Here is a 52135-nt window from a genome sequence, read left to right on the forward strand (position 1 = left end):
GCGCGGTCCAGCCCCGCACGGTCCAGCCCCGCGCGGTCCGGTTCCGCAGGGTCCGGTTCCGCGCCGGTGCGGGCCAGCCGGAGCTGGGCCAGCCCCCAGAGCAGCAGCAGCGGCCCGACTGCGACCAGGCCGCTGGTCTTGGTCAGCGCGGTCAGCCCGGTGGCCGCCCCCAGCGCCAGCATCGCCCCGACCCCGGCGCGCCGACGCAGCCCGTCCAGCGCCACCGTCGCCGCGCAGGCCACCCAGGCGGCGCAGACCAGGTCCGTCTGGGTGCTGGTCGCCTGGAGCGCCACCATCGGGGTGGTGGCGAGCACGAACGCGGTGAGCAACTGGGCCCGCCGTCCCCCGCCGAGCTGCGCGGTGATCCGGGTGGCCCCCAGCAGTACGCCGACACCCGCCGCCCACTGCACCAGGTTGTGCAGCGCGTCCCCGCCGGTGAACAGGCGCAGGTGCAGCAGCAGGTACTCGGCGCCGGGCGGGATGGTCACCTGCCGGTGGATGGCGGTGGGCCAGAAGTCCAGGCCGCCCCGGGCGACCCAGTGCTCCACCTTGGGCAGGTGGTAGGTCTGCGAGTCGAAGTTGTTCGGCTCCGCCAGCAGGGCGATCAGCAGCTCGACCAGCAGCAGCCCGCCGACCGTGCCGGCGAGCAGCCGCTCGCCCCGACCCGCCGTACGCCAGGCGCGGGCCAACCGGGTCGACCAGCCGGCGGGGCGGGAGGCGACGCCGGGGTCGACGGCCGGCGGCGGCGGTGCGGGGGCGGGGGCGCCGGCGGTCGGGCTCGTCGTCGCGCCGACCAGCGCCGGCTCGGGCGCGGCGACGACCTCGACCGCGCGGTGCGCGGCGGCCCGGAGCCCGCCGTGCGCGGCGTCGCGGCGGCGTCGCCGGCCGGCGACGACGGCCGCGGCGGCGAGGAAGGTCAGCCAGGCGGCGGCGAACGCCGGCAGGGTGAGCAGCCGCAGCGCGCCCAGCAGCTCCACCGTGAGCACCGCGAACGTGCCGGTGACCAGAGCCGCCCGGACCAGCGCGAGGCGCCGCCGGGCGACCGTGGCGGGCGCGACCGGGCGCAGCGCCACGGCGAGCAGTCCGATCGCGGCGACAGGGGCCAGCGCGAGCGGGTAGCCGAGTGCCGACATGGCGGCAGTAAACACCATGAACCTGGGGCGGCCGCGCCCAATGCCCGCAGTGCTGAGCACCGCCCCGCAGGCTGCCAGGCTAGGCTAGGGCCGACATATCGTCGCCACCGTGGAGATTCCCGTGAAGCTCTCGATCCTCATGCCGGTCTACAACGAGGAGGAACGCATCGCGGATGCCCTCAAGCAGGCATTGGCGGTCGACTACCCGTGTGAGATCGAGCTTGTCGTGGTCGACGACGGCAGCCGGGACGGCACCGGTGAGATCCTCGGTCGGGCCGACGACGCGCGTCTGCGGATCATCACGCACCAGCGTAACGCCGGCAAGGGCGCGGCCATCAAGACGGCGGTCGACAACGCCGAGGGCGACTACATGGTCATTCTCGACGCCGACCTGGAGTACGACCCGCTGGACATCCCCAAGCTGCTCGACCCGGTGCTCGACGGGCGGGCCACGGTGGTCTACGGCAACCGCACCTTCGGCAGCCACAGCGCCTACAGCTTCTGGTACGTGATGGGCAACAAGGGCGTCACGATGGCGGCGAACGTCCTGTTCAACTCCTACATCGGCGACCTGGAGACCTGCTTCAAGCTGATGCCGGTCGCGCTCTACCGCTCGCTCGACGTCCGCTCGCGGGGCTTCGGCATGGAGGCCGAGGTCACCGGCAAGCTGCTGCGCCAGCGCATCCGCCCCTACGAGGTCCCGATCAGCTACCGGGCGCGGGGCCGCGAAGAGGGCAAGAAGATCACCTGGAAGGACGGCGTCGAGGCGCTCTGGATCCTCGGCCGCGAGCGCACCCGCCGCCGCCCCCTCGGCGCCCCGACCCGCTGACCTAGCGGCCGGCCGGCACCGGCGCCGCGTCCAGGAACCCGGCGACCGAGCGGCGCAGCCCGGCGGCGTCCAGCCCGTGCCAGCGGCTGTGGTCCTCGGCCGAGCCGTAGCGGCGCAACTCCTCGCGTCCCACGCCGAGCGCCAGCAGCCGGTGGGGCCGGTCGGCCAGGGCCGCCGACACCACCCGGGTCGACGTCCCGGCCAGGTAGGGCTCCACCAGGACCACCGCGTCGCCGGCCAGCGCCCGCAGCCCCGCCGTGTCGAACGGCCGCGGCCGGTGGGTGTAGGCCACCGTCACCCCCAGGTCGCCGACCGCCGCCAGCGCCGCGTCCAGCACCGGCCCGACCGCGACCAGCAGCGGCGCGCCCGGCCCCGCGTCCCGGAGCACCCGCAGCGCGCCGTCGCCACCGTACGGGCGGGTGTTGCGCAGCGTGGACAGTCGCAGGTACGCCGAGCCGTCGCCGGCCACCGCGTCCCGCAGCAGCGCCGGCACCTCGTCGGGGTGCCCGGGAACGTGCACGGTCCAGCCGTGCAGGGTGTCGATCAGCGAGACGTCGGCCGGGGACAGGTGGGTACGCCCCGACTCCGCCCGGTCGTACGACGCCCCGATGCTGACCAGCACCGCGCTGACGCCCTGGTGGTCGAGGTCGAGCTTGATCTGCTCGTACGCCCGCTCGATCAGGAACGGCGCGTAGCTGTGCGCGATCGGCCGCAGCCCGGTCAGGGCGAGCCCGCCGGTCACGCCCAGCAGCAGTTGCTCCCGGATTCCGACGTTGAGCACCCGGTCCGGGTGCCGGTACGCGGCCGGGGCGAACGCGTCGGCGGAGATGTCCGCCAGCACCAGCGCCGTACGCGGATCCTCCGCGAGCAGCGCGGTGGTCGTCTCGACGAATCGGTCCCGCACGGTCACTCCCCCTGGTCGACGACCGCGACGACGACGTGCGGCCGGTGGTTGTCGTGCCCGGTCAGGGCGGTGTGCAGGGCGTCGTGGTCGTGCCCGTCGACGGTGGCGGCGGTCCAGCCGTTGACGGTGAACCGGGCCGCGGCGCCGTCCGGCCAGCCGTGCGTGGCGGAGCCGTTGTCGACCACGATCGCGGTCAGGCTGCCCAGCCCGGTCGCCCCCGCGTACGCGATGGCCTCGTGGTTGGAGCCCTCGTCCAGCTCCGCGTCGCCGAGCAGCACGTGGACCCGGGGCGTGAGCAGGCCCTGGGCTCGCAGCCCGAGCGCGGTGCCCACGCCGAGCCCGAGCCCGTGGCCCAGCGAGCCCGAGCCGATCTCCACCCCGGGCACCAGCACCCGGTCGGGGTGGTCGCCGAGCCGGCTGTCGGGCCCGCCCTGGTCGTCGAGCCAGCCGGCGGGTACGAATCCCTTCGCGGCGAGCACGGCGTAGTAGCCGGCGACGGCGTGCCCCTTGGAGAGCAGGAACCGGTCCCGGCCGGGGTCGTCGACGGTCTCCGGTGTGACCCGCAGGATGCGGTCGTAGAGCACCCAGAGCACGTCGACGGTCGAGCGGACGTTCGCGCCGAACTCGCGACCGGCGCGGATCCGCTCGTACAGCGGCCCGACGGGTCCCGGCAACGGCGGGGCGCCCGGATGACGGGGTGGCGCGGACACGGGGTCGCGGGGCGGCGCGGCGGTCCGGGCCGGGCCCGCGCTGGCGGTGGTCGTGGTCATGCCGTTAGCCTGCAAGTTGAAGTCCACTTCAACTCAAGGCGAACGTGATGCACGAGTCTCTGACCATCGGCCAGCTCTCCATCCGCAGCGGTGTCGCGCCCTCGGCGTTGCGCTACTACGAGCGGCTCGGGCTGATCCGGGCGGAGCGGACGGGTGGCAACCAGCGCCGCTACGCCCGCACCGAGCTGCGCCGGGTGGCGTTCGTCCGGATCTCCCAGCAGGTCGGCATCTCGCTGGAGGAGATTCGGGAGGCGCTGGACTCCCTGCCCGCGTCGCGGGTCCCGACCGCGGAGGACTGGGCGCGGCTCTCCGCGACCTGGCGGGAGCGGCTGAACGAGAAGATCCGGCTCATGACGAAGCTCCGCGACGACCTCGACGGCTGCATCGGCTGCGGCTGCCTGTCCCTGCAACGCTGCACGCTCAACAACCCCGGCGACTCGCTCGGCGGCGAGGGCCCCGGCGCCCGCCTCGTGCTCCCCCGTACGACCGGGGACCCGACACCCTGAGCCTCAGCCGGTCGTCAGCAGCACCTTGCCGACGTGGTCGTTCGACTCGACCAGCCGGTGCGCCCGCGCCGCCTCGGTCATCGGCACCCGCCGGTCCACCACCGGCCGGACCGCGCCCGACTCGACCAGCGGCCACACCTCCTCGCGGACGCCGCGGACGATCTCGGCCTTCTCGTCCAGCGGCCGGGAACGCAGCGCGGTGGCCGTGATCGTGCCCCGCTTGGCCAGCAGCGCCCCGAGGTCCAGCTCACCCTTGCGGCCGCCCTGCATGCCGATCACCACCAGCCGGCCGCCCGTGGCCAGCGCCGCCACGTTCCGGGGCAGGTAGGCGGCGCCCATGATGTCGAGAATGACGTCCGCGCCCCGACCGCCGGTGACCCGCCGGACCTCCTCGACGAAGTCCTGCTCGCGGTAGTCGATCGTGTGCGCCGCGCCCAGTTCCCGCAGCCGCTCGTGCTTGGCGGCCCGCGCGGTGACCGCCACGGTGGCGCCGAGCGCGACCGCGAGCTGGATCGCGAAGGTGCCGATCCCGCTGCCGCCGCCGTGCAGCAGCAGCGTCTCGCCCTTGCCGAGCCCGGCCACCCGCACCACGTTCGACCAGACCGTGCAGGCGACCTCGGGCAGCGCCGCCGCGTCGACCAGGTCGACGCCGGCCGGCACCGGTAGGAGCTGCCCGGCCGGCACGGCCACCCGCTCCGCGTAGCCGCCGCCGGCCAGCAGCGCGCAGACCTCCCGGCCCACCTCCCAGCCGGCCACGTCGGGACCGATCGCGCTGATCACCCCGGAGCACTCCAGCCCGGGGTACGCGGGCGCGCCCGGCGGCGGCGGATAGTGCCCCTGCCGTTGCAGCAGGTCGGCCCGGTTCACCGCGCTGGCCAGCACGTTGACGATCACCTCGCCCGGCCTGGGCTCGGGATCGGGCACCTCGCTCCAGACCAGTGCGTCGGGTCCGCCGGGCTCCGGGATCGTCATCGCGCGCATGTTCCGTGTCTACCCCACCCGTCCGTCGGTCCACGCCCGGGCCAGGATTTCGTCCACCGTCCGCGCCGGGGTCAGCTCCGAGCTGTCCAGCCAGAGCCCGATCCGGGGCGTCTCCGCCCGGAACTCCGCGTCCAGGGCGGCGACCGGCCAGTCCCCGTACCCCTTCTTCTCCCGCGCCTCCTCGCGGGCGGCGACGGCCTCGGGGCTCGGCGCGAGCACCACGACCGCCAGCGGCCGGTGCCGGACGCGGTCGACCATCGCCGGCAGCTCCGCGCCGAGGATCACGTCCTGCAACACCACGGTGAAGCCGGCGGCGGCGTACCGGTCCGCCGCCGACGCGGCGAGGTCGTAGCGCAGCCGCAACTGCCGCCACGCCTCCGCCGACGGCTCGGCGGTCATCTCCTCCCGGCCGCTGACCACCATCCGTCGGAACACGTCGCCGCGCAGGTGCACCGCGCGGGGCAGGCGCCGGGCCAGCGCCTCGGCCACAGTGGACTTTCCGGCGGCCATGATCCCGCTGATCAGCACCACCGACGGGTTCTCCCACATGCCGCCGATCATTCCAGCGCGGGTGCGGTGCCCGCTCGCCCGCAGCGGGTCCGTGGCAGACTAGGCACGGTCGCGTACCTCACGGGCGCGGCGCGGGAGGGTTCGCCTAGTGGCCGATGGCGCTGGTCTTGAAAACCGGTAAGGCAGCGATGTCTTCGTGGGTTCGAATCCCACACCCTCCGCCGATGAACAGCAAAAACGCCCCCTGATCAGCGCGTTTGCCGACCAGGGGGCGTGTCTATGAATGGCGGGTCAGTCTCACTTCATCTCGTTTGTGACCGTCGTGTCTTACTGGTGCGTGTCGTTTACGTGTCGACGTCTCCTAGCGCAACCTCGGCCGTTCCTGGCTACTCGGTGCCCAACACTTCCCCGATCCGCTTGCGCGCGGCCCTATCCTGTCTGGGCTGGTAGCGCGACGCTATCATGTCTATTGATCATTCCCCCCTGCGGAAGCCTCTTGGGTCAACTTTGTGGGCGGTTGAATACGCCGCCTTGCGGCGAAGTCTACGAAGCTGACCTCGGGTAGTGTTTCTTCTTCCGCTCCTAAATAGAGCCGAACCGTCTCCTCGTACAGGTCGAGCGCGGCAGCTAGCTTCTCGATGGTTAGTCCTCGCTGGCGGGCAACGTCCAAGGCGCGCGTCAATAGCACAGGATGTTCGCCTGGGTACCCTTCAATCGGCTCGGGAGTCAAGATCCCGTTAGAGCGAAAGTCGGCTAGCCGTTGCCACGCACGGCGGTAGGGGGGGTCGCCAAGTAACCCAAGCTCGCGACTTCGATATAGCAATGCGTCGACTGATACGCCCCATGATTCTTGCAGTCGAATGTACGTCTTGAAATCGACCCTGCGGGGAAGATCTGAGCTGATGCTTGATGAAGGCATAAGAAACTCTGCGGCAAAGCTGTCTGCGGCCCTCTCATTTTCAACGTCTCCTGGGCGAGCCTCACCATGCATTACAAGGTGGCCTAGCTCGTGAGCCGCCGAGAATCTATGGCGATACACGTCGTTCTTGTCGCTGGTCAGAACGACAACGGGACGGGGGAGACGTGAACTGGAAAATGCCCTCACCCGCTCTGCCTCCGAAAAAGGGAGGACGCATACAACAATGCCCTTGGATTCAAGCAGTCTAACCATGTGGGGTACCGGGCCGGTTCCTATTGACCAGCGCCTGCGCAACTCGCGCGCAGCGGCTGCTGGTGACGGCGGAAGCTCGGGCACCACCTCTCCACCAGCCCATCCAGGGATATCAACAGCAGGAAGGCGCACGTGTCGTTCTAGCGCTTGACTCACTTCGGAGATGCGGCTTGCAAATGCTGCCGCCCGTTCGCGCTCGTATGCCCGCGTGGAACGCAGGCATTTGAAGTGAGCCATGGAGGCGTCGATGCTTGCTCTCGGGCGCCCAGGGGAGAAAGCGAAAAATCGTACTGGCACGTAAAGGGCCTCGGCCAGCCTCATCGCGAGGTCTGGCCGGGGCCTAATCGTTCCTGATTCGTATTGTCCTATAGCCGCCGGAGATACGCCCACAACTTCCGCAAGCGCGCGTTTGGTTAGGGCAGCAAGTTGCCGAGCCTGAGTGAGGCGTGAACCGTCAAATAGTTCGACGGTCGCAACGGCTTGCTCTAATCCTGGGTCAGGAGACTTCGGTAGATGGGTTACCTTCTTCAGTCGATCCGTTCGGCTTTGCATGGGGCTGTTCCTCTATAGGGCTGCCTGCCGCCAACCCGTCGACCTGGAGGGAGAGATCGATATCGGGTTCGGGGAGGGAATCAAATCGCGTAATGCTGTCAGCAATGTCCTGCCTGGTGATACTGAGATCACCTGCTAGCGCGGCTTCAATTGACAACTCCTCATCATCGTTCCAGTGGAGATGGCCATCGGAGTAAAGTTCGACGTCGCCGAGCACGACTCGCAGAAGGCCGGCCTGCGGATTCGACGCATACCCGACCATCAAAGCTCGGAGTTCACGTACTTCCTGGGTTTCCTCGACGAATGCTCGGAGAGCTACACCGATCGAGCTGTCATCGTTGGACGTGAAGTCAATCCAGGTCTGGGCGCGGTCACGGCTCGCCGTTCTGGCGGCAAACAAGTCTCGCTTGAACTCCGAGGCGTTGCGAATTGGGATTTCCCGGTGGTCCAAGTCCTTTGAGTTGCCGAAGCACCATGGATAGACCAAGACGCCGTTGACCACGGCGTAAGGGCGTCCGTGGAGCTTCAAGACCTGAGCGTCCGCGGTCCGCTTCAGGCTGTAGGCGAGGGCCTCAAGTCCGTAGTAGTAGCGAGCAGTTCCGTAGACCGCTGGCTTCTTGAACTTGCTTGCCGAGTACTCGCTTCCCGCTTCATCGTTGGCCACAGTCAGTCCAAGCGCTGCCCCCGCGCGCAGGCCTGCTGCGAACCGCCCGAATCGGGCATCAAGCCATGACGGTTTCAACCTAGCCCCCAGGTCACTTCAGCGCCCTACGCGCTCGGTGCATCATGGACTTTAGTTTTTCGCAGCGCAACCTTCGCTCTGCTTTCGGCGTGTCGCGCGGTCCTGTCGTCCGCCCGAGCACCCCCCGCCCGCGCCAACCGACGTGGCCTGTGTATGAGTTTTGGGAGGTCACCGCCGTCTCCGCCTTCATCAGGCTAGGCCGAGTGCGGGGGAGTGGCAGGGGTCACATGATACGAAAGGCGGGTGCTCCCGGATCTGACGACTGTCCCGGGCCTGAGGTGCCGGGGGGCGTAGGGCGCCGGCTGGTCGACCCGCATAGGTAGCCACCCCTCGGCAGTCGCGCGAGGGGTGGCTTGGTTCCCTGCGGGGATTGAGTGCGGCTACGTCCAGCGCCCGCCGTTGCGTACCGCCGTGGCTATGTCCAGTAGGTGGCTCAGCCGGTACCGCAACACTCTGGCTTGTCTCATCGACAGCGCGAGGTTCGCGGCGGCGCTGCTTTCCACGCCCGTCAGGCTCACCATCGGCTCGGCGGCCGGGTGCAGTGCTTGCACCAGGCCCACGTCGACGATGAACGCCTCCAGCCGGTTGGTGTCCAGGTGGTGGGTTCGGGAACGGTGGTGGCCTCGGCGTTGGCAGCCGTCCCGGTCGCACCAGCGCGGGCAGACGGTCGGGGTGGCTTCGGCAAGGGTGCCGGTCTGGTGCACGTGCACGTAGCCGCAGTGTCGGTCCAAGCCTGCCGCCCCGGCCGGGTGAGCATCGAGCCCGGCCCGAGCGCTCGCAGCCGTTGTGTAGTCGAGGTGCATCGCGCAGGTTTACGCGCAGGCATCGAGGGAGTCGCCTGTGTAGAGCTCGATGCGGACGGTTGCAGGCGCTCCACAGGCGGGCAGGGTGGGTAGGGTGCTCACGGGTCGCCTCCCTGGGGCGATCAAGGCCCTCGGTCGGCGGTGCAGTCGCTGGCCGAGGGCCGCTCTGTTGGGTGACCGTGACTGAACGTACAGGATCTAGACGTATAGAGACTAGACGTCTAGGGACTGAATATCCCCGCAGACGTACAGATCGTGTGCGTGCTTACGCTCTCGCCCATGACGAGCCCGCTGTCCAATGTGCCGCTCTACCGGCAGTTGGCGGATCTGCTCGCCGCCCAGATCGAAGAGGGCAAGCTGACTCCTGGACAGCCGTTGCCGAGTGAACTGCACCTCCAGCAGACCTACGGCGTAGCCAGGGGCACTGTGCGGATGGCCATGCGGGAGCTGCGCGACCGGGGTCTTGTCGTTACCGTGCACGCACGAGGGACGTTCGTGGCCGAGCGACCTGACGTAGCCCCTCAGTAGAGGTCTCGGCCTGCTTGCTCGGCTCGCCGCGTACGTGTGCAGGTGTCGGTCAGCAGCGGAGGTAGGTGCCGCACAGCGGTGGCGCGTCGACGCGACAGACCTTCCAGCCGCCGCCGATGCCCCCCTCCTCCGTGGTCTCGAAGCGCCACCGGTGCGTGGCGCCGGTGAAGGTGACGTCTCCCGAGGAGGCGACCTCCGTGAACCGGAGGTCCACCATCGCGGAGACCGCGCCGCCCGCGTCGGTCTGCCAGTTGGTGGCCTCGACCCGCACGCCGAAGGCGACCTGCGACTCGACCTGTTTGCGCAGGTCGCGAGCCTGCCGGAACAACTCGTCCCGGTTGTCGCCGCACAGGCACCGGTTGATGTCGGGATTGTCGTCCGGCTTGAAGACCGCCAGGAGGTACGCCTCAGCCGCCGCCGCGGGTGTCTTCTCGCCCCGCCCCGCCTCGATCGCCCTCGTCACCGCCTGCCTGATCGGCGCACCGATGCAGGCCACCGCGAAGGCGACGGCAGCGACGACCGCCGCCCGGCGACGCCATTGCCGAGCGGTCAGAGGCATCTCGATCACCGGGCGAGATTACGTGCCCGAGCGACGACGGGCGGTCAGCGGCTACGGTGTCGACGGCGAAATCGTGATCTTTCGGAGGTGTCCATGGCCGCGCTGGAGGAGTGGGGACCGGTCTTCCGCAGGATCGTCAACGACGGCGGCGACATCACGGACATCGCGCGCGTCATGAGGGCAGGCGCGGCTTCCGGGTCCCTCATCTGGGCCGGCTCGGCCCTGCGACGGGAGTTCGGCCTGACCGTCAGGGAAGTGGTGAACGTCATCGCCTGGGCCGAGGCACCGGGTGACGACCGGGACGAGGAAGGCCTGGCCTGGTTGCGATCCGAGGTGCGTACGCCGTTGAGGTAGGCGTCCGCTGGCCGGGGTGGACGGTCGGGACGCCGGGTTGCGCGGACGCCCGGCGCTTCCGGTTCGATCGCGGGCGCCGACGGGGTAAGAAGGGTGCGGAGAGACAACCGCTCACCGGAAGGACTGCCCCGATGACCCTGGAACGACCGATCGCCCCGGACCCGTACGAGCTGCTGCCGACCGTCCCGTCGTTCACCCTGACCAGCGACGACGTGCAGAACGGCGAGCCGATGGACGCCGCGTACGCCCACGGCAGCGTCGGCGGCGACAACGTCTCGCCGCAGCTCACCTGGTCCGGCTTCCCGGCCGAGACCAAGGGGTTCGTGGTGACGTGCTTCGACCCGGACGCGCCGACGGGCAGCGGGTTCTGGCACTGGGTTCTGGTCAACCTGCCGGCCGGCGTGACGCGGCTGCCGCGCGGCGCGGCCGGAGAGGATCTCGGCGGCGCCTTCACGGTCCGCAACGACTACGGCGAGCAGGGCTACGGCGGTGCCGCCCCGCCGGCCGGCGACCGGCCGCACCGCTACGTCTTCGCGGTGCACGCCCTGGACGTGGAGCGCCTCGACGTCACCCCCGACGCGACCCCCGCCTACGTCGGCTTCAACCTGGCCTTCCACACCCTGGCCCGGGCCGTGATCCGCCCGACCTTCCAGGTCAAGGACTGACCCGGGCCGGGCAGGGGACGGTCAGGAGGGTACGCGGGCCACGGCGAAGACGGACTGCCCGAACGGGGGCAGGAGGCGCTGCTCGGCCGCCTTGGTGACGGGGAGCACGAGGGTGTCGTAGACCTTGACCATCGGGCCCTCCTTCGGCATCAGCCGGAAGACCTTGGTCGCCATGAAGTAGCCGATCAGGCCGAGCGCGTTCGCGTAGTGGATCTTCTCCACCGTCAGGCCGGCGTCGGTCATCGCGGCGGCCAAGGTCTTCTTCGTGTAGCGGCGCACGTGGCCGGTGGCGATGTCCGCCGGGCTCATCGCGAACTGGAACGCCGGCACGATGATGATGACGTTGCCGCCGGGCCGGACCAGGTCGCGCATGCTGCGCAGCGCGCCCACGTGGTCCTCGATGTGCTCCAGCACGTTGTACGACACGGCGGCGCTGTAGTCGCCCCGGTCGGGGTGCGGCAGCAGCATCTGCCGGACCTCGATGTGGGGCTGGTCGGCCAGCCGCTCCTTGAGTGAGACGAGCCGGTCCGGGTCGGCCTCGGTGGCGGTGAACCGGGGCAGCCGCTCCGCCCACTCCAGCGCGTAGTCGCCGAGCCCGCTGCCGATCTCGATCGGGTTGTCACCGAGGTACGGCAGGGCCAACTCGACGAACCAGCGGCGGTGGTTGACCGCCGTCGCGAGGCCCTCCAGGACCTCGGACTGCACGCGCTGATCCCCAGTGATTTCTGCCATGCGTCGATTCCTCACGATATGAACTCGACCCGCGCCTGGACCGACAGAGTGAATCATCCGCGCTGGCGGGAGAAAAATCGGGGCACCGGTGGTGGCCGAAATGCGGTCGGGGGTTGGCACGTGATCGGCGGTCGGCGAACCCGGCACATGGTACGCCAGTACCCCGAAACATGTCACGGCGGCGCCATAGCCTGACTACTCTACGAATCGTCATGACTACTCCTGAATCGGGCCTCCCTGGCGGCGGGCCAGGGCCCGGGACGTCGGCGGACGGGCCCGACCGGGGCGTACGGGCCTGGAAGGGGTGGTGGATCGACGCCGCCGCCGTGGCGAGCTTCGTGGTGCTGGGCTTCTGGGTGACCGCGCGGCTCTGGCTGCGCCCGTCGCACGGCATCCGGGACAACCGCACGGACCAGTCGCAGTTCGAGTGGATGATGGCGCACGGCGCTCGGGTGCTGACCGATTTTGTTGATCCATTCACCTCCGACCGGATGAACGTGCCGGAGAGCGTGAATCTCATGGCAAATACGTCCGTATTATCCGTATCTCTGCCAATGACGCCCGTCACGCTCCTGCTCGGTACCCGTGCGTCGTTTCTGCTCTTCCTGACGCTGGGCATGATCGCCACGGCCACGGCCTGGTACTTCCTGCTGTCCCGGGTGGTCGTCGGCAGCCGGGGGCCGGCCTGGCTCGGCGCCGCCTTCTGCGCGTACGCGCCCGCGATGGTCTCGCACGCCAACGCGCACCCCAACATCGTCTCGCAGTACGTGGTGCCCCTGATCGTCTGGCGCACCCTGCGGCTCGCCGAGCCGGGGCGCTGGCTGCGCAACGGGCTGCTGCTCGCGCTGGTCATCGTGTGGCAGGCCTTCCTCAACCTCGAAGTGCTGCTGATGACCGCCATCGGGCTGGGCGTGGTCGTCGGGGCGCTCGCCCTCGGTCGACCCGGGCTGCGCCGCCGGGCCCGGCCGTTCCTCGCGGGGCTGGGGGTGGCCGCCGCCGTGGCGCTGGTGGTGCTCGCGTACCCGCTGTACGTCCAGTTCTTCGGTCCGGGGGCCTACAACGGGCTGTCCCGGCTGATCCGGGGCTACTCGACGGACCTCGCGTCGTTCGTGGCGTACTCGCGGGAGTCCCTGGCCGGCGACGCCCGCAGCGCGCAGGGGCTGGCCAAGAACCCCACCGAGGAGAACGCCTTCTTCGGCTGGCCGCTGGTGGTGCTCGTCGTCGCCCTGTTCTGGTGGCTGCGCGACAACGTCGTGGTACGCGGCCTCGCCGTCCTCGCGCTCCTCTTCGGCCTGCTCTCCCTCGGGCGGGAGGTGCAGCTCAACGGCAGGGAAACCGGGATACCGGGCCCGTGGGCGGCGCTGGAGAACCTGCCCGTCCTGCACTCGGTGGTGCCGACCCGGTGGGCGCTGGCGATCACCCCGATCGTCGGGGTGCTGCTCGCGTACGGGGCGGAGCGCGTACGCGCCCTGGCCGACCGGCAGCCGCCAGCGCGCCCGCAGATCCGTTTCGCCACCGCCACGGTCCTGGCCATGGCCCTGCTGCCGATCCTGCCGACCCCGCTGCCCACCACCCGGCTGGAGCCCGTACCCGACTTCGTCACCTCGGGCGCCTGGCGGCCGTACGCGGAGGGTGGGCGGAGCATCGTGACCCTGCCACTGCCCGACACCCACTACGCCGATCCGCTGCGCTGGTCGGCGCGGACCGGGCTGGACATGCCCATCGCCCGCGGCTACTTCCTCGGCCCGGACACCCGCGCCGGCCGCGACCGGGTGGCCCTGTTCTCCGCGCCGCCCCGCCCCACCAGCGAGTTCTTCGGCGAGATACGGCGAACCGGCGCGGTGCCGCCGATCACCCCGCAGGCGCGGGTCGACGCGGTCGGTGACCTGCGGTACTGGCGGGCGGGCGCGGTCGTGCTCGGGCCGCACCGGCAGGCCGACGCGCTGCGCCGGGGCATGACCGAGCTGACCGGCGTCCATCCCACGTACACCGGAGGGGTCTGGCTCTGGGACGTGCGCCCGCTCACGGACTGACGCCGGCGGGATCGGGGCGTGGGGGGCGGCGGCGTGCCGGACGGCCGGTCGTCAGGCCTGGCGGACGCAGCAGCCCTGGCAGATCTTGGGCTTGGGGAGGGTGAACGCGAGGCAGCAGGTGCGCCGCTGCACGGTCGGCTCGCCGTTCGGGCCCGGGACCAGCTCCACCAGGTCGGCGAGGTCGAGCGCGCCGAGCAGCGTCTCGATCGTCTCGACCGACGAGCCGGGCAGGGCGTCGGCGGCCCGGAGGATGCCGTGGGCGATGCCCGAGGCCACCGACCCGAGCAGGGTGCGCGCGCCGATGCGGACCTCGGCCTGGATCGCGGCCACCATGGGGGCCAGGTGGGCGTCGAGCAGCGAGGCCCGCAGCGCCCGGAGGAGTTCCGCCTCGTCCGCGACGACGCGCACCTCGGGCAGCCCGGCGAGTGCCAGCGGGTCGCCCGGCAGGACCGCGATCGCGGTCGAGTGGCGTAGGCCCATGGTGAGCAGCGGCCGGTGGTCCTCGAAGTGGATCAGCACGTCGGCCGGGTCCAGCAGCGGAACCCGGCGGGCCGAGGCCCAGCCCAGCACCACGGGCAGCGCCGTCCAGTAGCTGTACGACTTCCAGGCCAGCGCGGCGCACGCGTGCGGGGTGCCGCCCCAGCGCGTGGCGGCCGAACGCAGGAAGTCGGGCAGGAGAGCGCCGCCGACCAGCGCGGTGGCCGGCTGCCAGCCGAACTCGTCGTGCACCAGCAGACCGGGCGCGAGACCAGGCACGTCGTCGGTGCCGAACATCGCGCGCATCGTGGCGGTCACCGGCGCCAACGGCGCGGCGGCCACGTCCCGCTCCGGCAGCACCGCTGTCACTGGACTCACCCGCCCCGTCGTCGCTGTCGCCGGGCGGTACGCCCGTCACTGACTAAGGCTAGCCTAACCACAGTCTGCGGGGTAAGGGAAGCCTCGCCTCTGTCGGATCGGGAGGGGCCGGTCACTCCGCCCGCCGGTCGGCGTACTACCCGGCCCCCGGGGCGGAAAACCCGGCCCAGTATCGGCAATCATCGCTTCCTGTCAATGTTCGTGTCGGCAAGGTGCCAGTTCCGTGTGCGCGTCGCCACAGAACGTGAAACTGATACTCCCGGCCACGAGGAAGCTGATGACCTCACCGCTCGATCGGGCTGCCGACTCCTTCGCCGCCGAGGTCGCCCGGCACCGCACAGGTCGGGGGCTGTCCAAGAAGCAGCTCGCCACCCTGATGCGCTTCGACCCGTCGTACGTCAGCCACGTCGAGGGGCGGCGGCACCGCCCCACCGAGGACTTCGCGCGCCGCGCCGAGGCCGTGCTGGAGGCCAGCGGCGCCATCTGGCAGCGCTTCAAGGAGTACGACGAACTGCGCCACGTCCGGGCCGAGCGGGCACACCGGGAACCACCCGTACCCGGGCAGTGGATGCCGCCCGGCACCGGTCTGATCGTCGAGCGGGAACTCGCCACCCTCACCCACCTGGACGACGCCTACCGCTGCGTCATCCGGCGCGAGCTCTACAACGCCGGCACCGAGCCCGTCACCCGCTACCTGGTGCGGGTCGCCGTCGACCGCTACCCCAACGACCCCGGGCGCTCCAACCTGCACCACCGGGAACACCCGCTGACCTTCGCCGAGCTGCGACTACAGGCGTACCGGGAGGACGGGGACGAGCGGGAGGCGATGCACTGGCGGGCCAAGCACGACCGGGACGCCTTCAAGGAACTGTGGCTGCTCTTCGAGAACACCGACCGGCGCTTCCCCCTCTACCCCGGCGACCGGGCCACCATCGAGTACGCCTACTGCGTCGGGCATGACAAGTGGGGCCCCTGGTTCCAGCGGGCCGTCCGGCTGCCCACCCGGCAGATGGCCGTACGCCTGGACTTTCCGGCGGCCCTCGACCCGCAGGTCTGGGGCGCGGAGACCTCGCTGTCGGCGGAGGAGGGCCCGCTGCGCACACCGGTCACCAAGCAGGAGGACGCCGACCGGGTGATCTTCGACTGGGCGACCGAGGACCCACCGCTCAACGCGCGTTACCGGTTGCAGTGGCGGTTCCGCAGCCGGCCGGAGGCCGAACCGGAGGAGGCCGGGCGGGTCCGGCCCAGCGAGCGGATGCGCGGCATCGGCATCGTGCAGCGCGGCGACGACCTGCTCCGCCAGCCGGCGCGCCCGTTCGACCTGCCCCGCGAGGAACAGGCGGCCCGGGAGGTGGCCGACCGCCTCGCGGCGACCCTGGTCCGCCTCGACGAGATGCACCCGTTCCGCAAGGGGGTGGGCATCGCCGCCCCGCAGCTCGGCCTCGGCCGGGCGGTGGCGGTCGTCCGGCCCCCCGACCGGTCGGCCGACCCGGTCGTGCTGCTCAACCCCCGCGTCGTCGACGCCTCCCCCGACAGCGACGAGCAGTACGAGGGCTGCCTCTCGTTCTTCGACCACCGCGGCCTGGTGCCCCGGCCGCTGCGGCTCGACGTGGAGCACGCCCAGTACGACGGCAGCCGGATCATCACCTCGTTCGAGTTCGGCATGGCCCGGCTCGTCGCCCACGAGATCGACCACCTGGAGGGGCGGCTCTACGTCGACCGGATGGCGCCGGGGGTGCCGCTGGTCCCGGTCGAGGAGTACCGCGAGACCGGCCGGCCCTGGCGCTACTGACTCCACGCACCAGCCGGGCGGCACGACCACGTCCGCGCGGGTGGGAAGGACGGCCGGGCGGACGTGGTCGTGCGGGGCGGTGCCGGTCCGCCCGTCTGGGGGACCGGGGCGCGTGCCCCAGGGGGCAGGGGCACGCGCCCCGGTTCGGGGGGAGGAACGCTTCTAGAGGTTGCCGAAGGTGTCGTAGCGGGTGTTCTCCGGCGGGACGCCGTCCTCAGCGAGGACCCGGAGGGTGGCCCGGACCATGCGGGCGGAACCGGAGACGTAACAGTCGTGCGCCGTCCACGGGCCGTACCGGCTGACCACCTCGGAGACGTCGCCCAGCTCGCCGTCGAAGTCGGGATCCTCGCTGCACGCCGGAGTGACCGACAGCCACGGGTGCGCGGCCACCAACTCCTGGAGCCCGGCCAGGCCGTACAGGTCCGCCGCCGTACGGGCGCCGTAGAAGACGTGCACCCAGCGGGTCCGGTTGTAGCCGGCCAGCTCCTCCACCAGCGCCTTGATCGGAGCCAGCCCGACGCCGCCCGCCACGCAGAGGATGTCCCGCTCCGAGGCGCGGTCCAGGGTCATCGACCCCATCGGCGCCGCCACCCGCAGCAGGTCGCCGGGCTTCACCCGGCGCACCAGCGCCCCCGACACCCAGCCGGCGCCCGCCGGCGTACGGACGTGGAACTCCAGCAGGTTGTCGTCGTTCGGGGCGTTCGCCACCGAGTAGGTGCGCCACACCCGGGGAAGGTGGCGGGGCACCTCCAGGCTCACGTACTGCCCGGCCTTCCACGCCAGCGGAAACTGCAACGCCCGGCAGGTCAGCACGGCCGTGTCCCTGCCGTACCGCTCGTGGGTCAGCACCTCCGCGTGCCAGAACGGCGGGTTGTCGTCGGCCGCCGCGCCGGCCAGCATCTTCTCCGTGATCGCCGCGTACGCGTCCCGCCACGCCTGGTCGTACTCCAGGTTCCAGCCGTCGCCGGCGACGCTGCGCAGCGCGTCGAGCAGCGCGACGCCCATGGTCTCGTAGTGCGCCGCGTCGACGTGGTACTTGCGGTGGTCCCGCCCCAGCGCGCGCAGGTACTCGTCGAAGCTCTCCGGGTCGCCGACCGTCTGGGCGGCCGTGACGATCGCCTCCAGGATCCGGTCGCCCTGCCCGGTCATCTCCACCGGGAAGAGCTTGCGCAGCTCCGGGTCGAGGAGGAAGAGCCGGGCGTAGAAGTGACCGCTCAGCCGCTCCCGGTGCTCCTCGACCAGGGTCCAGCTCTCCTTCAGCAGCCTTGCGAAGTCGTCCACGGGGCGCGCTCCTTCTCCTGACGGCGGATCGGGCACCCATAGAATGTCCACGGAGCGTGTCGACTGGTCGCACAGAATGTGCGATCGGCTCGTGAGGCTCGTTCGGGCGGTGCCGCCGCCCGGTGACGTCGGCGCGGTCGCCGGTCTCACCCCGAGGGACGTCGGGCAGAGTGGTGCGGTGACCGTTGAGCTGCAACGCCCGGCGACGCGCCGGATGCTCGGCACCGAGACGCTGCTCGTACTCGGCCTCTCGCTCGGCCAGTCCGCCGTCTACGCGACGGTGTCGATCATCGCGAAGCTGACCGCCGACGGGCCGCTGTCGAAGCAGACCGCCGCGCTCAACACCTCGGCGTCACCCCGGCCGTGGCTGGACCTGACCTACCAGCTGCTCGGGATCGTTTTCGCGCTGCTGCCGGTGCTGCTCGCCGTACACCTGCTGGCGCGGGACCCCGGCGATCCGGCGCGGACGCTCGGCCTGGACGCCCGACGGCCCGGTCAGGACCTGGCCCGCGGCGCCGGCCTGGCCGCGCTCATCGGCCTGCCCGGCCTGGCGCTGTTCTGGGCGGCGGCCCAGCTCGGCGTCAACGCGACGCTGGTGCCGGCCGCGCTGCCCGAGCTCTGGTGGACGGTGCCGGTGCTGATCCTCGCCGCCGTGCAGAACTCGGTGCTGGAGGAGGTGATCGTCGTCGGCTACCTGGTCACCCGCCTGCGCCAACTCCAGTGGCGGATCGGCGCGATCGTCGCGACGAGCGCGTTGCTGCGCGGCTCGTACCACCTCTACCAGGGCTTCGGCGCCTTCCTCGGCAACGTGGTGATGGGCGTCGTGTTCAGCCTCTTCTACCTGCGTACCCGCCGGGTCATGCCGCTCATCGTCGCGCACACGCTGCTCGACGTCGTCGCCTTCGTCGGCTACGCCATGCTGCCGAGGGAGTGGTTCGACTGGCTCTGACCCCCGCCAGCCCTCTCCCTCCCCTCCGCGTCCCCTCCGCGGCCCGCCGCCGGGTGCCGCCCCGGCCGATCTTGGTCGGAAAGCGCCCCTCCGGGGGCCGTTTCGTACCAAGATCTACCAGCGGCCCGCGTCCTTTCCGCCGTTCCGCCAAGCGCAGGCTCAGCGGGGCGCGGGTCGCCGGTAGGCGGTGATCGCGCGGGCGGCGAGCCGCTCGGCCGCCGCCGCGTCCCCGGCCGCCGCCACGAGCACCGCCGCGCCGGGCAGCAGCCGGGACGCCACCCGCAGCGCCAGCCAGCCGCCGGCCTGGGCGGCCAACGGCGCCGCCAGCCGCCACGCCGCCTCCGCCGCCCGGGGCCAGCCCGCCTCGTCGGGCGCGTCCGCCGCCCGGGCCGCCGCCAGCGCCGCCCGCGCGCTCTCCGCGTCCGGGTGCACGCGGGTCAGCACCAGCAGATCCACCGCCCGGTCCGGATGCGCCGGATCCCGGCCGTACGCCGCCGCGAGGTGCAGCACCAGGTTGGCCTGCGCCCACAGCACGGCCGCCAGTTCGGCCACCGGCGCGAAGAGCCCCGCCAGCGCGGCGGTCGCCCCGCCCGCCCCTGCCTGCCGGACGAACCGCCGGGTCGCGAGCCGCGCCAACCCGTCGGCACCCGCGTCGGGGTACGCCTCCCGGATCCGCTGCGCCCAGTCGCGGGCGCGCGGCCCGACCGCCTCGACGGCGGCCAGGGCCAGCAACTCCGGCGCGAACCCGGGATGCTCCAGCATCCGCGTGGCAGCCAGCCGGAGGACAGTTTCCGGCGTACGCCCCAGCGGTGTCTCCGCCGCCCCGGCGCCGGTGTGCCGCTCGACCACCTGCGGGTGCGCGGCGGTTGGGGCTTGGACCGGGGCCTCGGCAGCGACCGTCGCCGGGGTGAGCGTCGCCGGGGCGGCCTTCTTCGCGGGCGTCGCCTTCCGGGCGGGCTCGGCCCTCGCGGCGGGTGCGGCCCTCTTCGTGGGCGTGGCTTTCTTCGCGGGCGTCGCCTTCTTCGCGGGCGCGGCCTTCCGGGCGGCTGTGGTCTTCCGCGCGGGTGTGCCCTTCGTCGCCGCCGGGGGCACCGCGCCTTCCGCCGTCCCCGACTCTGCGTCCGCCGTCCTCAGCTCTGCGTCCGCCCTCCCCGGCCCTGCGGCAACCGTTGCCTCGGCTTGGTCTGTCGCGTCCTTTGCCGTCGTCGGTTGCGTCGGCGCGGCCTTCTTCGTGACCGCCCTCTTCCCGGGCACCTTGCGCGCGGGGGTGGCGTCACCGCCAGAGGTCTCCGCGCCGGAGGTGGACGGGTCCCCAGCGGTGGCGGATCCCGGCTGATCGCCGGCAGGGGCGGGCGCGCCGCCGTCGGTGTGCGCGATGTCACTTCCACGGGTCTCGTCCGCCTGGCCGGGCCGCTCCCGTGGCGCCCGTTCGGCCGCTCGGTCGGCCTGGCGGGGCAGCGGCGGATCGGCCGAGGGTGGCTGGAAGAGCACGGCGGGCGCCGGCTTCGCCCGCCGGGGGCGCTTCCCGGAATCCTCCTGCCCGACTGGCTCGGGCGGGGCGGGCGGCGGGCTGAAGGTCGCCTTCGGGGAGCGGCGGCGTGCTCCCTCAGCAGGCTCTCGGCGGGTCGGCTCGCGCGGCGGCTGCTCCTGCATATCGATGGAGCGTAGTCCTGATCACGTCCGCGCACAGCAGGGAAAGGCGAGGCCGGGGCGAGTCTCGGCCTCGTTCGGGACAGCCCGATGCAGGGGTGGAGGGGCGGACCGGGGAAGTCGCTTTGCTCCTGATGGGTGAGGCCCTGTATCCTCGGGCGCGGTGGTCTGCAGGGCCACCAGGGAGACTTCGCCTAGTCTGGTCTATGGCGCCGCACTGCTAATGCGGTTGGGGTCTTAAAGCCCCTCCCGGGTTCGAATCCCGGAGTCTCCGCGCGAAAGCCGGGTGTGTAGACTGGCCAAGCACCGAGCGCCCGTAGCTCAATGGATAGAGCATCTGACTACGGATCAGAAGGTTAGGGGTTCGAGTCCCTTCGGGCGCACTTCACGATCAAGGCCGTTACCAGCGAAAACGCCGGTAACGGCCTTGATTGCTTTGCTGGTCGGGACGGAGTTTGCCAGGTTTCGGGCGACCCGGACCGGCCCTGCGCGGCCTGCTCGCTCCGTTTCGGGATGGCGAGCGGCTGGCCGCGTGGGCCCGCCGGTGACAGGGTCAGGTCAGAGCGCCGGGGACAGGTGCAGGAGACGGTTGGGCGAGCCGGCCCCCGGGTTGATCACGACCGGGCTGGCGACGCTGAACAGGTAGCTGGCCACCTGGGCCGGTGTCCAGGTCGGGTTGTTGCTGAGCACCCGAGCGGCGACGCCGGCGACGAGCGGCGCGGCGTGTGAGGTGCCGCTGATCGTCTGGGTCGCGGTGATCGAGTTCCACCAGGCCGACGTGATGCGCTCGCCGGGAGCGAAGATGTCCAGGCAGGAGCCGAAGTTTGACCAGCTTGCCCGGTTGTCGTTCGTCGACGTCGCACCTACGGTCAGCGCGGTCGGCACCGACGCGGGTGAGACGGTGCAGGCGCTCACGTTCGAGTTGCCGGCCGGAACCGTTACCGTGATGCCGTCGGCGACCGCGTTCGTCACTGCGGTGTTGAGCGCGAGGGTGGGGCTGGTCAGCACGCCGATGTTTGCCACGGCCGGCTGCCCGGCGGGGTGGTTGCCGATCATCCAGTTGATCCCGTTGATCAACATCGACAGCGTGCTCGGCAGGGCGCAGTCGAACACCTTGACCGCGACCAGCACGACGTTCTTGGCCGCCCCGTAGGTCGTCCCGCCGACGGTGCCGGCGACGTGGGTGCCGTGCCCGCTGCAGTCGTTGGCCGGGAGCGCGCCGTCGACGGCGTCGTAGCCGTACACCGCCTGGCCGCCGAAGTCGACATGGCTGATCTGGATCCCGCTGTCCACGATGTACGCCCGGACGCCGGTCCCGACACTGGTGAAGTTGTAGGTACCACTGAGTCCCAGCGATGCGTCGATCCGATCGAGGTTCCACGGCGCGTTCGTCTGGGTGGTGGCCAAGCTGATCAAACGGTCCTGCTCCACGACCGCCACCGCCGGGTCGGCGGCCAGCCGGCGGGCCACCAGCTCGGAGGTCCGCACGGAGAAGCCGTTCAGCGCGTCGTGCCAGACCTGGTCCGGGCGGAAGCCGTACCGGTCGGCGAGGCGGGACACGCCAGCCTGCCGATCGCCGACCGTACCGTCGCTGTCCTTGAGGGTGACCACGTAGCTGCCGGGCACGGGGGTGGCGTTGCCGGTGCCGAGGATCTCGCCGGTCGTCCCGGACCGCGGTTCGGTGGCGGGTGCCGCAGTGACCGGTCCGGCAGCCACGGTGAGGAGCATGACCGTGGTGACGAGCGTGGCCATGGCGGCCGTTCCGGCTCGACGCTCGCGGGCGAAGATCGTGTGTCGGTGGAGTCTCATCTCCCAGCCTCCCTTTGTTCCGGCCATTCCGGCGGGCGGACGACACGCCGATTGAATGGTCCGAACGGTTTCGCCGGATCGTACCGCCGATATAGGCCCGGATTCCACCGCGGAATTCGAGAAGCCGATCGATGTACGTCTTTTTGGGCGCGAAGTGAGAAGAGTTCTCGCTCGATGTATCAGGGCTGCTTCCGGGGCCTCTACCGCGGCTCCTGTCGTCCGCGGGGCCGCAGGCGGCCTCGTCCTGGGCGCGGCCCCGGGCCTCGTCAAAGCCGTGGCTGGGTCAGAGTCCGATGGGCGTCGGAGGCCATGAACCCGGCGGTCTGGGCGAGCTGCGGCAGGGCGGCGGTGGGACGGCGACCGGCAGTGGCGCTATAGGACGCGCGGCGTGGGAGCCGGGCCACGGTGGTGAACTGGTCGCGGGCCGTGCCGCCCTGATGGTCGTCGAGCTGTCGCGCATGGGCGACGACCGGCCGAATGGGGGGCACCTCAGCAGTGCGTCTTGGGTCGACTGCTCTGCTACCGGGGGAGCCCTGTCCTATCTGGAGCAGTGACGCACCGCCGCCTGCCTGCTCAGCATGCCTCGATCACGTTGAAAATGGGCTCGCTGCAGAATCTTGTCAATCAGGAGCCGACTGCCAACGTGCCGCACCACGATCGGCAACGGAACGCATATCCCGCTACCACAACTGGGACAGCGCTTACGGCCGAGCCCGCTACTGGCCGCTCGAACGCAAGTGCACGGCGTTCATCGACATGGCGCCGGGATACGTCAATCCACTTGTCGTAATCCTGCTCGTCGCGGCGTCGTTGGCCGCACTGCTCGCTCTCGGTCGAGCAGCCCCGCGCAGAAATCTCCGCCGCTCGGGGCCGACGGTGGCCCGCAGGCTGAGAGCCGAGATCGCCGAAGGAGTGCACCACCTCTGGCGAACGCCGGTCCTGCGTACGCTGACCGCCGCGGGCTTCGGCCTCAACGTCGCCGCCGGCGGCGTGCTGGCTCTGCTCGTCGTCCACGCCGACCAGGCTCTCGGCCTGCGCCCGGAGGACCAGCGCCTGGGCCTGCTCTACGCCGCCGCCGCGGTCGGCTCGCTGATCGCCGCCGTCCTCCTGCCCCGAGCCAGCCGGTGGGCCGGCCAGGGAACGGTGTCCATCGCGGGGCTCACCATCTTCGTTGCGGCCCTCGTCGGTCTGGTCGGCACGTCGGCGTTCACCCTGGCGCTGGCCGGATGGGCGATCTGGGCCGTGGCGCGCCTGGGGGTGAACGCGAACGGCATCACCGTGCGCCAACTGCTCACCCCCGATGCGTTGCAGGGCCGCGTCAACACCACCGGGCGCATGCTGGCCTGGGGTGGCACTCCGTTCGGCGCCCTGATCGGCGGGCTGGCCGCAGACACCTACGGGGTCCGGGTCGCGTACCTGATGCTGGCTGTGCCCGTCGTGCTCAGCCTCGCCCTGGTCGTCGCCTCACCGGTGCGTGGCCTGCGCATCGCGGTCGACTAGCTCGGTACGACGTGTTCAGTCGGGCAGAAGCGGGCGCATGAACGTCCTCTCGTACCGCAGGACGCAACCTGACTCGTCGCGGATCCGGTCCGCGGCCACGAAATCCGGATCCTCACCGAACCGTGCGCGGTACCGCTCGTAGGCGGCCAGGCTCTCGAAACTGAACAGGGCCTCCGCCCGGTCGCTGGCACCCTCGGCCGGCAGGAAGTAGCCGTGGTGGACGCCCCCGTGGCGGGCCACCAGTCGCATCCACTCGCGGGCGAAGCGCTCGAACGCCGCGAGCTTGGCCGGGTCGATGGTGTAGTGCACCACGCAGGTGATCATGTGGTCGAGCATAGGTCGACCGGAGCGCTCAAGATCATTCCCGGCGCCGGCCGGACCGATCGGTACGTGCGCCCGTCCGACTGATGGTCCCGGCGGCCGAGGGCGTTCCACCGGCGCTGGCGCGCGGTGCCTATCCTCGCGTCCATGGGAGCTGTCAAGCCGTGGCACTTGTTCGTCCTGACGATCTGCTGCCTCCTGCCGGTCGTGGCGGCGGTCGTCGGCGGCTTCCTGGCGACCCGTCGCTCGCGCAATCGGCGCTGAACCGCCCGACGCGAAGGGGAGACGGCCTCATTCCCCTTCGGCGACGGCGCAGACGCAGAACTCGTTGCCCTCGGGATCGGTGAGTACGACGTAGTCGTCGCTGGGGTCGTGGTCGTGCCGCACGCTGGCCGTGGACCGAGACGTGGTCAGTGCGCTCCTCGCGCAGGCTGCGACCCCAACGCTCCACAAAACTTGACGTCAGGTTGAGCAGCGGGGTTCAGGGAATGAGTCCGTGGCGGCGGGCGGTGGTGACGGCGGCGGTCCGGTGGGCGGCGCCGAGTTTGCGGTAGATGGCGCGGGTCTGGGTTTTGATGGTGTTGAGGCTGACGTGCCGGTGCGCAGCGATCTGCCGCAGAGTCATCGGTGCGGGCAGCAGCCGTAGCAGAGCGTGTTCTTGGGTGGTGAGTGTGGCGGGTTGTCGGGTGACTTGCTGGGCTGGGCGGGGGTACCGGTCGAGTCGGTCGAGGAGTTCGAGCAGCGGGCTGTGCGGGTCGGGGAGTTCGTCGATCAGAGCGCGGGCCTCGGTGATGCAGGCGGCGGCGCCGACGTGCTCGCCGGTGTTCAGGTATAGCTCGGCCAGTTGGGTCAGACCGCAGAGAGTGGGCCAAGGGCTCATCCCGGGAGTGCGCCGACGTAGTGCGAGGGTCAGCTCGAGCAGGGTTTGCGCTCGTTCGTGCTCGCCCTGATGAATGGCGACGGCGGCTTGAGCGATGTAGGCCATGTTGGCCTGTGGCACCTGTTGCAGGCCGAAGTGTTCGGCCAACTCTTCTGCGGCGGCAGCGGTGGCTGCGGCCTGTTCGTGCTGGCCCAGATGGTGTTGCGCGAGCGCGAGCACGCCCGTGGCAAGGGTACGCACCATGGGGGTAGCGGCGTGGCTGGCCATCGCGTGGCGGAGGGGGTCGAGGGCTGCGTGCGATTTGTCGCCGAGGTAGTGAGCGCAGCCGAGGGCGGTGCGGGCCATGGCGTACCAAGGGCTGGTGGGGTCGGTTTCCTGTTCGACGGCGGTGAGCGCGGCCTCGGTCATCGGTTTGAGTCCGTCGAAACCGAAGACGGCCCGGACCAGGGCAGCGGCGGAGGTGACCGATGCCGTGCCGTCCGGTAGCGGTCCTGGGTGGCCGAGGTGTTCAGCGATGCGTAGCCAGTGTTCGACGGCCGGGCGGTCGCCGCTGACGGCGGCGATCCAGGCGGCTGCGATGGCCGCTGGCGCGCTGGCGCCGACCGTGTCGGGGCCGAGGCGGTCAAGCCACGCGCGTACGGTCACCCGTCGTCCGGTGTTGATCGCCGCCATGTAGGCGGAGGCGATTGATGTGATGGCGGTGGCGGTGTCGCCGGCGGCCAGGCTGTGCTCGATCGCGTCTTCGGTGCGGCCTTGCGCGCGCAGCCAGGCGGCGGCACGGCGGTGCAGGCGTGCGAGCATGTGCGGTTCGTCGCGATGCAGCCTCTGCCGTAGGGCGTGCTGGATCAGGTGGTGGTGGCGGAACCATTCACCGGTGGTGTCCAGCGGAACCAGCAGCAGTCCGTTTGGGTGGCGCGAGTCGAGAACGGGCAGGTCATCGCCGGCCACCGCCTGGGCCAGGGCGTTGGTGAGCCGCTCCAGGACCGCAGTACGGGCCAGGGCCACGGCCTGCTGGCAGCTGAGGCCGTCGAGGATCTCCTCGGCGATGTAGTCGTCGAGATGGCCGTGGCTCGCGGTCAGATGGGCGAGCACCGCCGCCGCGTCGGCGTGGTGCCGCATCGCGCGGGCGGCCAGGTGCACCGCGACGGGCCAGCCCTCGCTGGCCTCGATCAGGGCCTGCGCGGTGTCGTCGCGTAGGTCGACTCCGGCGGTGACGGTGGTGGCCAGCCAGGCGGCATCACCAGAGTCGAAGCGCAACTCGGTGGGACCGATCTCCAGCAGGCGCCCGCTGGCTCGAAGCCGGGCCAAGCGCAGTGGTGGGGTGCGGCGGGAGGCGACCAGCAGTTGGCAGTTGGGCGGTTGTACCGCGACGAACGCGGCGAGCTGGCGGTGACATGCCGGTTCGGTGAGCAGATGGCAATCGTCGATGGCCAGGGTCACCCCGGTCGTAGCGGCCTGCGGGGCGAGCGCCGCGCACACTGCGGGCAGCACTGCGGTGTCGATGTCCGGGTTTGTCTGGCGCAGCAGCCGGGCCACTGTCGTCCACTGCGGTCCTGGCACCGCTGCGCTCAGCGCAGCGAGGATGCCCGACCACAACAGCACGGGGTCGTTGTCGCGCGCGTCGACGGCGAGCACCGCCAGCGCCCGGCGGCGGCCCGGGTGGGCGTGCCACAGTGCCAGCAGTGTGGATTTGCCGTACCCGGCGGGGGCGATCAACGTCACCAGCCGTGCCGCAGCGGCATCGTTGAGCGCGGCAAGCAGTTCGGGACGGCCTGCCCATTCGGGCTGCACGGCGGGAATATGGATCTTAGGCGCGATCAGCGCCTCCACCACACCGGAGGGTCGGCGTGCCGGCCGCGGGTCAGGCCAGCCCGGCCCCATGTTGGTGGGAAGTCTCTCGGGCACCGGCTGACACACCCCCCGCCTCCGGCGCACCATCGGTGCCCAATGCGTCACGCGTAGTGTCGGCGAGGGGAAGGCATCAGTCAATCAAGAGGTCGAGTCTCCGTAGGCGTAACGGATGCCACCGCCTGCCCCGATGCCGACGTTGTCGCCTTGCCGACAGCCCATTCGGCACCCTCCTCGCGCGGCACCTGTCCCGAGGAGGCGGTACGCCCTCAACCGCGCGGGCATCATCCGGCTTTCACCCCTCGGGCCTCCGAGGCGGGGTGATGCGCCATCACCCCTTCGAATGCGATACCTGTGGGCGGCGTCCGGCACCCGCCGCCCGTCACGGATAGAAATCCGATCCGTGCTGGCGTTCACGATGGTCTCATCGCCGCTCATTTCCAACTTCAACATCAACTTGTGGCGGATCGGCTTTCGCATCCTCGACCTGTTCAATTATCGGCTCGCAAAACCCTGACAGTCCGATTCGGACTTCCGTTGATCCCCCGCGTGGAAAGGCTCGCCCATGCCCGCAGCTCAGAACGGTCAGAAGCCCGCACCGCCGGCAACCGGTCCTCTCGACGGCGCAACACCGGCAGACCTCCTGCCCGCCAGCGGTGATCATCCGATCGAGATCGTCCGCTACCAGTCAGTGGTGCTGACCGACATCCCGGGCGCGAAACCGACCCGGAAACTGACCGGGGCCATCGATCTCGGCGAGGAGAACTTGCCGTTCTACGACCGCCCGGCCGAGGGCATGATCGTCACTACTGAGCAGAGTTGGGCGGTGAAGGGCGTCACGCTGGGTCGGCTGCTGCACAGCCTCGCCCTGGCACCCGGGGAGAGCACCAGAGTCGCCGTCGTCGACTGGGAACGGCGCACCCGCGGCACGGGCACCGAGGCGACCAGTGAGAAGGACCAGCTCACCAGCCGCACCGACCAGGACCGCTCGATCTCCGAGGTGGCCAACACGATCGCCCAGGAGCAGCAGCACGGCACCTCCTCGATGCAACAGGCGTCGACGTCCTCGAGCAAGGGTGGTGGCGGAGGAGTGGCGCTGTTCGGCCTGAACCTCGGCGGCACCTGGAGCAACTCCTCCAACAGTGGCTTCGCGACGAACGTCGTCCGCTCCACCGGCATCCGCTCGGTCGCCTCGGACGCGGCACAGCAGATCAGCGCGCGTACCCAGCAGGTGGCGACGGCGGCTCGCAGCCGGCACATGACGGTGGTCCGGGAGACCTCGCAGTCGGAGAAGGAGCAGGTCACGACCCGGGTGGTGACCAACTACAACCACATGCACGCACTGTCGGTCCAGTACTACGAGGTCGTGCAGGTCTACGAGGTGACGACGAAGCCGGTGACCGCCGAGCGGTGCCTGTTCATCCCGTTGCAGGAGCTCTCCTTCACGCACAACAACCTGCAGCGGTACAAGGAGGTGCTGGCCAGCGTGGCGCCGAAGGAGTGGGCCACCCGGATCCGCGATGCCAATCCCCTCGAGTCGACCGTACGCAAGCTGGAGGGTTGCACCGCGACGGAGGCACCGGCCAATCAGTTGTTCGAAGGGATCGACCTGCTCGACCTCGCGGCGTCGACGATGGGCGTCTACGGTGTACGGAAGCTCGACGGAGCTCCGGTGCGCTTCGATGCCGTCGCGCGGCAGTGGAATCCACTGCCCAACACCGGCCTGCCCGCCAGTGGCCTCAAGCGGATCGCGCCGGGCAAGGACAAGGTCTGGGGAGTCCGGCCCGACAACCGGCTCATGGTCTTCGACGGCACGACGTGGCACCCCGATCTGCACGGCGCGGCCGGCCTGGGCGTCGCCAGTGGCAGCGATGGCACCACCTTCCTCTGGAATGCCTCGGAGATCTACCAGCAGGTCGGGATCAACTGGCAGAAGTCAGTCGTCGCCGTCGACGATCTCGCCGTGGTCAACAACGAGCGAGTCTGGTACTGCAAGGACGGCAAGACCTTCGAGCGGACGGGCACGACCTGGACCGAGCGTCCGGCGCCCGTTCCGGGCATCGTGAGCTTGACCGCGGCGCCGGACGGTGTCATCTGGGGCGTCACCGGAGACAAGAAGATCATGATGATCGAGCCCGGCTCGTCGGCATGGACCCCCGGCAGAATCGGGACCACGCCCATGACCGCAGCTTATCCAGCCAAGATCGTCTCGGCCGGTGGTGGTGAGTTCTGGCTGATGAACGACAAGGGCGTGCTCTACCGGCTGCTGACCGCGCCGCGTGAGGCGCTCACCGCGTTCGACGACCCGCCGCCGCCGGAGTCGGGATGGCCCACCAAGATCGACGTGTGGTGGGACAACGCCGGCATCCGCAGCGTTCGGCTCGTCATCCCCGGCCACACGTACCGCTGCGGCGACACCGGAGGATCGGGCGTGCTGCAACATGGGTCCTACGACTTCAAGCCCGGTGAGAAGCTGCTCTCCGTCGACTACTGGAGTGGCACGGCCGCCCGGGGCAGCCTTGCCGGGCTGCGCCTGACGTTGCAGACCGGGATGGTCAGCTTCGGCCCCGCCGCCGGACCGACCACGCCGGACCTGACCGAGGACGCCGGCGGCGCGGCGATCTGCGGGCTGCTCGGCTCCACCGTCCGCACCGGCAGCCGGACCTACATCGCCGCGCTCGGCTTTCATCTGCGCGGCGGGAAGGTGCCGCAGGCCGTCCTGGACCACCTCAACGACAACCGTCGCTACTACAGCCAGGCCGTCTGGGCGAACGCTGACGAGCTGACGCTGAGCCGCATCCTCGCCAACTACTCCTACCTGCCGCCGGGCGGCAAGGGTGACGCGGTCCCGCTCGGCATGCTGCTCGACCCGAAACCGGTCGCGGCCACCGGCAACTATCTCGGCTTCCGCTGGAACTTCAGCAGCGAGCAGGATCGGCAGGACTGGCTCAAGGCGCGTTCGGCGGACAGCACGATGCTGGGTAAGTCGGTCACCGCCAAGGTCGGCATCGCCACCAACGGCGTCTTCGCCGAAGCCGTCCTGGGCCGCGCCAACGCTGCTGAGAAGATCGACCTGACCCGCTTCTGGAACTGGAAGGACTCGCCGATCCCGATTCTGCCCACGGACATCGCGGCGGTCAGCACCGGCAGCCGCAACCAGGAGGTGGACGTCAAGGTCGCCCAACTCGGCGCGAGTGAGGCCAAGTTCCAGACGGTCGCCGCCCTGCCCGACCCGGCCGCCACGCAGGCGGCGATGCAGGCCCTGTCCACCGCCAACCTGTTCAAGGACATCGCTGGCGCGGCTGAGATGAGTCAGATGCTCAGCAAGGGCATCGAGGCCGCAGCGAGCAATGACAAGGATGCCGGCGCTCGTGCCAACGAGGCCATGAAGACCGCCGCCGAACACCAGCAGAAGATGGCCGCCATCGCTGTCGAAGCGGCGTCCAAGCTGGTCCCGGCCGGAAAGGCCGCGAGCAGCCTCAGCGCCCTCGGCGGAATGATGAACCAGGCCAGCAACGGCAACGGCGCAAACATCTCGGACGATTCCGAGGAAGAGGAGAAGTAGCGGAACCGCGGTGGCGGTATCCAGCGTGCGCTGGTTACCGCCACCGCGGCACCCGAGCAGGTATCCGCGCGGCGACCCGGCGCTCGCGCAACCGGCGCTGAACCGCCCGACGCGAAGGGGAGACGGCCTCATTCCCCTTCGGCGACGGCGCAGACGCAGAACTCGTTGCCCTCGGGATCGGTGAGTACGACGTAGTCGTCGCTGGGGTCGTGGTCGTGCCGCACGTAGCTGGCCCCCAGCGCGAGCAGGCGTTGCACCTCGCCTGCCTGGTCGTCGGTGTAGAGGTCGAAGTGCATCTGGTCGCGGGCGCCGACCGGGCTCTCCGCGACCTGGAGCGAGACGTTGACCCGACGCCCCCGCAGCACCCGGAAGCGTCCCTCGTCGACGACCGGGCCGGGCGCCAGGTGCAGCGCGGCGGCCCAGAACTCCGTCATCACGTCGAGATCCGCACAGTTGATCACGACGCTGCCGAGACGTATCCCCATGGACGAAGTATTGGTGAGCCGACCGCGCCCCGCACTCCGGGCGATGCCCACGGCGGACCCGTCCGGGCGGACCTGCACCGAGCGGGTCGTCGTCGCGCTCGCCGGGGAGGAGCTGGAGCGCGCCGACCGGAGCCGGTGACCACCGCCCGGCGTCCGGACGGCGGACCGTCAGGCCGGCACCGGCTGGTCGAACTGGGTCCGGTACAACTCGGCGTACCGGCCGCCCCGGGCCAGCAGGTCGGGGTGTCGGCCGCGTTCCACGATCCGGCCCTGTTCGAGCACCAGGATCTGGTCGGCGGAACGGATCGTGGAGAGCCGGTGCGCGATGACCACGCTGGTCCGGCCCGTCAACGCCTCGCCCAGCGCCGCCTGCACCGCCGCCTCGGACGTCGAGTCGAGGTGCGCGGTGGCCTCGTCGAGGATCACCACGCGCGGGCGGGACAGCAGCAGCCGGGCGATGGTGAGTCGCTGTCGTTCGCCGCCGGAGAGGCGGTATCCGCGCTCGCCCACGACCGTCTCGAGGCCGTCCGGCAGCGAGCGGATCAGGTCGGCCAACCTGGCCCGGCGCAGCACGTCCCACAGGTCGTCCTCGCCCGCGTCCGGCCGGGCGTAGAGCAGGTTGGCGCGGATCGTGTCGTGCAGCAGGTGACCGTCCTGGGTGACCACCCCGAGGGCGTCCCGGATCGAGTCGCCGGTCAGGTCGCGGACGTCGCGCCCGGAGAGGCGTACGGCGCCGGCCTCCACGTCGTACAGGCGGGGCAGCAGTTGCGCGATGGTGGACTTGCCGGCGCCCGACGAGCCGACCAGGGCGACCATCTGCCCGGGCTCGGCGCGGAACGAGATCCCGTGCAGCACCTCCTCGCCGCCGCGGGCGTCGAGCTTCGCGACGTCCTCCAGCGAGGCCAGGGAGACCTTCTCCGCCGACGGGTACCCGAAGCGGACGTCGTCGAACTCGACCGCCACCGGCCCGTCGGGCAGCGGCCGGGCGTCCGGCCTGTCCTCGATCATCGGCTTGAGGTCCAGGATCTCGAAGACCCGCTCGAAGCTGACCAGCGCACTCATGATCTCCACCCGCGCGCTGGCGAGCGAGGTCAGCGGCGCGTACAGGCGCGACAGCAGCAGGGCGAGCGCGACGACCGCGCCGGCGTCGAGCTGCCCGCGGATGGCGTAGACGCCGCCCAGGCCGTACACCAGAGCCAGCGCGAGGGAACCGACCACCGTGAGGGCCGTGATGAAGACGGTCTGCAACATGGCGGTACGCACGCCGATGTCGCGGACGCGCCGGGCGCGGACGGCGAACACGGCGGACTCCTCCGCCGGTCGCCCGTAGAGCTTGACCAGCGTGGCGCCGGGCGCGGAGAACTTCTCGGTCATCCGGGTGCTCATCGCCGCGTTGAGGTCGGCCGCCTCCCGTTCGAGCCGGGCCAGCCTGCGGCCCATCCTCCGGGCGGGCAGCACGAAGATGGGCAGCAGCAGCAGCGCCAGCAGGGTGATCTGCCAGGAGAAGGTCAGCATCACCGCGAGCGTGAGGACCAGCGTCACGGCGTTGCCGACCACACCCGAGAGCGTGTCGCTGAACGCCTGCTGCGCCCCGATCACGTCGTTGTTGAGCCGCGAGACCAGGGCGCCGGTGCGGGTCCGGGTGAAGAACGCGACCGGCATCCGCTGCACGTGGTCGAAGACGGCGGTCCGCAGGTCGACGATGAGGCCCTCACCGATCCGCGCCGACTGGTAGCGGTTGAGCAGCCCCAGCCCGGCCTCGGCGAGGGCGATGACGGCGATCGCCACGGCCAGCCGCACCACCGTCGACGTGTCGGTGCCGGTGACGATCGCGTCGACCACCCGCCCGGCCAGCACCGGAGCGGCCACGGTCAGTACCGCGGCCACGACGCTGCCCGCCAGGAACCACCCGAGCAGGCGGCGGTGCGGGCGGGCGAAGCCGCCGATCCGCTTGAGGGTCGCCTTCGAGAAGGGCCGCTGCTCGCGCTGATGCATCGCGTGGTGCAGGGACATCCACGCGGTGACTTCCATGCTCATGCCGCGAACCTAGAACCTGGAGCGAGGTTGAGGTCAAGCCGTTTTCCCGTGCGGGCACCGTGGCGGGGGACGGTGGGCACCTTCCGGCATTCCGCGGACCGCCGGGCTGCCCGCTCGCGGACAGGGCCGCCCGGCGATACCCTCCGTGCTGTAACCGTCACCCCGTCGTCGTCAGAGAGGAACCCGTCGTGAACCGTGAGCCGGTCGCGGAACCGTCCTTCGCCAGCGAAGGCGCCGAGCCGATGCCCTGGTCGCGGGCGCACGAGCGGCTGACGGAGGCGGGAGAGTTCTTCCTGTCCACCGTCCGTCCGGACGGCCGGCCGCACGCCGTGCCGTTGCTGGCCCTGTGGCTCGACGACGGCATGTACTTCTGCTCCAGCGGGTCCGCCCACAAGGTCGACAACCTGGCTGCCAACCCGCACTGCGTCCTGACCGTCGGCAGCCCCGAGCTGGACCTGTCGATCGAGGGCACGGCATCGCGGATCAGCGACCCGGCGACGCTGCGGCGCGTCGCCGAGGCCTACGGGAAGAAGTACGGCTGGGAGGTGACCCCGGTCGACGGCGGGATCGACGGCGACGGGATCGGGCCGTCGCCGTACGTCGTCTTCCGGGTGACCCCGGCCAAGGTGGTCGGCATGGACAAGGGATCCGGCTTCAGCGCCACCCGGTGGCGGTTCGCCTGACGAGACAGGCCGGGCGCGTCGGCCGGGCAGCCTGGCTGAGCGGCGGTGGCCAGCGTCGGCCGCGGAGGGTGGCGGCGCGGCAGCCCGGGCGCCGGTCAACCTCGGCAGGCGCGGTCGTCGGGTTGATATCCTCGCCGGGCCGGCCCACCTGGCCGGTGCGAATCCCGCTCCGCGCGGCACCGCTGCCCAGGCGCGGCCGACGGCGATCCAGAGCAGCTCAGGACAGTCGAGAGCCGAGGCGATGATGACCACCTTCAGTTGGTCGGAGCTTCGGCGCCGGCCCGTCCACGAGGACGACCACCTGCTCGTGCTCGACAAGCCCCCGGGCATCTCCGTGATGGGCGAGCGGCACAGCGAATCCCTCACGGACCTGGCTGCCGCCGCCGGCGAGCCGGTGCACTGGGTGCACCGCATCGACAAGGTCACCTCGGGCCTGCTGCTGCTCGCCAGGACGCCCTCGGCGCACGCATCGCTGACCCGGCAGTTCGCCGACCGGGGTGCCGACAAGCGCTATCTGGCCTGGGTCGAGGGGGCGCGGCTGCCCGACCGGGGCACCATCGACCTACCACTGCGGCCGGGCCGCAAGGGCACCATCCGGATCGCGGGGGAGCGCGACGCCATCCGCTACGACGCCGACCGCCGCCGCTTCGCGCTGCCGGAGTCGGCCGTCGACCACTCCAAGCCGTCCTACGAGTCGCGTACCGACTTCGCGACGGCGCTGGTCAGCGGCGACCGTACGCTGCTGGTGCTCAAGCCGGTCACCGGTCGACGCCACCAGATCCGCGTCCACCTGGCCTGGCTGGGCTTCCCGATCGTCGGCGACCCGCTGTTCCAGCGCGGGCAGCCGGACCAGCGGACGTACCTGCACTCGTGGGGCTGCGAGATCACCTGCGACTGGCGGGACGAGCCGCGTACCCAGTTCTGGGCCCCGCCCGGCGAGGAATTCCTCGAGGTCTTCGCCGACGGCCGCAAGCCCCGCCTCGACGACGCCCTCGAGACGCTGGCCGGCTGACCCGGCGCGCGGCCCCACCCCGCGTGAGCCGCCGCGCGCCGGCCCGGCGGACCACGCCGGCCCGGCGGACCACGCCGGGCCGCCGGCCGCCCACGATGCGGACCCGCCCCCGGCCACCCGGCGGAAGGGGCAGCCGGAAGTTCCAGCCCAGGGGGACCGTAGGTGTCGTTTCCGACAGATCCGGCCGCTTGTTCCCGCTCGGCATAGCGGCGTGGCGGGCTTGACCATTAGGCTCGATTGCTGAGTGGAGTCGCCGGACACATCGTCTCTACTCGATGCCGGGTTGCGAGTATTGGCTGGTTGCGGCACCGAAGGGCAGGACGGAGTGACCCGAGACGGCGAGCCAGGGGCCGACTTCGCCGAACGCGAGGACAGCAGACGCGTGGCGTACGAGGTGACCGGCGCGCCCGACGGCTTCCCCGTCTTCCTGCTCCACGGCACGCCCGGCAGCCGCCGGGGCCCGAAGCCCCGCGGCATCGTCCTCTACCGCATGGGCGTCCGGCTGATCGCCTACGACCGGCCCGGCTACGGCGACTCCGACCGCCGCGAGGACCGCGACGTCGCCGACGCCGCCCGCGACGTGGAGGCGATCGCCGACCACCTGGGCGTGCAGAAGTTCGCCGTCGTCGGCCGGTCCGGCGGCGGCCCGCACGCCCTCGCCTGCGCCGCCGACGCGCGGCTGCGCGGCCGGGTGACCCGGGTGGCGGTGCTGGTCAGTCTCGCCCCCTGGAACGCGATCGAGCTGGACTGGGTCAACGGCATGAACACCGGCAACGTCCGCGGATTCGGCGTCGGTAGCCCCGACACGGCCGCCGTGGTCGAGGAGATCCGCCAGCGCGCCGAGCGGGCCGCCGCGGATCCGCGGCTGCTCCTGGCGGACCTCAGGACGGAGATGAGCACGGCGGACCGCCGGGCGGTCAACGACCCGGCGCTGCGGCGACTCATCACCGACACCTACGCGGAGGCGCTCCGCTCCGGCCCGTACGGGTGGATCGACGACGTGCTGGCCTTCCGCCGCCCCTGGGGGTTCGACCTCGGGGCGATCGACACCTCGGCGACGCCGGTGCGGCTGTGGCACGGCGCCGACGACAACTTCTCCCCGGTGAGCCACGGCCGCTGGCTGGCCGCGCAGATCCCCGGTGCCGAGATGGAGGTGCAGCCGGGGGCGGCGCACTTCGACGCGGTCGAGGAGCTGCCGCGCATCCTGCGCTGGCTCGTTGACCCCGACGCGGCACTCGGCGCCGACCTGCTGATCGGCGCGCGGCCCGGTCAGTAGGGGTGCGGGTCGAGCACCCGGCGCACGTACCGCCCGTCGCGCAGCACCACGACGCTGGGATGGTGCTGCCCGACCCGGTTGGCGAGCCGGTCGGCGATCCGCATCCGCCCGATGCTCACCCGCCCGCCCGACAACGCCTGGTGGGCGGTCTCCAGGTTGCCCCGGGCCCGCAGCGTGTCGGGGTGCTCGGGCCCGAGCACCTCGGTGAGCTGCTCCACCACGGCCCGCAGCCGGTCGCGGCCCTTCTCCGGCTCCCCGGCGAGGATGGTGAAGACCGCGACGTTGTTGGCCGCCGCCATGGCGAACGGATGCCGTTCGCCGAGCGTGGTGAGCATCGTCCGCGTCGTCGTGTCGGTGAGCGACCGGCCGGTGCCGGTGTCGCCCGCGTCCCACAGGGCCACGCCGAGATTGATCCGGCAGACCAGCGAGTACGGGTGCTCGGCGCCGAACACCTCCACGAACTGCTGCTCCACCTCGCTCAGCTCCGTCAGGGCCTGCGCGTTCTGCCCCTGCAACATCATGTTGGCCGTCCGGCTGAGCCGGCTGAACAGCGTGTCCGGGTTGGTCGGCCCGAGGGTGGCCAGCAGCCGCTGGTAGGTCTCGTCGAGCAGCTGGGCGGCCTCGGCGATGTCTCCGGTGCTGCGCAGCGACACGGCCAGGTTGGCCTGCGCGGTGAGCACGGCACGGGAGTGGTCGCCGAAGAGGTTCCGGTAGCCGGTCACCACCTCCCGCAGCAGCGCCACGGAACCCTCGTAGTCGCCGGTCTCCCGCAGGTCGCGGGCGAGGTTGTTGGCCGACACCAGGGTGTTCGGGTGCTCCGGGCCGAGCACGACCCGTAGCCGCCGGTTGGTGGCCCCGTCGAGGTCGAGGGCCCTGTCGAACATCCCCACCAGGCGGTACGACGCAGCGAGGTTGTTCGCCGCGTTCAGCGTGCGGCGGTGGTCCTCGCCGAAGACCTCGACCGACGCGGCGTACGTCCGCTGGGTGCGCTCCAGCGCCTCCTGGTATCGACCCAGGGTGCACAGGTCCGCCCCGTAACCGCCGGCGGTCATCAGCGTGTGCGGGTGGCTGTCGCCGATCAGCTCCTCCTGCTGGCGCAGCGTGTCCTCGTCCAGCCGGTAGGCCTCCTCGAACCGCCCGAGGCTGCGCAGCAGGTTCGCCCAGTTGAACCGCAGGTGCAGCAGCTGGACGCGCAGCTTGCGGTGTTCCGGCCCGTCCGGCGGCAGTTCCTCCAGCAGCGCCGACCAGACGGCCTCGGTCTCCCGCGCGTACCGCTCGCCCTGCTCGTATCCGCCGCTGACGTAGATGTAGCGGACCCGGTCGATGACCAGCTGCCGGACGTCGTCGTCGTCGCAGGAGATCGCGCCGGAGCCGTCGAGGTGCGGCCAGAGCATCCGGAACCGTTGCCGGTTCGCCGGGTCCTCCACCTCGCCCGGCGGTCGGGATCCGGCGAGGATCTGGTGCACCTCGTGCTTGGCCGTGACCAGTTCGTCGTCGCTCATCCGGGCGCGCAGGGCGGTCTGCAACAACCGGTGCACCTGCACCCGGTGGGCGTGCGGGTCCAGCTTGATCAGCGCGAGCTTGTTCATCCGCTGCACCAGCGTCGCCGCGATGTCACGTTCGGACACCCGGTCGGCCACCCGCGCGGCGACCACCGGGTCGTGCGGGGCGATGACCCGCGCCACCTGGTCGCCGTAGAGCAGGTCCAGGGAGATCTCCGGGGCGAGCACCGACGCGAGCTGAAGCAGACGGTACGCCCCCGGGGAGCCCTCCCTCAGCCGCTGCAACGGGAGGTCCCAGACCTCCGTCTCCAGGCCGGTGCGGCGCAGCCCGGCCAGGTATTCGTCGACCGGCGTGCGGGTGTCGGCCAGCCACGCCCCGACCGTCGCGACGAAGATCGGCACGTTCTCCACGGCGTCGGCGACCCGCTCGGCCTCGGCGACGCTCATCAGGTGCTCGCCCAGGCGGGCGCGCAGGTGCGCCACGCTCTCCGCCCGCTCGAACTCGTCGACGTCCACGGCCCGCGCCAGGTCGCCCCAGTCCGGGTTGCGGGTGGTGACCAGCACGTGCCCGTTGCCCTGCGGCAGGTAGGGCCGGACGTCCTCGTAGAGGTCGGCGTTGTCGAAGATGAGCAGCCAGTGCGGCGGCGGGCTGCCGTCGGCGCGGCGCTCGGTCTGGCTCAGCCGCTGCCGCAGCGCCCGGTTGGTCTCCGGGATCGTGGTCTGGGGCAGGCCCAGCTCCTCGGCGAGCTCCACCATCCGCACGTCGACGAACTGCGGCGGGTCGGCGGCGACCCACCAGATGATGTCGTACGCACCCCGGAACCGGTGGGCGTACTCGATGGCGAGCTGCGTCTTGCCGAGACCGGGGCCGCCCCGCAGCGCGACCGGTGTCCCGCCGCCTGCGGCCTTCAGCTCCTCCCGGAGCCTGCGCAGCAGATCCTCGCGCCCGGTGAAGCGGGCGTTGCGGGCCGGCGCGTTGAACACGGCGGCGCGTACGCCCGGGAAGCGGGCCGGGCGCAGACCGGCCGCGCCCACCGTCCGGCCGACCAGCTTCAGCAGGTGGGTCGCCGCGTCCTCGGCCGTGAGGTCGTGCACCGACGTCCAGCTCCCGACCGGAACGTCCGGCACGGGCGGGGTGTCGTCGACGTGCACGGCCAGCCAGCTCGGCGCGGCCCGGTCCTCGGGGCCGGTGCGGGAGCGCTGGGCCGCCAGGTAGGCCCGGGAGACCAGCCGGACCTCGCGGAACGCCGTGCCTGTCGGCTCGGGTGCCGGCCCGTCCAGCGCGGCGGTCACCACCCGGAGATCCGCGGAGTTGAGCACCGCCTGCGCCCACTCCGCCCAGATCTGGTCCTCGGGCGCGTGCCGGAGCAGGATCAGCTCGTCGACGACCGCCGGCTTGCGTTCGAAGCGCTGCACCGTCCGGCGGCGCAGCTGGTCGTCCATCCGGGGCAGGCCGGTGATCCTGCCGTTGGTGATGTGGCTGGTCAACGTCTCGTACGCCGACAGCAGGGTGGTGCGCCCGCCCGGCTCGTCGCCGAAGGTCGCCAGCGTCTCCTCGTAGGCGTAGTACGCGCGGTAGGGCACCTCGACGGTGAGCCAGTAGGCCTGCCGCTCGCTGTCGGTCATGCCGCCCGGCAGGCCGGTGAACTTCTGCATGGCCAGCGAACGCCCGGCGTCGCGCTTGCTCTTCTCCCCGTCGTCGACCCGCATCGGCACGGGCAGCACCCGGCGGGCCCGGCGTCCCTCGTAGTCGCGCACCCGGGCGGCCACCGCCGCGGCGCCGTCGATGCCCTGGTCGCTGAGGGTGAAGCAGTCGACCAGGACGTCGGGCAGGTGGATGGTGCAGATCTCGGCGACGTCGCTGATGCCGGTGCGGCTGTCGATCAGCGCGTAGTCGTAGTGCCGCTTCATGTCCTCGCGCAGCGCGTCGAAGAACTGCGCGCCGCCGAGCCGGTTGTAGAAGTTGTCCCAGTTGAGGCCGGTCACGCTGGTCGCGTAGTCGGGGTTGTGCCGGCCGGCCAGCAGCAGGTCGAGGCTGCCGCCGCCGGGGAACTCCCAGCCCACCGAGAACGCGTAGCGGTGGACGCGCGCGTACTCCCGGTGCCAGTCGCCGGGGCGGGGGTCGGCGCCGGTCTCCTCCCGCCGGCGGGCGTTCTCCCACTCGTAGTCGAGGATCAGGTCCATGACCCCGCCGGTGGTCGCGACCTGCTCCGCGTCGAGGAACGGGGCGTAGAAGCGGTGCAGGCCGGGAGACTCCAGGTCCCAGTCGGCGACGAGCACCCGCTGGCCGTTCGCGGCGAGGATCCAGGCGGTGTTGGCCAGCGCCATCGTGCGGCCCGTACCGCCCTTGTAGGAGTAGAAGGTGATGACCTGCCCTTCGCGCGATGGCGTCATCGCTCGTCCTTCCCTCGCGTCGTGTCGAACGGCCGCAGCGGCGGCAGGCCCGGACCGGACCCCGTCGGTCCGTCGGGCGGCCGGGCCGGGCGCAGGCTGGGCCTCGGGGTGACCGGGCCGTCCGGCGGGTCGACCGGGCCGTACCGCAGGAACTGTTTGCGGGCCTCGGTGACCAGCAGCGGGGTGCAGCGCTCGAACTCGTCGATCGCCCGTACCGGCATGACCCGCGGGAACCCGGCGCCCTGCAACGCCTCGGAGACCGACTCGGGCGCCGTCTCGCCGCGCTCGTGGTCGGCGGCGATGACCAGCGGCACGACCCAGCGGGGCAGATCGTCCAGCGCCGACCGGATGGCGGTCGCTCCGGTCGCGGCGTCCACCAGCACGACGGTGGGGCTCCGCGGCGCCAGGGCCCGGGCCGCCGCCAGGTCGACGACCCGGGTGGGCAGACCGAGCCGCTCGGCGGTCGCGGCGACGTAGTCGGCCACGGCCAGCTCGTGCTGCCCCGCGTAGGGCCGCCATCGTGCGTGGTCGGTGAGGGCGGTGACGACCAGCGCCGGGCCGACGCTGTCGGGCACCGGGTGGCTGGACAGCGTCGCCGCCCGGGACCTGGCCAGCGGCTGCCTCTCAGCCACCGTGACGATCCGCTTCGCCAGTGCGCCGAGGACCCGCAGGTACTGGTCGTGGTAGGCGCTGAGCTTGCAGAGGGCGCGCAGCCCGTTCTCGGCGTAGTCGGCCCGGTCGCCGGCGTCCGGCACCAGGTCGAGGGCCCGGGTCGTCTCCGGCCGGTCGCCCCAGGACGGCAGCGGCAGCCACAGCACCGGCACCAGGTGCTGCTCGGCCTGCGCCGGGGCGAGCCGGGTGAGCCGGCTGCGGAACGACTCGCGTTCGCCCAGCGCCCACGCGTTGCGGAAGTAGTTCGGCGAGTGCAGCGGCACGAAGACGTGCGCGAGGCTGAGCGCGTCGGTGAGCGTCTGCCGCAGGTCGGCGCCCGGGCTGACCTGGCCGTCGTAGAAGCCGGCGTCGAGGTCGCCGCCCCTGGTGGCGGCGTGCCGGACGGCGGTGGCCAGATCGTTGAAGAACCGGTTGACCCAGTAGTCGGTGTCCGGGCGCACACCGGCCGACAGCGGCACCGAGTGCGCGTAGCTGAGGAAGAAGTAGGTCTCCCGGCGGGGCACGCCGCGGGGCGGGGCGGGGTCAGACCACGTCATGTCCGCCCTCCTCGAACGTGGTGCGCAACTGCCGTACGTCGGCGGGGACCTGCGCCTGCACCCAGTGCGTCTGGTAGGCCCGGGCGATGCGCTGCGCCAGCCGCCAGACCACCGCGTCGTAGGCGGCCTTGCCGGTGTCGCCGAGGCTCAGCAGGCCGTAGATGCCCTCTTCGTGGTATTGCGGGGCGATCTCCGGGGGCAGCCGGGTGGGGGTGAACATCTGCCGCCGCGACACGGCCGCCGGCAGGCGGCGACGGTCCACCAGGGACCAGTTCACCGGAATGACCGGCGTCTCCCCCGCCGACGGATCGGCGCCCGGCCGGGTCAGGATCGGCCGGCGGGTGAACGCGTCCCACTCCCGGGCGCACCAGTCGCTGTTGAGGTAGTGGGTGGAGATCAACGGGATGAAGACCTGGCAGTGCCCGGCGGCGAAGGCGAGGTCGTCGGTCCACACCTGCCCGCCGTCGAGCATCCGGTCCATGAACCCCGCCGTGCGCCCAGGGCCGAGGCCGAGCAGCTCGACGACGTGGTCGGACAGGTCGACGAAGAGCTGGAAGACCTTCTGGTTGGTGTCGCGGGGTGCCGCGACCTGGTTCTTCTTGTGGGCGTAGCTGAGGAAGAACACGGGGGCGCTCTCGTCCTCCCAGAGTGTTTCCTCTGCCACCTGAGGCTCCCGACCGGTGCGGCGACTCCCGACCGTCCACAGTATCGAGCGCGGCCAACTCTGCGCTGCCCCGCCCGTCACCGCCGGTGCTCATCCATCCACCCCCGGGCGAAGTCGACGGCCACCCGGACGCCCACGAGCCGACAGTCGGCGCGGCCGACCCGCCCGTGCCGCACCGCGCCGGTGTCCGTCAGGGCCAGGCCGATCAGCGGGAAGTCGGTGTCGTGCAGGTCCGGGGCCCGGAAGTCGCGCCGGACCCGCCGGCCGGCGGCGTCGCGCACGTAACACCGGTACGCCCGGGCGACCGGCGGCCGGCGCAGCCGGTACTCGGCCAGGTGGAACGCCGTGCAGACGGACCAGTCGACGCCGACCAGCAGCACCACGGCGTCGGCGGCGTAGAGCGCGCCCAGCGGAGAGCGTTCGCCGAGGTGGCAGTCGAGGTCGTGGACGGCGGTCAGCCGGGCCGCGTCGGGGCCGAGGGCGGCGAAGGAGGTCTGCGGGTGTCGGCTCCGCGCCGCCCCCGGCTGTAGGCGTACGTACTCGGCGAAGATCCCCATGCCCTGGGAGGGGCTGTGCTCCGGGTCGAACGGCGCGATGGCCGCCTCGGCCGCCGCGACCTCGGCGGCGCTCATCCCGGCGGTCGCCGCCCGGAACGGCCGCGACGTCGTCGAGTTTCCGGCCGTCTGCGCCGGTACGACCACCGTGCCCGACCCGCCCAGCACGTCCCGCAGGGCGGCCAGCAGGGCGGCGGGGCCACCCGCGAGCCGGCCGACGCGGGACAGGGCGCAGTGCACCAGCACGGTGGCCCCCGGCGGCAGTCCCAGCGCCCGCAGGTCCGTCGCCAGCGGGTCGCGCCGGAGCAGACCGGCGGTCACGACCACCCGTCCACCGTGGCGCGCATCCCCCGGACGAACCGCTCGCCGGTGGCCGTCAGCGCGTCGACGCCGAGCAGGGCGTCGAGGGCCCCGTCGGTCCACGCCCGGTAGCGACGGAAATTGCCCCCGGCGGCCGGGCCGGGGCGGTGCCGCCACACGTCGGCGACCGCCAGGCGGGCGTACGCGCCGTGCAGCACCTCCGCCAGGGGGCGCGGGTCCTCCCGCCACGGCACGCGCAGCGTCCGGTTCCCGGCGCGCTCGAAGAGGGCGCAGACGTCCCGCACCGCGCCGAGCTTGAGGTGCTGCACCTCGTGGACCAGCAGCACGGCGAGGGTGGCGTCGTCGGGTACGGGCATGACGGCCACCGCGCCGAAGGCGGCGCCGGCGGCGGCGCTGCGGGAGCGACCGGCCGGCGCCGCGCGCAGCGGCACGACGGCCCGCAGCAGGGTGCGGACCCCGGCCGCGTAGCCGGGGGTCTCGGCGTCGATCCGCCGCACCGCCCGCTGCACCTGCCGCGTCCACCGCAGCGCGGCGGTGTCGGACAGGCGCGGTTCGACCGGCAGGTCGTAGCACTCCCGGTGCGGGTCGGTGTCCTCCAGCAGCAGCCTGTCCCCGCCCACGCGGAGGGACCGCACCGGCAGCCAGCCGTCCGGCCCGTCCTCCCGCGCCGGGTCGCCGTCGTGGCCCGCGTCGGCGGTTACCCGCCGTCCGGCCAGCCGGACGTCCCCGTCGTCGGTGACGAGTCGGACGACACCCCGTTCGCAGCCGACGGCGAGCGCGCCGAGCGTCGGCAGGCTGACGACCCCGTCGCGCACCGGGACGGGCAGGTCGGCCCGGACCCCGGCGCGGACGGCGGCGGCCGCCGCGACGCACGCCAGGTAGGACAGCTCGGCCGCGCCGTCCCGGCAGCGCCGGGCCCAGCGGCGTACGAAGGGATGGGCCAGCACGGCGCGCACGGCGTCGGGGTGCGCGTCGTCGAGGTGCACCAGCAGCCGCCACCCGTCGGCCGCCACCGGGTCGCCCGCGGCCCGCTCGCTGAGCGTGACCAGCAGGGCGCGCACCATCGCCAGGTGGACTGCGGCGAGCTGTGCCGCCGAGGCCGCCGTGCCGGCGCCGGAGGCGAGGTCGTCGAGGACCCGCTCGTCGAGCGGGTCGGTGGGTCGGGTCGGCTCGTCGGCGACCGGGGCCGCCGTCACCACCCGGACGAGCTTCAGCAGGTCCGGGCAGTAGGCGGACGGGTTGTCGAAGCCGCTGCCGGCACGGTAGCGGTGGGCGTAGAGGCCGCCGCCGCAGTGCCGGACCACCGGGCACGCGCGGCAGGTCGCGCAGAGGCCGGCGAGACCACTTTGTCGTACGGCGATCGCCGGGTGGGCCGCGGCGTCGTCCACCCGGTGCCGGAAGACGTCCAGGCCGGTGGCGGCGGCGCCGTCGAAGGCGGACTTGAGCGAGTCGACCTGCTCGAAGGTGCCGTCGGTCTCGACGACGACCAGGTCGGCCGGGCTGAGGCCGACCGCCTCGCTGCGGCTGCCGTGCCCGGACGCGGTGGAGAGCAGGGACTCCAGCAGGCGGATCGGCACCGGCCGCCCGTCGGCCAGCCAGCGCCGGTAAACCGCCAGCAGCCAGTCGGCGTACGGCGTGGCGCGCCCGTCGGGCCGGGCGGGCCGGTTGTCCCAGTTGGCGTGCGGCAGCAGGAAGTCGACGCGCGGCGGCTCCTCGGCGAGCAGCGCCTCGTACACCCGGATCGGGTCGTTGGCGAGGTCGACGGTGCAGAGGATGCCCGCGTAGCTGGTGCGGTAGGCGGGGCTGCGCAGCAGCGACAGCGCGCGCAGCACCTGCCGGTGGCTGCTCGACCCGTTGGCGTGGCGGCGGTGCCGGTCGTTGGCGGCCCGGTCGCCGTCGAGGGAGATCCCCACCTTGACGTCGTGGGCGACCAGCACCTCGCAGGTCGCCGGCGTGAGCAGCACACCGTTGGACTGCATCCGCAGGTCGAGCCCGGCCACCGGCTCGATGACGCGGCGCAGGGTGGCGGCGGTGGCGTCGAGGCGGGCGGCACCGGCGAGCAGCGGCTCGCCGCCGTGCAGCACCACCCGTACGCCGTCGAGCCGGTGCGCCGCCGCGTGCTCCGCGATCCGCTCCGCGACGGCACGCACGGTGGCCGGGGCCATCATCCGGGGCTGGCGTCGCCAGGACTGGTCGGGGTGTTCGTAGACGTAGCAGTGGTCGCAGGCGAGGTCGCAGCGGCTGACCAGCTTGAGCACGTACTGCGTCAGCGGGGCGACCCGGTCGGTGGGTCGGCGACCCGGCTCGGCCGGCTCAGATCGCAGAGTTGAAGGCCGCGACATCGACACGGGCCGGACGATCCTCCCCACGGCTGGTCACGCGGGCGACGGAACGGGCCCGGTCGAGCGGGATGCGGCCGAGCGGGGTGCGCCGGAGGTCGTCCAGCGGCGGTGGGCTGAGATCGGGCTGGCGTGCGGTGCGATCCACGTCGGTTCCCCATTCAGTCGGGAGTGGACGGAGGGCCGCCCACCGCGACGGTCAACGACGACTATCGACGATGCTATATGGCACAACCTGTGATGTCACGGCTGCGCAGCGCCATCCTGCTCGATCGTCCGCGCCATCCAGCCCTCGTTGGACAGCGAGATGATCCGCTCGGCCTCGGCGACGAACGCGTCGTCGTCGGCCCAGCCCAGCCCGGCCTCGCGGGCCGTACGCAGCCGGGTGAGCTGGTCGGCGGTGCGGGCGTACTCGATCTGGTGGTGCTCGTACTGCTGGGCGGAGCCGTAGCCGACCAGCGCGGTGGTCACGGCCGCCGCGACGCCGATCCAGGCGGTGAACCCGAGGCTGTCGCCGAGCACCCCGACCGTCGCGGAGACCAGGGCGGCGGCGATCGTGAGCCCCGTCGCTGCGTACCGCACCCGCCTGGCGGCGCGGGCCATCCGGCGGGCGGCCGGCAGGTAGTAGGCGTCGACCTGCCGCTGCACCCGTTCCGTCACGTACGTCGCGACGTCGGAGACCGCCGGCAGCGGGCGGGCGGCCGGCGGCGCGTCCAGGGTGCGGCCGACCAGGTCGCCGGCGTCGTCCATGAGCGCGTCGAACCGGCCGAGCAGGACGGCGTCCCGGTTCGGGCCCCGGAACGGGGCGACCCCGGCGAGGTAGCGGTAGGTGTCGGCCTTCAGCGCCTCGGAGACCGAGCGGAGCCGGGTCCACGCGTGCACCGCGTCGCGGGAGGCCCACCGGGCGGCCAGCGGCACCACGAGCAGCGCCGCCGCCGCGACGATGGCGAGCGCCCGGCCCGCGCCGGGACGGGCCGGCCCGAGCTGGTTGGCCAGGGTGCCGCACACGGCGGCGCCCACGGTGAGCCCGGCGACCGTCAGGCGCGCGCGGGTGATGACGCGCTTGGCCTCGCCGGACGCCCGTGACCAGGCCGCCTGCCGCTGCCAGACCGTCGCGACCGCTGTCGGGACATCGAAGTTCGCCACGATCCGAATGGTAGGACGGCCGCGCCCGTGCGACGGGGGCCCGAAAGGCCGGGCGAGCCGGTCCGGCGGGTCAGCTGGGCAGGAAGCTGTCGTACGTCTCGTCGTACCAGTCGGCCTCGTTGTGCCGGCGGACCACGCCGTCGACCCGGGTCAGCAGCAACCAGTTGTCGTTGAGCACCAGCGCCGCGTCCTCGGGCCGGTCGGCCAGCACCCTTCCCACGGTCCGCAGCATGTGCGGCCTGCCGAGGTCGCTCAGCCTCTCCTTGCGCATGTGGAAGCCGATGTCGACGTGGTTCTCCGGCTCCCACGCCCACACAGCCCCGTCCGCCTCCGCCTCGTAGTACCCGTGGCTGCCCGACGTGATGCTGACGGCGAAGCCGCACTCATCGTTGAGGTCGGCGCTGAGCAGGCGGTTGCCGGCCGGCGTCGGTGTCTCGGTGGCGCCCGGTGCGGCGAGTTCGGCCACCAACTCCAGCGGGATGTCGCCGGCGAGCGTCAGTCGATAGGTGATGGACATGTTTTCGGCCTTCCTCAGTCCCGCCAGACGATCTGGACGATCGTGCCGCTCCGTGTGACCGCCACCAACTCCTTCAATGCCGGCACCGGCCAGTCGTCGAACTGTCGCTGCAAGGCTGCGAGTTCTCCCTGCCAGTCCTGGAGGTTCAACACCACGCGCTGGGTCTGGGCGTCCGTAACCTTCCTCGTGACCGCGCTTCCGATGGCGCGGACGGAGGTGGTGGGACCGGGAGCGTAGCAATCGAAGATGTGCCCTTCGACCAGGTAGTCCGGGGACCTCTTCGGATCGACGACGTCGCCGGTGCTCAACTGCGCATCCGCGATCTCCTGTTTCGTCGGGTTCTGGTGCACCCGGTAGCCCTCGTAGGCGATCTTTTCGGCGGTCTCGTTCTCCAGTTCCAGACTGCGGCGTTCCGTCGGTCTCTCCCTGGCCGGGATCCGGGTACGTGGTCCGCTCGGCGTGCCGCCAGGGGCGCCGGTACCCGGCCTGCTCCAGGGCACGTGTCCGTGCGTCGGGCCGTGCGCAGGGCCGTCGTGTCCGGTGCGGTCGTGAGCCGCCGAGGCGGTGGTGGGGGCGGGGTCTGCGGTGGTCGGGCTGGTCGGGGTGCTGCCGCCAGCCCTGGTCAGTTTCCCGCGGAGCCCAGCTGTCGGGCCTCGCCGATCGCCGTTTCGACCGCCTGCCGGGCGGTGGCGGTGCGCTGGGCGACCAGGCTCAGGACCTGCGTGATGCTCTCCAGGGACTGCACGAGGGGGCCGGGTTGGCCGCCGTGCAGGACGGTGGTGACGAGTTGTCGTGTCTCGCGGACCTGGGCGATGGTGGCGGCGGCGGTGTCGCGGATGCCGTCGCACGCGTTCTGCACGGGTGTCAGGCCGGTGATCGTCTCGTGTGGGCTGGCCTCCTGCGGGACGGCGGCGGTGGTCGTCGTGGCCTCGCCGATGGTCGTGGCGAGGCCGCCGAGGCCGCCGCGGACGGCGGAGATGCCGTCGCGTACGCGGGTCAGGCCCGCCGCCACGGCGGCGAAGCCGGCGCCGGCGGCGCGCAGGGCCACCTCCTGCGCCTGGTTGTCGGCGGCGGAGGCCAGCGCCTGCGCCCTGTCGACGCCGGTCGCCAACGCGCGCAGTTCCCCGGTGATCTTCTCGATGTGCGACACGCGGCCGACTCCCCCGATCGACGACGATGAGACACCGAGAAACTAGCGACATGTGCCCCGAACCCGCCAGGCCAATCGGGTGGGCAGGGCCGCGTCGGACGGGCCGCCTCCGCCGCCTGCGCCGCCACCACGCGGCCCGCCTCCCGCAGCGTCCGCTCCGGTCGTACGCCCGCTCAGGCCGGCGTGGCGGTGGCCTTGCGGTGCCGCTCGGCCCGGCGGCGCACCTGCGTGTACGCGCTGGTCAGGCCCATCGCCCGGCGGACCTCGACGAGGGTCTGCCGCACCTCGTGCCGGGTCCGTTCCGTGCCCTCGAAGATCAACTGGTCGACCAGTCCGGGTTCGGCCTCGATCCGGGCCCGGCGTTCCCGGATCGGGTCCAGGAACCGGTCGAGTGCGACGGCCAGCTTCTCCTTCACCTCCACGTCACCGACCCGCCCGGCCCGGTAGCGCTCCTTGAGGTCGTCGACCTGCGCCCGATCGGGGTTGAAGAGGTCGTGGTACGCGAAGACCGGGTTCCCCTCGACGGTGCCGGGCACGTCGGCGCGGACCCGGTTCGGGTCGGTGTACATGCCCATCACCGCGCGGCGGACCGTCGCCGAGTCGGCGGAGAGCGCGATCGCGTTGCCCCGGCTCTTGCTCATCTTCGCCCGGCCGTCCGTGCCGACCAGGGTCGGCGTCTCGGACGCGATCGCCTCGGGTACGGGGAACACCTCCCCGTAGAGGTGGTTGAAGCGCCGGGCGATCTCCCGGGTCACCTCCACGTGCGCCGCGTTGTCCTTGCCGACCGGGACGACCTGCCCCTTCACGCAGAGGATGTCGGCGGCCTGGAGCACCGGGTAGCCGAGCAGGCCGTAGGGCATCTCCTCCTTACCGGCGTCGCGGGCCATCTCCTTGAGCGAGGGCACGCGCTCCAGCCGGGGCACCGTGACCAGGTTCTGGAAGAGGGTGTTCAGGTCGCCGACCTCCGGGATGGCCGACTGGAGGTAGAAGGTGGCGCCCGCCGGGTCGACGCCGGCGGCCAGGACGTCGGTGACCATCTCCCGGGCGTTCGCCGCGACCCGCTCGATGTCCTCGCGGGTGTTCCGGGTGGTGAGCATGTGCAGGTCGGCGATGATGAAGAAGCTCTCGTAGCGCTGGTGCAGCCGCACCCGGTTGGCGATGCTGCCGACGTAGTGGCCGAGGTGCAGCCGCCCGGTGGGACGGTCCCCGGTGAGCATCCGTGCGACGGACATGGTGGTACGCCTTTCGTGCCTGGTGGAAGAGGTGTGCGCGGGCGCGCGCCGACCGGGGATGTGCTCCGGGGTCGGTCAGGGTCGGCTCAGCGAGCCGAGCGCCATCGCGCGCCGTCGCGGAACCGCAGTCCGCCGGCACGAAGTACGTCGATCATCCGCTCGCGGCCGTCGTCGGAGCGGGTCGGAGAGGTGGTCACGACGCCGAGCGGGAGGCCGTCGACGGGGTCGACGGCCTCCGGCGCGTAGCTGATCGGCCGGACCACGCTCCCCACGGTAGCGGGTCCGGCCCTGCCCGCTCAGCCCTGGCGGTAGCTCTCCCGGTAGTAGTCGCCGATCCGGTCCCGGTAGCCGGGCTCGCCGTACGCGTCCGGATCGAAGGCCGGCGAGTCCTTCACCTGATCGCGGGTGCGGTCCACCTGGACCGTGCGCTCCAGGTGGTCCACCCGCGTCACCGTGCCGGCGGGCAGCAGAACCTTTCGGCCGAAGATCCACGGCCCGGTGTCCACCACCAGCCAGCGGGCGTCGGTGTCGTCGCTGGCCTCGTCGACCGAGCCGATCCGCCCGTCGGTGGCCTCCACCCGGTAGCCGACCAGGTCGAGCGGGGTGCCGGGACCGGGGGCGTCCGGTCCGTCGCCGCCGGGCTCCGGCCCGTCCGGCGGGGCTGAGTCGGGGTTGGCGCCGGAATATCCGCCGGCGAGGGCGGACGGGTCGCGCCAGGTCCAGGGATTGAAGGTCGACGGCTGCACGGGTCACCTCCGATGACGGTCTGCGCCGGTCCCGGAGGGCAGTGCCCCGCCCACGCCCGCCGGAAACAACGCGGCAATTCTTGGTTCACTGGAACGTCTCGGGTGCGAAGTACGTCATATTCGCCGGACGTCGATGAACGGCGCGTTCCGGTCGCAGGTGGGAGCGGCGGAAACTGTGGGCGCGCACATTCGCCGGCAATGCGAGGTGTCCATCCGGCACATTCGTTCCGTCGCTGCGGGCCGACCATTCTGGTCCCGCATCTTCCGCAGCGAGAAAAGGGGACACGGATGTACCGCACCATTCGCCGGATCGGGGTCGTGCTCGTCGTCGCGCTCGGCCTCGCGGCCGGGACCGGCGCCGCCGCTCAGGCCGCCGTCGTCAACCCCGTCACGCCGCAGTCGCTCTGCGGGCCCGGCTACGGCGTCCTCGACCAGGACCCGATCCGCCACGCGGAGACCGGCGCTCCGCTCGGCACCGCCTACCTGCTGTACCACCCGGTCACCGGCTACGGCTGCACGGTCACCGTCAAGTCCGCCTACGTGGGCGCCCCGACCCGCACCCAGGTCTACCTAGCCGCCCAGTACCTGCCGATCCGGATCGACGACGGCGACAGGTTCTGGGCGGCCGGGCCGACCCGGGCGTACGTCAGGGGTGGTTGCGTCATCTGGGGCGGTTTCATGGCCGACGCGGGCGGCACGATCCATTACCACGACCGGGCGAACCCGGCGATCGGTGGCATCGGCACCTGCTTCTGAGACAGCGGTCCGGGAGGTCCGTGATCACGCGGGCCTCCCGTTCGGCGACCGCGTAACCGAATTGTCGAACGCAGTTGAAAATTCGCCCGACGGGTCCCGTTGCGCCGCCGTTATCGTCGGTCCCATGGGGCGGATGCGGGGCGCCCACGAGCGGCCGGCGGGACTGACGTACCAGCCGGAGCTGATCGAGCCCGACGAGGAGCGGTCACTGCTGACCGCGCTGGCGGCGTTCGACTTCCGGGAGGTCCGCATGCACGGACGGATCGCCCGGCGGACGGTCTGCCAGTTCGGCTTCGACTACGACTACGGCTCCTACCAGCTCACGGCCGCCGAGGCGCTGCCCGTCGAGCTGCACGGGGTGCGGGAGCGCTGCGCCGCGCTCGCCGGAGTCCCGGCGACCGCGCTCGTCCAGGCCCTGGTCACCAGGTACCCGCCGGGCTCGGTGATCGGCTGGCACCGCGACGCGTCCATCTTCGGGCCGACCGTCGTCGGCCTCTCGCTGGGCTCCGCCTGCCTGTTGCGCTTCCAGCAGGGCACGGGCGACGACCGCAAGGTGTACGAGGTGGAGCTGGCGCCACGGTCGGCGTACGTGCTCGCCGGCGCGGCCCGGGAGCGCTGGCAACACAGCATCCCCCCGGTGCCCCACCTGCGTTACTCGATCACCTTCCGGCAACTCCGCCATCCCTGACCGCCGACGCGCTGGCATACTCGGCGGCCATGGTGCTGTCGCGAGGCTGGGCCCTCTTCCTCACCGGGGTCGGAGTCTGGACCTGGGTGATCTGGCCGAGGTTCGCGGTCGCCATCTGGAACGATCCCCGGTCCTGGTCCTCCGGCACGGTCGGGGAGTTCCCGGCCACCGGCTTCCTCTGGATCCACGCCCTGCTGATCGCGGCGTCCCTGCTCATCGGCACCACCGTCGGTGTGCTCGGCGTCCGCGCGTGGCGGGTGGCCCGCCGGCGAGCCGAGGGCCCGGCTTCCTGACCTACCGCGCCGATCGCATGTGGTGAGCACGCCGCCAGCGTTCGTCCTGGCCGTTCCGGGTGGCGGCGACGGCGGGCGGCTCCGGGGCCGGGAATACCGGCGCTCGCCGGTGCGCTGACATCCCTCGGACGCCGTGATCCAGCTCAGCTCCGGCTCCACCCGACCCGGTGTCCCGCCCTTCGGGCAGTCGGGTGCCACGCCCTTCGGCCCGGCGGCGAGGACTCGCCCGACTGGCGTGCGGCCTGTCGTGCTGGCCCTGACCAGGCGGGATAGCGAGCCGGTAATGGTGTGACGGGCGCCGCTACCCCCCGATTTGACGTTCAAACCAGCAGACGCGTAACTTTCTCTCTGCCAGCGCGGAACGGGGCAAACAGGGCGAAGGTCCTGGGGTGCCGAACCGAGCTGGTGCCGGGTCGGACAGGGTGGCAACCCTGGAGGGCGCGGTCCGGGCGGGGCTCGCCGAAACTGCCGCGAGGCGGATTTGGCGCAGCGGAGCCGACCGGGTAAGGTTCACGGCCGGCAGGGAACCGGGCGAGCTCGCGGGAGACCGCAGAGCGGCCGGTCTGCCAAATCGATGATCAATCACAGCGGTCCGCCGCTGCGTGCGCTCGTCGCCGCCAACCCGTACGAAGCACGACAGACCGGGACAAACGGTTTGACACGGCGAAGACGGCGAGGTAACGTAGTAAAAGTGCCCGGCGCGAGAGCGGCGGGGACGCGAACGAAATGCCCCGGGTCGGGGGCTCCACGGTGTGGGGTTTCCGGGCGGTGTGTGGTTGTTCTTTGAGAACTCAACAGGGTGCTTGATAAGCCAGTGCCAATTATGATTTATACCCTGGACTGGTCAGGCTTCGGTTTGGCTGGTCTTGGATTCCTTTGGCAACACTTTTTGTTGTCGGGACAGTTTTTC

Annotated in this window: 49 protein-coding genes and 3 tRNA genes (1 of these 52 only partly in view); 20 read left to right on the forward strand and 32 right to left on the reverse strand. The window is 71.6% G+C overall.

Annotated elements, in window-relative coordinates; translation table 11 throughout:
- Positions 1-1133, reverse strand: partial view of a hypothetical protein gene (locus ACTMS2_RS03495; RefSeq protein WP_441174012.1) — the 5' end (the start) only. The gene continues 1153 nt to the left of window position 1, outside the view; the window shows 1133 of its 2286 coding nt (coding positions 1-1133); the start codon lies at positions 1131-1133; its stop codon lies beyond the left edge, outside the window.
- A gap of 121 nt (positions 1134-1254) precedes the next feature.
- Here ACTMS2_RS03495 and ACTMS2_RS03500 point away from each other — a divergent pair, with 121 nt between their 5' ends.
- Positions 1255-1962 carry a glycosyltransferase family 2 protein gene (locus tag ACTMS2_RS03500; protein WP_441174096.1) on the forward strand — a complete coding sequence of 236 codons (708 nt, stop codon included), beginning with the start codon at positions 1255-1257 and terminating at the stop codon, positions 1960-1962.
- A gap of 1 nt (position 1963) precedes the next feature.
- Here the strand turns inward: ACTMS2_RS03500 and ACTMS2_RS03505 are convergent, their stop codons facing one another.
- Positions 1964-2866: a transketolase family protein gene (locus ACTMS2_RS03505; protein ID WP_441174013.1), complete on the reverse strand. Its 903-nt coding sequence runs from the start codon at positions 2864-2866 to the stop codon at positions 1964-1966.
- 2 nt (positions 2867-2868) lie between these two features.
- Positions 2869-3636: a transketolase gene (locus tag ACTMS2_RS03510; RefSeq protein WP_441174014.1), complete on the reverse strand. Its 768-nt coding sequence runs from the start codon at positions 3634-3636 to the stop codon at positions 2869-2871.
- A gap of 47 nt (positions 3637-3683) precedes the next feature.
- Here ACTMS2_RS03510 and soxR point away from each other — a divergent pair, with 47 nt between their 5' ends.
- Entirely contained in the window at positions 3684-4142 is a 459-nt protein-coding gene (soxR, locus tag ACTMS2_RS03515; RefSeq protein ID WP_441174015.1) for a redox-sensitive transcriptional activator SoxR, read from the forward strand.
- Between the two features lie 3 nt (positions 4143-4145).
- Here soxR and ACTMS2_RS03520 read toward each other — a convergent pair whose 3' ends face one another.
- Together ACTMS2_RS03520 and ACTMS2_RS03525 are read right to left on the reverse strand one after the other, a co-directional pair.
- Positions 4146-5123, reverse strand: a complete 978-nt coding sequence (locus ACTMS2_RS03520) for an NAD(P)H-quinone oxidoreductase (protein ID WP_441174016.1) — start codon at positions 5121-5123, stop codon at positions 4146-4148.
- A 9-nt stretch (positions 5124-5132) separates the two neighbouring features.
- Positions 5133-5672, reverse strand: coding sequence for an AAA family ATPase (locus ACTMS2_RS03525; RefSeq protein ID WP_441174017.1), 540 nt, complete (start codon positions 5670-5672; stop codon positions 5133-5135).
- A 95-nt stretch (positions 5673-5767) separates the two neighbouring features.
- On the opposite strand from ACTMS2_RS03525, the gene ACTMS2_RS03530 reads away from it, so the two are divergent.
- Positions 5768-5854: transfer RNA gene (locus ACTMS2_RS03530), tRNA-Ser, on the forward strand.
- Between the two features lie 245 nt (positions 5855-6099).
- Here the strand turns inward: ACTMS2_RS03530 and ACTMS2_RS03535 are convergent.
- The 3 genes from ACTMS2_RS03535 to ACTMS2_RS03545 all read right to left on the reverse strand — a co-directional run bounded on the left by ACTMS2_RS03535 (position 6100) and on the right by ACTMS2_RS03545 (position 8829).
- Positions 6100-7356, reverse strand: a complete 1257-nt coding sequence (locus ACTMS2_RS03535; RefSeq protein ID WP_441174018.1) for an XRE family transcriptional regulator — start codon at positions 7354-7356, stop codon at positions 6100-6102.
- A complete protein-coding gene (locus ACTMS2_RS03540) occupies positions 7301-8020 on the reverse strand; it encodes a hypothetical protein (RefSeq protein ID WP_441174019.1) in 720 nt (239 codons plus the stop codon). The genes ACTMS2_RS03535 and ACTMS2_RS03540 overlap by 56 nt, the downstream gene beginning before the upstream one ends.
- Positions 8021-8478: 458 nt before the next feature.
- Positions 8479-8829: a hypothetical protein gene (locus ACTMS2_RS03545; RefSeq protein ID WP_441174020.1), complete on the reverse strand. Its 351-nt coding sequence runs from the start codon at positions 8827-8829 to the stop codon at positions 8479-8481.
- 351 nt (positions 8830-9180) lie between these two features.
- Here ACTMS2_RS03545 and ACTMS2_RS03550 point away from each other — a divergent pair, with 351 nt between their 5' ends.
- Entirely contained in the window at positions 9181-9429 is a 249-nt protein-coding gene (locus ACTMS2_RS03550; protein ID WP_393404049.1) for a GntR family transcriptional regulator, read from the forward strand.
- Between the two features lie 49 nt (positions 9430-9478).
- Here the strand turns inward: ACTMS2_RS03550 and ACTMS2_RS03555 are convergent, their stop codons facing one another.
- Positions 9479-9997, reverse strand: a complete 519-nt coding sequence (locus tag ACTMS2_RS03555) for a hypothetical protein (RefSeq protein WP_441174021.1) — start codon at positions 9995-9997, stop codon at positions 9479-9481.
- Positions 9998-10081: 84 nt separating this feature from the next.
- Here ACTMS2_RS03555 and ACTMS2_RS03560 point away from each other — a divergent pair, with 84 nt between their 5' ends.
- Both ACTMS2_RS03560 and ACTMS2_RS03565 read left to right on the forward strand, forming a co-directional pair.
- The gene (locus tag ACTMS2_RS03560) at positions 10082-10342 is read left to right on the forward strand and encodes a hypothetical protein (RefSeq protein ID WP_441174022.1); all 261 of its coding nucleotides are present in this window, start codon (positions 10082-10084) and stop codon (positions 10340-10342) included.
- Positions 10343-10473: 131 nt separating this feature from the next.
- Positions 10474-11007, forward strand: coding sequence for a YbhB/YbcL family Raf kinase inhibitor-like protein (locus tag ACTMS2_RS03565; RefSeq protein WP_441174023.1), 534 nt, complete (start codon positions 10474-10476; stop codon positions 11005-11007).
- Between the two features lie 21 nt (positions 11008-11028).
- Here ACTMS2_RS03565 and ACTMS2_RS03570 read toward each other — a convergent pair whose 3' ends face one another.
- A complete protein-coding gene (locus ACTMS2_RS03570; RefSeq protein ID WP_357717757.1) occupies positions 11029-11739 on the reverse strand; it encodes a class I SAM-dependent methyltransferase in 711 nt (236 codons plus the stop codon).
- Between the two features lie 212 nt (positions 11740-11951).
- Between ACTMS2_RS03570 and ACTMS2_RS03575 the strand changes: the two genes are divergently transcribed.
- Positions 11952-13772, forward strand: coding sequence for a hypothetical protein (locus ACTMS2_RS03575; protein ID WP_441174024.1), 1821 nt, complete (start codon positions 11952-11954; stop codon positions 13770-13772).
- Positions 13773-13823: 51 nt separating this feature from the next.
- Here the strand turns inward: ACTMS2_RS03575 and ACTMS2_RS03580 are convergent, their stop codons facing one another.
- Complete coding sequence (locus ACTMS2_RS03580) at positions 13824-14555, reverse strand: IucA/IucC family C-terminal-domain containing protein (RefSeq protein ID WP_441174097.1); 732 nt, start codon at positions 14553-14555, stop codon at positions 13824-13826.
- Between the two features lie 346 nt (positions 14556-14901).
- Here ACTMS2_RS03580 and ACTMS2_RS03585 point away from each other — a divergent pair, with 346 nt between their 5' ends.
- On the forward strand, positions 14902-16419 hold the full coding sequence (locus ACTMS2_RS03585; RefSeq protein WP_441174098.1) for a peptide deformylase: 1518 nt from the start codon (positions 14902-14904) through the stop codon (positions 16417-16419).
- 162 nt (positions 16420-16581) lie between these two features.
- Here ACTMS2_RS03585 and ACTMS2_RS03590 read toward each other — a convergent pair whose 3' ends face one another.
- Positions 16582-17700, reverse strand: coding sequence for a globin domain-containing protein (locus ACTMS2_RS03590; protein ID WP_357974520.1), 1119 nt, complete (start codon positions 17698-17700; stop codon positions 16582-16584).
- A 178-nt stretch (positions 17701-17878) separates the two neighbouring features.
- Between ACTMS2_RS03590 and ACTMS2_RS03595 the strand changes: the two genes are divergently transcribed.
- Positions 17879-18649 (forward strand): CPBP family intramembrane glutamic endopeptidase, encoded by a 771-nt coding sequence (locus ACTMS2_RS03595; protein ID WP_101415309.1) that lies wholly within the window; start codon positions 17879-17881, stop codon positions 18647-18649.
- 159 nt (positions 18650-18808) lie between these two features.
- Here ACTMS2_RS03595 and ACTMS2_RS03600 read toward each other — a convergent pair whose 3' ends face one another.
- A complete protein-coding gene (locus ACTMS2_RS03600) occupies positions 18809-19411 on the reverse strand; it encodes a hypothetical protein (protein WP_441174025.1) in 603 nt (200 codons plus the stop codon).
- A 145-nt stretch (positions 19412-19556) separates the two neighbouring features.
- Between ACTMS2_RS03600 and ACTMS2_RS03605 the strand changes: the two genes are divergently transcribed.
- The 3 genes from ACTMS2_RS03605 to ACTMS2_RS03615 all read left to right on the forward strand — a co-directional run bounded on the left by ACTMS2_RS03605 (position 19557) and on the right by ACTMS2_RS03615 (position 20682).
- A complete protein-coding gene (locus tag ACTMS2_RS03605; protein WP_441174026.1) occupies positions 19557-19985 on the forward strand; it encodes a hypothetical protein in 429 nt (142 codons plus the stop codon).
- A 497-nt stretch (positions 19986-20482) separates the two neighbouring features.
- Positions 20483-20573, forward strand: a tRNA-Ser gene (locus tag ACTMS2_RS03610).
- A 36-nt stretch (positions 20574-20609) separates the two neighbouring features.
- Positions 20610-20682: transfer RNA gene (locus ACTMS2_RS03615), tRNA-Arg, on the forward strand.
- A 175-nt stretch (positions 20683-20857) separates the two neighbouring features.
- Here ACTMS2_RS03615 and ACTMS2_RS03620 read toward each other — a convergent pair.
- Positions 20858-22108 (reverse strand): S8 family serine peptidase, encoded by a 1251-nt coding sequence (locus tag ACTMS2_RS03620; RefSeq protein ID WP_441174027.1) that lies wholly within the window; start codon positions 22106-22108, stop codon positions 20858-20860.
- Positions 22109-22984: 876 nt separating this feature from the next.
- Between ACTMS2_RS03620 and ACTMS2_RS03625 the strand changes: the two genes are divergently transcribed.
- On the forward strand, positions 22985-23608 hold the full coding sequence (locus ACTMS2_RS03625; RefSeq protein ID WP_441174028.1) for a hypothetical protein: 624 nt from the start codon (positions 22985-22987) through the stop codon (positions 23606-23608).
- A 15-nt stretch (positions 23609-23623) separates the two neighbouring features.
- Here the strand turns inward: ACTMS2_RS03625 and ACTMS2_RS03630 are convergent, their stop codons facing one another.
- The 3 genes from ACTMS2_RS03630 to ACTMS2_RS03640 all read right to left on the reverse strand — a co-directional run bounded on the left by ACTMS2_RS03630 (position 23624) and on the right by ACTMS2_RS03640 (position 26639).
- A complete protein-coding gene (locus ACTMS2_RS03630; protein ID WP_441174029.1) occupies positions 23624-23932 on the reverse strand; it encodes an NIPSNAP family protein in 309 nt (102 codons plus the stop codon).
- Positions 23933-24220: 288 nt separating this feature from the next.
- Positions 24221-24316, reverse strand: coding sequence for a VOC family protein (locus tag ACTMS2_RS03635; RefSeq protein ID WP_441174030.1), 96 nt, complete (start codon positions 24314-24316; stop codon positions 24221-24223).
- A 94-nt stretch (positions 24317-24410) separates the two neighbouring features.
- Positions 24411-26639: a LuxR C-terminal-related transcriptional regulator gene (locus ACTMS2_RS03640; RefSeq protein WP_441174031.1), complete on the reverse strand. Its 2229-nt coding sequence runs from the start codon at positions 26637-26639 to the stop codon at positions 24411-24413.
- A 583-nt stretch (positions 26640-27222) separates the two neighbouring features.
- On the opposite strand from ACTMS2_RS03640, the gene ACTMS2_RS03645 reads away from it, so the two are divergent.
- Positions 27223-30222, forward strand: coding sequence for a hypothetical protein (locus ACTMS2_RS03645; protein ID WP_441174033.1), 3000 nt, complete (start codon positions 27223-27225; stop codon positions 30220-30222).
- A gap of 128 nt (positions 30223-30350) precedes the next feature.
- On the opposite strand, the gene ACTMS2_RS03650 is transcribed toward ACTMS2_RS03645, so the two are convergent.
- Together ACTMS2_RS03650 and ACTMS2_RS03655 are read right to left on the reverse strand one after the other, a co-directional pair.
- Positions 30351-30707, reverse strand: a complete 357-nt coding sequence (locus ACTMS2_RS03650) for a VOC family protein (protein WP_441174034.1) — start codon at positions 30705-30707, stop codon at positions 30351-30353.
- Positions 30708-30875: 168 nt separating this feature from the next.
- Positions 30876-32744, reverse strand: coding sequence for an ABC transporter ATP-binding protein (locus ACTMS2_RS03655; RefSeq protein WP_441174035.1), 1869 nt, complete (start codon positions 32742-32744; stop codon positions 30876-30878).
- A 188-nt stretch (positions 32745-32932) separates the two neighbouring features.
- Here ACTMS2_RS03655 and ACTMS2_RS03660 point away from each other — a divergent pair, with 188 nt between their 5' ends.
- The 3 genes from ACTMS2_RS03660 to ACTMS2_RS03670 all read left to right on the forward strand — a co-directional run bounded on the left by ACTMS2_RS03660 (position 32933) and on the right by ACTMS2_RS03670 (position 35715).
- Positions 32933-33427 carry a pyridoxamine 5'-phosphate oxidase family protein gene (locus ACTMS2_RS03660; RefSeq protein ID WP_158242044.1) on the forward strand — a complete coding sequence of 165 codons (495 nt, stop codon included), beginning with the start codon at positions 32933-32935 and terminating at the stop codon, positions 33425-33427.
- 244 nt (positions 33428-33671) lie between these two features.
- A complete protein-coding gene (locus ACTMS2_RS03665) occupies positions 33672-34439 on the forward strand; it encodes an RluA family pseudouridine synthase (protein ID WP_441174036.1) in 768 nt (255 codons plus the stop codon).
- Positions 34440-34764: 325 nt separating this feature from the next.
- The gene (locus ACTMS2_RS03670; protein ID WP_441174037.1) at positions 34765-35715 is read left to right on the forward strand and encodes an alpha/beta fold hydrolase; all 951 of its coding nucleotides are present in this window, start codon (positions 34765-34767) and stop codon (positions 35713-35715) included.
- On the opposite strand, the gene fxsT is transcribed toward ACTMS2_RS03670, so the two are convergent.
- The 13 genes from fxsT to ACTMS2_RS03735 all read right to left on the reverse strand — a co-directional run bounded on the left by fxsT (position 35709) and on the right by ACTMS2_RS03735 (position 49488).
- The gene (fxsT, locus tag ACTMS2_RS03675; RefSeq protein ID WP_441174038.1) at positions 35709-39611 is read right to left on the reverse strand and encodes an FxSxx-COOH system tetratricopeptide repeat protein; all 3903 of its coding nucleotides are present in this window, start codon (positions 39609-39611) and stop codon (positions 35709-35711) included. The two genes, ACTMS2_RS03670 and fxsT, sit on opposite strands and share 7 nt — an antisense overlap.
- A complete protein-coding gene (locus tag ACTMS2_RS03680; protein WP_441174040.1) occupies positions 39608-40819 on the reverse strand; it encodes a TIR-like protein FxsC in 1212 nt (403 codons plus the stop codon). Before ACTMS2_RS03680 ends, fxsT begins: the two co-directional genes overlap by 4 nt.
- Entirely contained in the window at positions 40806-41483 is a 678-nt protein-coding gene (locus tag ACTMS2_RS03685) for a TIR-like protein FxsC (RefSeq protein ID WP_089002976.1), read from the reverse strand. The genes ACTMS2_RS03680 and ACTMS2_RS03685 overlap by 14 nt, the downstream gene beginning before the upstream one ends.
- Before the next feature lie 77 nt (positions 41484-41560).
- On the reverse strand, positions 41561-42358 hold the full coding sequence (locus ACTMS2_RS03690; RefSeq protein WP_441174099.1) for an aminoglycoside N(3)-acetyltransferase: 798 nt from the start codon (positions 42356-42358) through the stop codon (positions 41561-41563).
- The gene (locus ACTMS2_RS03695; protein ID WP_441174101.1) at positions 42355-44700 is read right to left on the reverse strand and encodes an FxsB family cyclophane-forming radical SAM/SPASM peptide maturase; all 2346 of its coding nucleotides are present in this window, start codon (positions 44698-44700) and stop codon (positions 42355-42357) included. Before ACTMS2_RS03695 ends, ACTMS2_RS03690 begins: the two co-directional genes overlap by 4 nt.
- Entirely contained in the window at positions 44672-44845 is a 174-nt protein-coding gene (locus ACTMS2_RS03700; RefSeq protein ID WP_363905382.1) for a hypothetical protein, read from the reverse strand. Before ACTMS2_RS03700 ends, ACTMS2_RS03695 begins: the two co-directional genes overlap by 29 nt.
- A gap of 95 nt (positions 44846-44940) precedes the next feature.
- Positions 44941-45843, reverse strand: coding sequence for a DUF4231 domain-containing protein (locus ACTMS2_RS03705; RefSeq protein ID WP_441174042.1), 903 nt, complete (start codon positions 45841-45843; stop codon positions 44941-44943).
- A gap of 70 nt (positions 45844-45913) precedes the next feature.
- A complete protein-coding gene (locus ACTMS2_RS03710) occupies positions 45914-46360 on the reverse strand; it encodes a SitI3 family protein (RefSeq protein ID WP_441174043.1) in 447 nt (148 codons plus the stop codon).
- Between the two features lie 14 nt (positions 46361-46374).
- Positions 46375-46797, reverse strand: coding sequence for a hypothetical protein (locus ACTMS2_RS03715; protein ID WP_441174102.1), 423 nt, complete (start codon positions 46795-46797; stop codon positions 46375-46377).
- A gap of 185 nt (positions 46798-46982) precedes the next feature.
- Positions 46983-47510, reverse strand: a complete 528-nt coding sequence (locus ACTMS2_RS03720; protein WP_441174044.1) for a DUF6244 family protein — start codon at positions 47508-47510, stop codon at positions 46983-46985.
- Positions 47511-47683: 173 nt separating this feature from the next.
- Positions 47684-48742: a tryptophan--tRNA ligase gene (gene trpS, locus ACTMS2_RS03725; RefSeq protein ID WP_441174045.1), complete on the reverse strand. Its 1059-nt coding sequence runs from the start codon at positions 48740-48742 to the stop codon at positions 47684-47686.
- A gap of 86 nt (positions 48743-48828) precedes the next feature.
- A complete protein-coding gene (locus ACTMS2_RS03730; RefSeq protein ID WP_157747272.1) occupies positions 48829-49005 on the reverse strand; it encodes a hypothetical protein in 177 nt (58 codons plus the stop codon).
- Between the two features lie 33 nt (positions 49006-49038).
- The gene (locus ACTMS2_RS03735; protein WP_441174046.1) at positions 49039-49488 is read right to left on the reverse strand and encodes a PRC-barrel domain-containing protein; all 450 of its coding nucleotides are present in this window, start codon (positions 49486-49488) and stop codon (positions 49039-49041) included.
- Positions 49489-49776: 288 nt separating this feature from the next.
- Between ACTMS2_RS03735 and ACTMS2_RS03740 the strand changes: the two genes are divergently transcribed.
- The 3 genes from ACTMS2_RS03740 to ACTMS2_RS03750 all read left to right on the forward strand — a co-directional run bounded on the left by ACTMS2_RS03740 (position 49777) and on the right by ACTMS2_RS03750 (position 51225).
- A complete protein-coding gene (locus ACTMS2_RS03740) occupies positions 49777-50244 on the forward strand; it encodes a hypothetical protein (protein WP_441174047.1) in 468 nt (155 codons plus the stop codon).
- Between the two features lie 124 nt (positions 50245-50368).
- Positions 50369-50932 (forward strand): alpha-ketoglutarate-dependent dioxygenase AlkB, encoded by a 564-nt coding sequence (locus tag ACTMS2_RS03745; RefSeq protein WP_441174048.1) that lies wholly within the window; start codon positions 50369-50371, stop codon positions 50930-50932.
- 29 nt (positions 50933-50961) lie between these two features.
- Entirely contained in the window at positions 50962-51225 is a 264-nt protein-coding gene (locus ACTMS2_RS03750; RefSeq protein WP_089002984.1) for an SCO4848 family membrane protein, read from the forward strand.
- The last annotated feature ends 910 nt before the right edge of the window (positions 51226-52135 follow it).

It is taken from the genome of Micromonospora sp. SD12 (assembly GCF_052068495.1).
GTDB classification, from domain to species: domain Bacteria; phylum Actinomycetota; class Actinomycetes; order Mycobacteriales; family Micromonosporaceae; genus Micromonospora; species Micromonospora echinofusca.

What these genes read in the sequence shown, in the direction of transcription:
- ACTMS2_RS03600 (WP_441174025.1), bottom strand. Translation starts at nt 19,411, where the DNA reads ATGCTGGAGCATCCCGGGTTCGCGCCGGAGTTGCTGGCCCTGGCCGCC.
- ACTMS2_RS03580 (WP_441174097.1), bottom strand. Translation starts at nt 14,555, where the DNA reads ATGCGCGCGATGTTCGGCACCGACGACGTGCCTGGTCTCGCGCCCGGT.
- ACTMS2_RS03655 (WP_441174035.1), bottom strand. Translation starts at nt 32,744, where the DNA reads ATGAGCATGGAAGTCACCGCGTGGATGTCCCTGCACCACGCGATGCAT.
- ACTMS2_RS03650 (WP_441174034.1), bottom strand. Translation starts at nt 30,707, where the DNA reads ATGGGGATACGTCTCGGCAGCGTCGTGATCAACTGTGCGGATCTCGAC.
- ACTMS2_RS03575 (WP_441174024.1), top strand. Translation starts at nt 11,952, where the DNA reads ATGACTACTCCTGAATCGGGCCTCCCTGGCGGCGGGCCAGGGCCCGGG.
- ACTMS2_RS03520 (WP_441174016.1), bottom strand. Translation starts at nt 5,123, where the DNA reads ATGCGCGCGATGACGATCCCGGAGCCCGGCGGACCCGACGCACTGGTC.
- trpS (WP_441174045.1), bottom strand. Translation starts at nt 48,742, where the DNA reads ATGTCCGTCGCACGGATGCTCACCGGGGACCGTCCCACCGGGCGGCTG.
- ACTMS2_RS03560 (WP_441174022.1), top strand. Translation starts at nt 10,082, where the DNA reads ATGGCCGCGCTGGAGGAGTGGGGACCGGTCTTCCGCAGGATCGTCAAC.
- soxR (WP_441174015.1), top strand. Translation starts at nt 3,684, where the DNA reads ATGCACGAGTCTCTGACCATCGGCCAGCTCTCCATCCGCAGCGGTGTC.
- ACTMS2_RS03665 (WP_441174036.1), top strand. Translation starts at nt 33,672, where the DNA reads ATGACCACCTTCAGTTGGTCGGAGCTTCGGCGCCGGCCCGTCCACGAG.
- ACTMS2_RS03695 (WP_441174101.1), bottom strand. Translation starts at nt 44,700, where the DNA reads ATGTCGCGGCCTTCAACTCTGCGATCTGAGCCGGCCGAGCCGGGTCGC.
- ACTMS2_RS03740 (WP_441174047.1), top strand. Translation starts at nt 49,777, where the DNA reads ATGTACCGCACCATTCGCCGGATCGGGGTCGTGCTCGTCGTCGCGCTC.
- ACTMS2_RS03510 (WP_441174014.1), bottom strand. Translation starts at nt 3,636, where the DNA reads ATGACCACGACCACCGCCAGCGCGGGCCCGGCCCGGACCGCCGCGCCG.
- ACTMS2_RS03550 (WP_393404049.1), top strand. Translation starts at nt 9,181, where the DNA reads ATGACGAGCCCGCTGTCCAATGTGCCGCTCTACCGGCAGTTGGCGGAT.
- ACTMS2_RS03680 (WP_441174040.1), bottom strand. Translation starts at nt 40,819, where the DNA reads ATGACGTGGTCTGACCCCGCCCCGCCCCGCGGCGTGCCCCGCCGGGAG.
- ACTMS2_RS03620 (WP_441174027.1), bottom strand. Translation starts at nt 22,108, where the DNA reads ATGAGACTCCACCGACACACGATCTTCGCCCGCGAGCGTCGAGCCGGA.
- ACTMS2_RS03745 (WP_441174048.1), top strand. Translation starts at nt 50,369, where the DNA reads ATGGGGCGGATGCGGGGCGCCCACGAGCGGCCGGCGGGACTGACGTAC.
- ACTMS2_RS03525 (WP_441174017.1), bottom strand. Translation starts at nt 5,672, where the DNA reads ATGTGGGAGAACCCGTCGGTGGTGCTGATCAGCGGGATCATGGCCGCC.
- ACTMS2_RS03570 (WP_357717757.1), bottom strand. Translation starts at nt 11,739, where the DNA reads ATGGCAGAAATCACTGGGGATCAGCGCGTGCAGTCCGAGGTCCTGGAG.
- ACTMS2_RS03710 (WP_441174043.1), bottom strand. Translation starts at nt 46,360, where the DNA reads ATGTCCATCACCTATCGACTGACGCTCGCCGGCGACATCCCGCTGGAG.
- ACTMS2_RS03645 (WP_441174033.1), top strand. Translation starts at nt 27,223, where the DNA reads ATGCCCGCAGCTCAGAACGGTCAGAAGCCCGCACCGCCGGCAACCGGT.
- fxsT (WP_441174038.1), bottom strand. Translation starts at nt 39,611, where the DNA reads ATGACGCCATCGCGCGAAGGGCAGGTCATCACCTTCTACTCCTACAAG.
- ACTMS2_RS03750 (WP_089002984.1), top strand. Translation starts at nt 50,962, where the DNA reads ATGGTGCTGTCGCGAGGCTGGGCCCTCTTCCTCACCGGGGTCGGAGTC.
- ACTMS2_RS03630 (WP_441174029.1), bottom strand. Translation starts at nt 23,932, where the DNA reads ATGATCACCTGCGTGGTGCACTACACCATCGACCCGGCCAAGCTCGCG.
- ACTMS2_RS03565 (WP_441174023.1), top strand. Translation starts at nt 10,474, where the DNA reads ATGACCCTGGAACGACCGATCGCCCCGGACCCGTACGAGCTGCTGCCG.
- ACTMS2_RS03535 (WP_441174018.1), bottom strand. Translation starts at nt 7,356, where the DNA reads ATGCAAAGCCGAACGGATCGACTGAAGAAGGTAACCCATCTACCGAAG.